Origin of the sequence: Gilliamella sp. Choc5-1 (assembly GCF_001690595.1) — a bacterium.
Classification (GTDB): domain Bacteria; phylum Pseudomonadota; class Gammaproteobacteria; order Enterobacterales; family Orbaceae; genus Gilliamella; species Gilliamella apicola_M.
In genome coordinates this window covers 1-57,671 of the sequence record NZ_LZHH01000083.1, presented here as the reverse complement: position 1 = coordinate 57,671, position 57,671 = coordinate 1, and the positions used below count along the sequence as shown (strand labels likewise).

Annotated in this window: 53 protein-coding genes, 5 tRNA genes, 1 other RNA gene and 1 riboswitch (1 of these 60 running past the window's edge); of the genes, 24 read left to right on the top strand and 35 right to left on the bottom strand. The window is 34.2% G+C overall.

Annotated features, from left to right (window positions below; all coding sequences use genetic code 11):
* The 5 genes from A9G35_RS07370 to A9G35_RS07350 form a co-directional block, all read left to right on the top strand.
* On the top strand, nt 1-115 hold part of the coding region annotated (locus A9G35_RS07370) for an integrase core domain-containing protein (protein ID WP_141673821.1) (this coding region is incomplete at its 5' end). 140 nt of the annotated region lie to the left of the window's left edge; 115 of 255 annotated nt are visible.
* Nucleotides 116-363: 248 nt separating this feature from the next.
* Nucleotides 364-1,278 carry a hypothetical protein gene (locus A9G35_RS07365; protein WP_065636309.1) on the top strand — a complete coding sequence of 305 codons (915 nt, stop codon included), beginning with the start codon at nt 364-366 and terminating at the stop codon, nt 1,276-1,278.
* A gap of 72 nt (nt 1,279-1,350) precedes the next feature.
* Nucleotides 1,351-1,617 carry a PAAR domain-containing protein gene (locus A9G35_RS07360; RefSeq protein ID WP_065636308.1) on the top strand — a complete coding sequence of 89 codons (267 nt, stop codon included), beginning with the start codon at nt 1,351-1,353 and terminating at the stop codon, nt 1,615-1,617.
* The gene (locus A9G35_RS07355; protein WP_065636307.1) at nt 1,617-2,867 is read left to right on the top strand and encodes a hypothetical protein; all 1,251 of its coding nucleotides are present in this window, start codon (nt 1,617-1,619) and stop codon (nt 2,865-2,867) included. Before A9G35_RS07360 ends, A9G35_RS07355 begins: the two co-directional genes overlap by 1 nt.
* Complete coding sequence (locus A9G35_RS07350; protein ID WP_065636306.1) at nt 2,867-3,118, top strand: hypothetical protein; 252 nt, start codon at nt 2,867-2,869, stop codon at nt 3,116-3,118. The genes A9G35_RS07355 and A9G35_RS07350 overlap by 1 nt, the downstream gene beginning before the upstream one ends.
* A 194-nt stretch (nt 3,119-3,312) precedes the next feature.
* Here the strand turns inward: A9G35_RS07350 and A9G35_RS07345 are convergent.
* The 6 genes from A9G35_RS07345 to A9G35_RS07320 all read right to left on the bottom strand — a co-directional run bounded on the left by A9G35_RS07345 (nt 3,313) and on the right by A9G35_RS07320 (nt 5,695).
* Nucleotides 3,313-3,387 (bottom strand) — tRNA-Gln (locus tag A9G35_RS07345).
* Nucleotides 3,388-3,569: 182 nt separating this feature from the next.
* Nucleotides 3,570-3,644 (bottom strand) — tRNA-Gln (locus A9G35_RS07340).
* A gap of 23 nt (nt 3,645-3,667) precedes the next feature.
* Nucleotides 3,668-3,752 (bottom strand) — tRNA-Leu (locus A9G35_RS07335).
* A gap of 37 nt (nt 3,753-3,789) precedes the next feature.
* Nucleotides 3,790-3,866: transfer RNA gene (locus A9G35_RS07330), tRNA-Met, on the bottom strand.
* Between the two features lie 116 nt (nt 3,867-3,982).
* Nucleotides 3,983-5,080: a multifunctional CCA addition/repair protein gene (locus A9G35_RS07325; protein ID WP_065636305.1), complete on the bottom strand. Its 1,098-nt coding sequence runs from the start codon at nt 5,078-5,080 to the stop codon at nt 3,983-3,985.
* Nucleotides 5,081-5,083: 3 nt separating this feature from the next.
* On the bottom strand, nt 5,084-5,695 hold the full coding sequence (locus A9G35_RS07320) for a TIGR04211 family SH3 domain-containing protein (protein ID WP_065636304.1): 612 nt from the start codon (nt 5,693-5,695) through the stop codon (nt 5,084-5,086).
* A 231-nt stretch (nt 5,696-5,926) separates the two neighbouring features.
* Between A9G35_RS07320 and A9G35_RS07315 the strand changes: the two genes are divergently transcribed.
* Complete coding sequence (locus tag A9G35_RS07315; RefSeq protein ID WP_065636303.1) at nt 5,927-8,044, top strand: alpha-galactosidase; 2,118 nt, start codon at nt 5,927-5,929, stop codon at nt 8,042-8,044.
* Nucleotides 8,045-8,379: 335 nt separating this feature from the next.
* Entirely contained in the window at nt 8,380-9,387 is a 1,008-nt protein-coding gene (locus A9G35_RS07310) for a substrate-binding domain-containing protein (protein ID WP_065636302.1), read from the top strand.
* A 101-nt stretch (nt 9,388-9,488) separates the two neighbouring features.
* Here A9G35_RS07310 and A9G35_RS07305 read toward each other — a convergent pair whose 3' ends face one another.
* Nucleotides 9,489-11,207, bottom strand: coding sequence for a carbohydrate porin (locus tag A9G35_RS07305; RefSeq protein WP_081300159.1), 1,719 nt, complete (start codon nt 11,205-11,207; stop codon nt 9,489-9,491).
* A 426-nt stretch (nt 11,208-11,633) separates the two neighbouring features.
* Between A9G35_RS07305 and A9G35_RS07300 the strand changes: the two genes are divergently transcribed.
* Entirely contained in the window at nt 11,634-14,720 is a 3,087-nt protein-coding gene (locus tag A9G35_RS07300; protein ID WP_065636301.1) for a beta-galactosidase, read from the top strand.
* An 86-nt stretch (nt 14,721-14,806) separates the two neighbouring features.
* Here the strand turns inward: A9G35_RS07300 and recB are convergent, their stop codons facing one another.
* The 16 genes from recB to A9G35_RS07225 all read right to left on the bottom strand — a co-directional run bounded on the left by recB (nt 14,807) and on the right by A9G35_RS07225 (nt 32,432).
* Nucleotides 14,807-18,283: an exodeoxyribonuclease V subunit beta gene (recB, locus tag A9G35_RS07295; RefSeq protein ID WP_065636300.1), complete on the bottom strand. Its 3,477-nt coding sequence runs from the start codon at nt 18,281-18,283 to the stop codon at nt 14,807-14,809.
* Entirely contained in the window at nt 18,262-18,720 is a 459-nt protein-coding gene (gene sixA / locus A9G35_RS07290; RefSeq protein ID WP_065636299.1) for a phosphohistidine phosphatase SixA, read from the bottom strand. The genes recB and sixA overlap by 22 nt, the downstream gene beginning before the upstream one ends.
* 10 nt (nt 18,721-18,730) lie before the next feature.
* Nucleotides 18,731-19,027 (bottom strand): YfcZ/YiiS family protein, encoded by a 297-nt coding sequence (locus A9G35_RS07285; RefSeq protein ID WP_034909671.1) that lies wholly within the window; start codon nt 19,025-19,027, stop codon nt 18,731-18,733.
* Nucleotides 19,028-19,209: 182 nt separating this feature from the next.
* On the bottom strand, nt 19,210-20,976 hold the full coding sequence (locus A9G35_RS07280) for a DEAD/DEAH family ATP-dependent RNA helicase (RefSeq protein WP_081298286.1): 1,767 nt from the start codon (nt 20,974-20,976) through the stop codon (nt 19,210-19,212).
* Between the two features lie 340 nt (nt 20,977-21,316).
* On the bottom strand, nt 21,317-22,177 hold the full coding sequence (gene nlpI / locus A9G35_RS07275; RefSeq protein ID WP_034909673.1) for a lipoprotein NlpI: 861 nt from the start codon (nt 22,175-22,177) through the stop codon (nt 21,317-21,319).
* 25 nt (nt 22,178-22,202) lie between these two features.
* On the bottom strand, nt 22,203-24,317 hold the full coding sequence (gene pnp / locus A9G35_RS07270) for a polyribonucleotide nucleotidyltransferase (protein WP_065609971.1): 2,115 nt from the start codon (nt 24,315-24,317) through the stop codon (nt 22,203-22,205).
* Between the two features lie 307 nt (nt 24,318-24,624).
* The gene (rpsO, locus tag A9G35_RS07265; protein ID WP_034909676.1) at nt 24,625-24,894 is read right to left on the bottom strand and encodes a 30S ribosomal protein S15; all 270 of its coding nucleotides are present in this window, start codon (nt 24,892-24,894) and stop codon (nt 24,625-24,627) included.
* Between the two features lie 149 nt (nt 24,895-25,043).
* Nucleotides 25,044-25,967 (bottom strand): LysR family transcriptional regulator, encoded by a 924-nt coding sequence (locus tag A9G35_RS07260; protein ID WP_065574462.1) that lies wholly within the window; start codon nt 25,965-25,967, stop codon nt 25,044-25,046.
* A 241-nt stretch (nt 25,968-26,208) separates the two neighbouring features.
* A complete protein-coding gene (locus A9G35_RS07255; RefSeq protein WP_065636298.1) occupies nt 26,209-26,961 on the bottom strand; it encodes a TSUP family transporter in 753 nt (250 codons plus the stop codon).
* A complete protein-coding gene (aroC, locus tag A9G35_RS07250) occupies nt 26,958-28,031 on the bottom strand; it encodes a chorismate synthase (protein ID WP_065636297.1) in 1,074 nt (357 codons plus the stop codon). Before aroC ends, A9G35_RS07255 begins: the two co-directional genes overlap by 4 nt.
* A gap of 30 nt (nt 28,032-28,061) precedes the next feature.
* Nucleotides 28,062-28,955: a 50S ribosomal protein L3 N(5)-glutamine methyltransferase gene (gene prmB, locus A9G35_RS07245; RefSeq protein ID WP_065609979.1), complete on the bottom strand. Its 894-nt coding sequence runs from the start codon at nt 28,953-28,955 to the stop codon at nt 28,062-28,064.
* 141 nt (nt 28,956-29,096) lie between these two features.
* Nucleotides 29,097-29,184, bottom strand: a tRNA-Ser gene (locus A9G35_RS07240).
* A 68-nt stretch (nt 29,185-29,252) separates the two neighbouring features.
* Nucleotides 29,253-29,342: a cytochrome bd-I oxidase subunit CydH gene (gene cydH, locus A9G35_RS14145; RefSeq protein WP_141673820.1), complete on the bottom strand. Its 90-nt coding sequence runs from the start codon at nt 29,340-29,342 to the stop codon at nt 29,253-29,255.
* A gap of 24 nt (nt 29,343-29,366) precedes the next feature.
* Nucleotides 29,367-31,445, bottom strand: a complete 2,079-nt coding sequence (gene prc, locus A9G35_RS07235; protein WP_065636296.1) for a carboxy terminal-processing peptidase — start codon at nt 31,443-31,445, stop codon at nt 29,367-29,369.
* Nucleotides 31,446-31,454: 9 nt separating this feature from the next.
* Nucleotides 31,455-32,012 carry an RNA chaperone ProQ gene (gene proQ / locus A9G35_RS07230; RefSeq protein WP_065636295.1) on the bottom strand — a complete coding sequence of 186 codons (558 nt, stop codon included), beginning with the start codon at nt 32,010-32,012 and terminating at the stop codon, nt 31,455-31,457.
* Nucleotides 32,013-32,075: 63 nt separating this feature from the next.
* Nucleotides 32,076-32,432, bottom strand: coding sequence for a DNA-binding protein (locus A9G35_RS07225; protein ID WP_065636294.1), 357 nt, complete (start codon nt 32,430-32,432; stop codon nt 32,076-32,078).
* A 179-nt stretch (nt 32,433-32,611) separates the two neighbouring features.
* Between A9G35_RS07225 and A9G35_RS07220 the strand changes: the two genes are divergently transcribed.
* The 3 genes from A9G35_RS07220 (at nt 32,612) to rnpB (ending at nt 34,010) form a co-directional block, all read left to right on the top strand.
* Nucleotides 32,612-32,875: a helix-turn-helix domain-containing protein gene (locus A9G35_RS07220; protein WP_065636293.1), complete on the top strand. Its 264-nt coding sequence runs from the start codon at nt 32,612-32,614 to the stop codon at nt 32,873-32,875.
* Between the two features lie 229 nt (nt 32,876-33,104).
* Nucleotides 33,105-33,467 carry an outer membrane protein assembly factor BamE domain-containing protein gene (gene bamE / locus A9G35_RS07215; RefSeq protein ID WP_065636292.1) on the top strand — a complete coding sequence of 121 codons (363 nt, stop codon included), beginning with the start codon at nt 33,105-33,107 and terminating at the stop codon, nt 33,465-33,467.
* Nucleotides 33,468-33,627: 160 nt separating this feature from the next.
* Nucleotides 33,628-34,010, top strand: an RNA gene (rnpB, locus tag A9G35_RS07210) — RNase P RNA component class A.
* A gap of 1 nt (nt 34,011) precedes the next feature.
* Here the strand turns inward: rnpB and A9G35_RS07205 are convergent.
* The 6 genes from A9G35_RS07205 to A9G35_RS07180 all read right to left on the bottom strand — a co-directional run bounded on the left by A9G35_RS07205 (nt 34,012) and on the right by A9G35_RS07180 (nt 40,324).
* Nucleotides 34,012-34,713, bottom strand: coding sequence for a DedA family protein (locus A9G35_RS07205; RefSeq protein ID WP_065636291.1), 702 nt, complete (start codon nt 34,711-34,713; stop codon nt 34,012-34,014).
* 30 nt (nt 34,714-34,743) lie between these two features.
* On the bottom strand, nt 34,744-36,201 hold the full coding sequence (gene tldD / locus A9G35_RS07200; RefSeq protein WP_065636290.1) for a metalloprotease TldD: 1,458 nt from the start codon (nt 36,199-36,201) through the stop codon (nt 34,744-34,746).
* Between the two features lie 138 nt (nt 36,202-36,339).
* Entirely contained in the window at nt 36,340-37,815 is a 1,476-nt protein-coding gene (gene rng / locus A9G35_RS07195) for a ribonuclease G (protein ID WP_065636289.1), read from the bottom strand.
* Nucleotides 37,816-37,826: 11 nt separating this feature from the next.
* Nucleotides 37,827-38,309 carry a rod shape-determining protein MreD gene (mreD, locus tag A9G35_RS07190; RefSeq protein ID WP_065636288.1) on the bottom strand — a complete coding sequence of 161 codons (483 nt, stop codon included), beginning with the start codon at nt 38,307-38,309 and terminating at the stop codon, nt 37,827-37,829.
* On the bottom strand, nt 38,296-39,138 hold the full coding sequence (gene mreC / locus A9G35_RS07185; RefSeq protein WP_065636287.1) for a rod shape-determining protein MreC: 843 nt from the start codon (nt 39,136-39,138) through the stop codon (nt 38,296-38,298). Before mreC ends, mreD begins: the two co-directional genes overlap by 14 nt.
* A 139-nt stretch (nt 39,139-39,277) precedes the next feature.
* On the bottom strand, nt 39,278-40,324 hold the full coding sequence (locus tag A9G35_RS07180; protein ID WP_065574434.1) for a rod shape-determining protein: 1,047 nt from the start codon (nt 40,322-40,324) through the stop codon (nt 39,278-39,280).
* Nucleotides 40,325-40,694: 370 nt separating this feature from the next.
* On the opposite strand from A9G35_RS07180, the gene accB reads away from it, so the two are divergent.
* The 3 genes from accB (at nt 40,695) to A9G35_RS07165 (ending at nt 43,240) form a co-directional block, all read left to right on the top strand.
* Nucleotides 40,695-41,147, top strand: a complete 453-nt coding sequence (gene accB / locus A9G35_RS07175; protein ID WP_065636286.1) for an acetyl-CoA carboxylase biotin carboxyl carrier protein — start codon at nt 40,695-40,697, stop codon at nt 41,145-41,147.
* Between the two features lie 39 nt (nt 41,148-41,186).
* Complete coding sequence (accC, locus tag A9G35_RS07170; RefSeq protein WP_065636285.1) at nt 41,187-42,533, top strand: acetyl-CoA carboxylase biotin carboxylase subunit; 1,347 nt, start codon at nt 41,187-41,189, stop codon at nt 42,531-42,533.
* A gap of 68 nt (nt 42,534-42,601) precedes the next feature.
* A complete protein-coding gene (locus tag A9G35_RS07165; protein WP_065636284.1) occupies nt 42,602-43,240 on the top strand; it encodes a bifunctional 4-hydroxy-2-oxoglutarate aldolase/2-dehydro-3-deoxy-phosphogluconate aldolase in 639 nt (212 codons plus the stop codon).
* 56 nt (nt 43,241-43,296) lie between these two features.
* Here A9G35_RS07165 and A9G35_RS07160 read toward each other — a convergent pair whose 3' ends face one another.
* Nucleotides 43,297-44,067 (bottom strand): ABC transporter permease, encoded by a 771-nt coding sequence (locus A9G35_RS07160; protein WP_065636283.1) that lies wholly within the window; start codon nt 44,065-44,067, stop codon nt 43,297-43,299.
* Entirely contained in the window at nt 44,060-45,004 is a 945-nt protein-coding gene (locus tag A9G35_RS07155; protein WP_065636282.1) for an ABC transporter ATP-binding protein, read from the bottom strand. The genes A9G35_RS07160 and A9G35_RS07155 overlap by 8 nt, the downstream gene beginning before the upstream one ends.
* A 228-nt stretch (nt 45,005-45,232) precedes the next feature.
* On the opposite strand from A9G35_RS07155, the gene mog reads away from it, so the two are divergent.
* The 4 genes from mog (at nt 45,233) to A9G35_RS07135 (ending at nt 48,638) form a co-directional block, all read left to right on the top strand.
* The gene (gene mog / locus A9G35_RS07150; protein ID WP_065560628.1) at nt 45,233-45,811 is read left to right on the top strand and encodes a molybdopterin adenylyltransferase; all 579 of its coding nucleotides are present in this window, start codon (nt 45,233-45,235) and stop codon (nt 45,809-45,811) included.
* Nucleotides 45,812-45,974: 163 nt separating this feature from the next.
* Nucleotides 45,975-46,433, top strand: a complete 459-nt coding sequence (argR, locus tag A9G35_RS07145) for a transcriptional regulator ArgR (RefSeq protein WP_065560627.1) — start codon at nt 45,975-45,977, stop codon at nt 46,431-46,433.
* A 108-nt stretch (nt 46,434-46,541) separates the two neighbouring features.
* Nucleotides 46,542-46,715, top strand: a riboswitch (Lysine riboswitch).
* A gap of 74 nt (nt 46,716-46,789) precedes the next feature.
* Nucleotides 46,790-48,154, top strand: coding sequence for a lysine-sensitive aspartokinase 3 (lysC, locus tag A9G35_RS07140; RefSeq protein ID WP_065636281.1), 1,365 nt, complete (start codon nt 46,790-46,792; stop codon nt 48,152-48,154).
* Nucleotides 48,155-48,395: 241 nt separating this feature from the next.
* A complete protein-coding gene (locus tag A9G35_RS07135; RefSeq protein WP_065636280.1) occupies nt 48,396-48,638 on the top strand; it encodes a GlsB/YeaQ/YmgE family stress response membrane protein in 243 nt (80 codons plus the stop codon).
* Between the two features lie 47 nt (nt 48,639-48,685).
* Here A9G35_RS07135 and A9G35_RS07130 read toward each other — a convergent pair whose 3' ends face one another.
* Nucleotides 48,686-49,018, bottom strand: a complete 333-nt coding sequence (locus A9G35_RS07130; RefSeq protein WP_065636279.1) for a hypothetical protein — start codon at nt 49,016-49,018, stop codon at nt 48,686-48,688.
* Nucleotides 49,019-49,131: 113 nt separating this feature from the next.
* Here A9G35_RS07130 and cysS point away from each other — a divergent pair, with 113 nt between their 5' ends.
* Entirely contained in the window at nt 49,132-50,523 is a 1,392-nt protein-coding gene (cysS, locus tag A9G35_RS07125) for a cysteine--tRNA ligase (protein ID WP_065636278.1), read from the top strand.
* A gap of 96 nt (nt 50,524-50,619) precedes the next feature.
* Here the strand turns inward: cysS and trmJ are convergent, their stop codons facing one another.
* Nucleotides 50,620-51,309 (bottom strand): tRNA (cytosine(32)/uridine(32)-2'-O)-methyltransferase TrmJ, encoded by a 690-nt coding sequence (trmJ, locus tag A9G35_RS07120; protein WP_065636311.1) that lies wholly within the window; start codon nt 51,307-51,309, stop codon nt 50,620-50,622.
* A 317-nt stretch (nt 51,310-51,626) separates the two neighbouring features.
* Between trmJ and raiA the strand changes: the two genes are divergently transcribed.
* The 3 genes from raiA to mutY all read left to right on the top strand — a co-directional run bounded on the left by raiA (nt 51,627) and on the right by mutY (nt 54,257).
* A complete protein-coding gene (gene raiA, locus A9G35_RS07115) occupies nt 51,627-51,959 on the top strand; it encodes a ribosome-associated translation inhibitor RaiA (RefSeq protein ID WP_065636277.1) in 333 nt (110 codons plus the stop codon).
* 100 nt (nt 51,960-52,059) lie between these two features.
* Nucleotides 52,060-53,211, top strand: coding sequence for a bifunctional chorismate mutase/prephenate dehydratase (pheA, locus tag A9G35_RS07110; RefSeq protein WP_065636276.1), 1,152 nt, complete (start codon nt 52,060-52,062; stop codon nt 53,209-53,211).
* Between the two features lie 5 nt (nt 53,212-53,216).
* Entirely contained in the window at nt 53,217-54,257 is a 1,041-nt protein-coding gene (gene mutY, locus A9G35_RS07105; protein WP_065636310.1) for an A/G-specific adenine glycosylase, read from the top strand.
* 241 nt (nt 54,258-54,498) lie between these two features.
* On the opposite strand, the gene A9G35_RS07100 is transcribed toward mutY, so the two are convergent.
* Nucleotides 54,499-55,683, bottom strand: coding sequence for an FAD-dependent monooxygenase (locus A9G35_RS07100; RefSeq protein WP_065636275.1), 1,185 nt, complete (start codon nt 55,681-55,683; stop codon nt 54,499-54,501).
* A gap of 18 nt (nt 55,684-55,701) precedes the next feature.
* Complete coding sequence (locus A9G35_RS12925; RefSeq protein ID WP_081300157.1) at nt 55,702-55,872, bottom strand: Sec-independent protein translocase subunit TatA; 171 nt, start codon at nt 55,870-55,872, stop codon at nt 55,702-55,704.
* A 628-nt stretch (nt 55,873-56,500) separates the two neighbouring features.
* Between A9G35_RS12925 and A9G35_RS07095 the strand changes: the two genes are divergently transcribed.
* Together A9G35_RS07095 and A9G35_RS07090 are read left to right on the top strand one after the other, a co-directional pair.
* Nucleotides 56,501-57,190 carry a LexA family transcriptional regulator gene (locus A9G35_RS07095; protein ID WP_065636274.1) on the top strand — a complete coding sequence of 230 codons (690 nt, stop codon included), beginning with the start codon at nt 56,501-56,503 and terminating at the stop codon, nt 57,188-57,190.
* A gap of 47 nt (nt 57,191-57,237) precedes the next feature.
* The coding region (locus tag A9G35_RS07090) for an integrase core domain-containing protein (protein WP_141673818.1) at nt 57,238-57,671 on the top strand (434 nt) is incomplete at its 3' end.

The following is a 57,671-nucleotide window of genomic DNA, read 5'->3' as shown; positions in this document are numbered from 1 at the left end:
ACGCGCTTTTTCGGCTTATGCTTATTGGTATAATCATAAACGATTACATTCTTCGTTAGGCTACTTGCCTCCCGTTGAATTTAAAAAACACTTACCCCTTAATTTTTTTGTTTGAAAATGTGTTGCCATTCCATATCGATATACTACTGATTATCATGGACATGTAATTAAATTAAAAAACCCAGAAAGTATCAGAAAACAAGCTAATGAAATTTATAAAAAAATGAAGCAAGTTAATGATAATGCAAAAAAAAATTAGCTGATATACTGAAAGCGTAATATATAAAAAATAATATCTATGAAAAAAAATTAACATTAACCTTAATAATGATGCCATTATTAATCTATGTATTAGGAGCAATTATGACTGGCTTAATCAATCCATTAGATGTTGCTAAATGCATTAAAGTTCGCACAATGGGGATTAAACCTCACGTGCCTTATTATGGCTCGACCAGAATAATACTTAATCATTACCGAATGCCTACCAATTATCCTGATTTTGCCCCAATTTCCCTTGAAGAAGCTGAAAATGCGCCCTATCGCGTTCAATCTCCGTTTAGTACTAAACTTAAAATCAATGAAGTTGGTAATAATTATCAATTTAAAGAGCGTTGGAGTTATAAACGTAAACCACAATATATTTTACTTAATGAGCGGCAATTAAACAGTTTAAAAGATCTTGAAAATGGCTCTCACTTTTTTATTTTAGATACGCATTTACAACTGCAACCGATCACCATTGAACAAGCAATTACATTACCCAATTATATTAAAGTAACAAGAGAAATGGGCAAAATCATTGCTATTGAAAAAAAACCTTTGCTTTCGATTTGTAAATGGGAATATGGCTACTGGCCCCATAGCGCTAATATGCGTTATTTAAGATTTTTTATCTATGCAATGGATAAAAAAACACTATTACGATCTCTTTATGTGGAATATGACGAAGAAGGTAATGATTTAATGACTATAAGAAAAGACCAAAATAATAAACTGATCAGTATAAGAAAAACCTATCCCAAAGGAAGTCAATATTATTCTGAAACTACGTTATTTAATGAACAAGGAGATAAAACAGCTATCTTTTATACCCCTAGTTCTGGGAACAGCAAAATTGTTCATCTTGATAAACAAGGAAATATAACTGACGTAACATATGGCAGTGTTCCATATCATAGAATTCCAGACTTTCCTGAGGAAGAACGCTATAAAAATCTTACAATTGATACTAGTAAAGAGTACAAAGCCGTTGATAGATTAGAATCTGAAAAATAGATTTTTGACTAAATTTTAGAAATTATATGTGCTATTTTTTAATAAATTATCAAAGTCAAAGGAAATAAAATCATGAAAGGGGTAATTAGATTAGGCGATTTAACTAACCACGGAGGTAAAGTTATTTCTGCTTCATCAAAACTTGTCGTATTTAATAAAGGTGTTGCGCGTGTTGGTGATATGGTCAGTTGCCCAATCAAAAATCATGGTGTTAATCCTATAATTGAAGGAGATCCTCAATTTATAGAAGACGGTAAACAAGTTGCTTTTCATGGACATAGATCAGCATGTGGCTGTACACTAATTTCATCACTAACTAATTTTGGTAAAAATAATTAATGGCTATCGATTTAACTTCGCTTCCACAACCAATAATTCTAAAAAAAGGGCTATCTCGCCTATTTTGGTTTATTGCATTAATTGTATTTATTGCTATTGGCTTATTTTTTACCTGCATGAAGCAACTCAATAGTAATTTAACACTGGAACATCTAATGATTGGTATTAGTTTTTCAGTTTTAAGTTGGTTGATATTATTATCCATATGGTTTTTTGTTCAAGGGTGTAAAAAAGACTATGCTGAAACTTGGAATCAATTAAGAGAAGAACGGAAACAACAGCTCATTGAGTATGGTCAAAGACCGTTGTATGTTATTTTTCACCACTTGATATCTGAATTTGGTGATGATAATCATGCTCAGGCGCTTGTTGGTGGTCTAATGTCACTTGAAACAAGAACAACTAACTTGTCAAATTATTATGAAAATCCAATTTTTTATTCAAAATTTCTATTTAATGATTTAAAACCTGACGATTTTAGTCAAAAACTAGATAAGTTATTTGATAAGTTACATAAGACTTTATCAATTTTAAACGATAACACTTTTAATGGCGTTCAAAAACATATTCGCTTATTTATTGATGTCCCCATATTAACCGAAGATATTAAAAAAATTTGGGAGCATAAGCTAGGGAATACAAACTTATTTGATTCTTGGCAGGTTATTGATGCAAAACAGAGTACTATTTTTTTAGATGACTGGTTAGATGATTTTGCAAATGATGATTATTTATTGTGTTGTATTAGTTTGCATTTATTTGAAAAGCCTGCAGCGTATAGTGCTGAGGCTATGACAAGTATGATTTTTTTAGGTAAAAATCTTATTAATAAACAAAATACTATTCAATATATACAAAAAAGAAAATCGGTGGTAGTTGCCTTGCATCGAACAGAAGAAGGTGAAAAACTTGAGCATGTTCTTGAGCATGCTGAATTATGGGGAAAATTAGACAATAATGAAAATAATAAAACTCAGTTAGGCGCTATTTGGCTATCGCAATTATCACCAGAAACTAACGTCAATGTTTTATCACGATATATTGATAAGCGGTGTTCAATTAAAAATATTTATAATGTTGATTCAGCATTCGGTAAATGCGGTGAGTGTGATTATTGGGTTGCATTAGCTTTAGCTATCGAATATGCCTATCAGATTGACAATAAACAAATGGTTATTGGTGAAAAAAATGCATGTTTTAATGCTACCATTTTAGATAAAATAAAATTTGAGATAGAAAAGGACACATAATGGGAAGACTGATGCTTGGTTGGACATTTATTTGTTATATTGTAGCAATTTGTTGTGTAGCATTTGTTTGGTTTTCAGATAATACACAGCTAATGACTGTGCGCATAAAAGTGGAGTATTCTTTCAAAATATTATTTGTTAGTATTTTATTTACCTTATTTGCCATCGTAATAAAATTGATTCTTAATTTTATTGTTAAAGATATATTTAAAGAGGAAGAAGGAAACTATTTTATAAAAAAACTGAAATAAAAATCTTTTATCTTATAAAAAACATATAAAAACTTCGAAGTTGTCTTATTAAAATAAATTTAATTAAAAATATAATTATCTGCACCAAGTAAAGCATAATACTTAATGTATCTATCTTATTGAAGATTTTATTTTTGGAGTTTTTGCTACTGTTTTTTTTAATTAAAACACATAAGTACTTAATATAATTTTTATGGCTGGGGTACCAGGATTCGAACCTGGGCGTGGCGGGATCAAAACCCGCTGCCTTACCGCTTGGCTATACCCCAATGAAAGGGAGAGATATCTAGCATAGGTAGTGAGATTTTAGCTCGCACACCTGTTCAGAGCTAGAATCTAAATCGAGTGCATCTACCAATTCAACTATATCCGTTTAGGATAATTGTAAAAATAAATTACAAAAGCAATAATAGATTGAATAATCAGATATCAAAAAATTAAGCAGTTGGAATGGCTGGGGTACCAGGATTCGAACCTGGGCGTGGCGGGATCAAAACCCGCTGCCTTACCGCTTGGCTATACCCCAATAAAGAAGACACTAAAATTAAATGGTGCGGGTGGAGAGACTTGAACTCACACACCTTGCGGCGCCAGAACCTAAATCTGGTGCGTCTACCAATTTCGCCACACCCGCACTGAATACTTCCGGTAAAAGTACTACCTAATCTTAATGGTGGCTACGACGGGATTCGAACCTGTGACCCCATCATTATGAGTGATGTGCTCTAACCAGCTGAGCTACGTAGCCATTCATTCGCAACGTCATAACCAACACTGCGAGGCGCATTATGCGTGTATTACGTCAAATCGTCAACCCTTTTTTTAAGATATTTTTAAAAAAAATGATGACTGATTAAGATGCAATCAAATCCAGTTTAATAACGCTTCAATTCGCCTTTTTTGTAGTTCAAAATGAATCTGTTTTCCTGTGTAACCTTCCGCAATAATGTGTTGTACATTGACATTATAGGCAATCTTATAAGCTTCTTTTAGATAATTTGCTTGTACAAATGAGGTTGTTTGGTCAAATGCTTGGCTTGCTATAATGAGTTGCTCAAGGTGTGAAGGGTTACGCCAGACATCAATACTATTTAGTAAAGAGATAATTTGCTCAGCAGTGAGCATTTGTATATGCTCAAGATCATGACGATATTGCTGAACCATAACGGCAATTTTTGTGTAATGGTTAGGTGCTTTGATTTTTTTACATAAGGCTTCAACTACTGGCTTGCTAGGTAGTTGCGCGCATAATACGGCAAATCGGATGGTTAAATCATCAGTTAATAAAGCAGATTGTTTTAGTGCATCAATAGTATTGGTTGATAAATCTAATGAGGGAAAGAGTAATGTCAACGCACCACATTGATCTAACACTTGAAAGTAAATTTGCGGATTTTTTGCTGATAATGCTTTTTCAGTTTCTTTCCATACACGTTCGGCAGTTAGATAGCTAATTTCACCAGCTGATACCATTTGTTTCATTAGCGCTAAGGTTTGTAGAGCTACCGTAAAACCTAGCTGATAAAAACGTGCAGCAAAGCGAGCTACGCGCAAAATACGTAGTGGATCTTCACGAAAGGCGGGTGATACATGGCGTAAAATCTTATGTTTAATATCATCCACACCATGATAAGGATCGACGATATTACCGTTTTCATCCATGGCAATGGCGTTGATGGTTAAATCACGGCGTATCAGATCTTGTTCTAATGTAATCTCTTTACCAAAATCACAGATAAATCCAGTATAACCTCTACCGGATTTACGCTCAGTGCGAGCCAATGCGTATTCTTCTTTAGTGCTAGGGTGCAAAAAAACCGGAAACTCTTTACCGACTTGTTGATAACCTAATGCCAAAAGTTCCTCTGGCGTAGCGCCAACAACAACCCAGTCATGATCAGAAACAGGCAGATGCAACAATCTATCGCGTACACTGCCACCTACAAGATAGATTTTACTCATCTATCACATCCAACGATCTTTCTTGCGTCGGCTTGGTATAATTCTTGGTAATATAAGTCCTAAAATAAGACCGCCTCCAGCAACAAGGCCACCATAGGTAAACCAAGTTATAATAAGGTCACGACGTTTATCATCAACTTGATTTAGCATTGATTCAATTCGTGAATTTTGTTCTTTAACTTTTTGTTCTAGTGCTTCATTTTTATTTTGAAGCGTTTCTATAGATTTTTCAGCCGTCTGCAACTTTTGGATATAGTCACTTAACAATTTTTGTTGATTTGCCTCAGCATTATCAACTTTATCTTGATATTCTGCTAGTTTTGCTTCTAGCGCTGGAAAGCGTTCTTTATAACTAGGTTGTTCATTTAGTTTACTTGTTTCAATCCAAGCGGTGCTACCATTATTAAGTTGAATGCGAGTAAATTTGCCATCTGCGCTTTTTTCAAGCTCAACAACTTTTTCTCCTGCTTTAACTGCATTAGAAAACGCATATTGCGAACCAGGACCTCTACGCAAATAAATATCGACATTATCAGTCACATATTTGTCTATAGCGTAACCATTAAAAGAAATCGCAAAAAACGAAAGTAGTGCAATAATATTATGTTTTTTCATATATTTCCAATAAGCATCTATAAATAGTTTCATGATAACATAAAATAATAGCAAGTCGCATATTCATTTTATAATAAATAGTTTTAAAAACTAAAATAAATATGACCTTCAATAATGAAATCGTTTACATTTTTAATGAGATCTTAATCACAAAATATGAAATTAAAAATATTATTTTATATAAATAGCTATTATTTTATATAAGTGAAATATTACAAATTTGGAGCCATTATGAATTATCGTCTTAGCAACAACAATATAGATATCCTTTTTCGCACTGAACCGTATGCCGAATTGTGTTATTTTGGTAAACGGTTACAAAATTTTCAACCTGAAATGATTGACATGCTTTACCCTGCTGTCCCTAATTCCCGTATTGATGTCAACGTTCCATTTACTCTATGCCCAGAAGAAGGTTTAGGTAATTTTAGCACACCTGGACTTGAAGGACACCGAAATGGTAAAGATTGGTCTCCCGTTTTTACAACTAAAGAGGTTAATAAAACTGACAATAACATTACCATTATTAGTGAAGATAATATTGCTAAACTTCGTTTAACCAGCCTTTTTATTTTAGATAAAAATGGTGTATTGCAGTGTCAAAATACTTTAACCAATTTAGGTGATGAACCATATCAAGTTAATCGTTTTTCTATTACGTTACCTATTCCTGAACGGGCACAAGAATTAATGGCTTTTAGTGGTCGTTGGATTAAAGAGTTTTTCCCTCATCGAACTAAAATATCACATTGTGGTTATTTACAAGAAAATCGACGAGGACGAACATCACACGAATATTTTCCTGGGATGATGGTTGGTACCGAAGGTTTTAAAGAACAAACTGGCGAAGTTTGGGGAATCCACTTGGGATGGAGTGGTAATCATCGCATTCAAGTTGCAGTTAAAAGTAACGGTAAACGTTTTATTCAAGCTGAAGCTCTGTATTATGCAGGAGAAATATCACTAGCTAAAGGTGAATCTTTAAGTACGCCTTGGTTATATGCTACCTATAGTGATGAAGGCTTAAATAAAATGAGTCAACATTTCCACCAGTTTCTACGCAGTAATATTATTAAATTCGCCAAAAATAAAGCTCGTCCTGTTCATCTTAATACATGGGAAGGTATCTTTTTTGACCATAACCCTGATTACATTATGAAAATGGCGACTAAGGCAGCTCAAATTGGTGTTGAACGCTTTATCATTGATGACGGTTGGTTTGGTAAACGTGATGATGATTACCAAGGATTAGGTGATTGGTATTTAGATGAGCGAAAATATCCCAATGGTTTAGAACCGGTTATTAAACATGTTAAAGATCTTGGTATGGAGTTTGGTATTTGGGTTGAGCCAGAAATGATTAATAAAAACTCAGATCTTTATCGTGCTCATCCCGATTGGTTACTTGAACTACCAGGTTATCAACAACCAGAAGGTCGCCATCAGTATTTACTTGATCTACAAAACCCAGCTGTTTTTGAATATCTGCTTGAAAGGCTAACGTGGTTACTCAGTAGTTATAACATTGATTATATTAAATGGGATATGAATCGTGAAATTGTTCAACCTGGTCATGAAGGTAATCCTGCAATTGTTGGCCAAACTAAAACACTTTACCGATTGCTTGATATTTTGCAAGAAAAATTCCCTACCGTTGAAATAGAATCTTGTTCATCAGGTGGAGGTCGAATTGATTATGAGATTTTAAAGCGTACACAACGTTTTTGGACTTCAGATTCTAACGATGCATTAGATAGACAAATAATTCAACGCGGAATGAGTTATTTCTTCCCTCCAGAAGTCATGGGTGCTCATATTGGTGGTGCATTATGTCATACTACATTCCGTGAGCTACATATGAATTTACGCGGTCTAACTGCTTTATTTGGTCATATGGGAGTTGAGCTTGATCCAGTAAAAGTATCTGAGCAAGAACAGAAAGGTTTTGCATATTATATTAATTTACATAAACAACTCCGTCCTTTGTTACATAGCGGTAACTCTGTAAGATTAGATGTTGATGATAACCCAGCTATGCAAAGTTATGGTGTTGTTAGCCAAGACCAAAAAGAAGCTGTGTTTATTATTGCTCAATTAACATTACCAACCTATGCGTTAAGTGGTAATTTGCGATTGGCTGGTTTGTTAGCTGATAAGCAATACCAAATTGAGGTGCTTGATATGCCAGATAATATTGATCCAAAAATAAATGGTCATGTTATGAAAATATTACCACAATGGATGAAAGATAAAACAACACTATCTGGTGATTGGTTAATGGATGTCGGATTACCTTTACCAGTACTTGACCCAGCAACGGCTATATTAATAAAAGTAACTGCTAAATAATGTTATTAATACTTTTAAATTAATTATTTAGCGACTATCAGGGGATTTGCTAATCGCTGTCCCCTTAATATTCAATTTTTAATGAAACAATTCTAGTTTTCAATTCACCAATGATATTATTGGCAAAGTTTTTATTTTACCTTATTATAATCGGTTAATTCGGCCATATATCAAGAGTATTGCAAGCGAATTAACTTGAAGACAGTAAAAGATAATCCTTTTCACTCTAAGCATTTTTCTTAAATTATTGTTAATCTACAGAACTCTATATTGACAAATATTAAGTATGAAAATTATCCATATTTTATAAATAGTAATTAATTAAAAGGTTTTTTATGGCGACAATAAAAGATGTTGCGCGTTTAGCTAAAGTTTCAGTTGCAACTGTATCTCGCGTAATCAATAACGCAAATAACGTTCGAGATAATACTAGAGATACCGTAAAAGAAGCTATGGAAAAATTAAACTACTATCCTGATGCTAATGCACGTGCTTTATCACAACAAAATTCGAATACTATTGGCATTGTTGTAGCTGATGTATCGGATCCATTTTTTGGTGCCATGGTTAGTACCGTTGAAAAAGTTGCCTCACGAACAGGTCATTTTTTGTTGATCGGTAATGGCTATCATAATGAGCAACAAGAATATAATGCGATTACTCAATTAATTGAGCATCGCTGTTCGTCGTTAGTTGTACATGCCAAAATGCTCTCTGATAGCGATCTAGAAAAATTGATGCAACAAGTACCAGGTATGGTTCTAATTAATCGTATCGTAAAAGGATTTGAAAAACGCTGTATTGCTCTTGATGATCGTTACGGCTCTTATCTTGCAGTCAAACATTTAATTCAACATGGACATACTAGAATTGGTTATTTATGTTCAAATCATAATATTTCTGATTCATCTGATCGTTTACAAGGCTATAAAGACGCATTGTTAGAACATGGTATTGATGTTAATGAAAACCTTATTGCGATTGGTTTACCTAATGAAATAGGTGGCGAACAAGCAATGATGTCATTACTTGAACGCAACTGCCATATCACCGCAATTGCTTGTTATAACGATTCAATGGCTGCCGGTGCAATGTCTGTGCTTTATGATAATGATATTAAAATTCCAAACGATATTTCGATTATTGGTTTTGATGATCTTGTTTTATCGCGTTATTTACATCCTAAATTAACTACCATTCGTTATCCTTTACAGACAATGGCTGAAAAAGCTGCTGGATTAGCACTAAAGCTTGCGAAAGGAGAAAGTATTCCAACAAATTTGATTAACGTCTATATACCAACCTTAACTAAGCGTTATTCAGTAGCTTTTATTAATAGTTAAAAATAAAGTAGTTATACATCAACAAAGTATCCATTTTTCATCTGAACCATATATTTTACATCTATAATATAGTTCAGATGATAAGTCTTATTTTATATCACTTAGAACCAAACTTCTGTTTGTACACCAAAACTAATTTGATGATCTTTACCATTAAAATCAAATTTACTAATATCATTTTGTAGTGCTTCTATATAAGAAACATAAAAACGAATATCAGGTCGTGAAGATAAAATACTTTTTCCGACTTTAAATGAATGGTAAAGTGTTGTTTTATATCCTTCTTCGACATAAGTTTTACTTTTAACTTTGTCTTTCTGACGAAAGTAACCTAGTTCAACACCGCTTTGATTATAAGTATCCCAGATATAAGCTGGTCTTATTGCTGATTTAAAACTTGTAAAATCAATATGTGGAAGATTAATATCATAAGAATAAACATCATTTCCTGAAGTTAAAGCCAAAGCATGGGCAACAATGATATTATCGCTTAAATAAGCTTCACCTTCCGATACAAAACGATAAGCTTTACCACCAGTATGTGTACCTATATAGTCATTATCCGAATTACTGGCAAACTCTGGGTTATTAGTATTAATGTTAGCCAACTGTGATGCAACAGAATTGGTTGCTGTCTGTAATGTAAACTGATTAAATCCGCCAAAAAATTCATTTTGACGCAAAACAAGGCTACCAAGCCAAGCATTTTTAACAGATATACTATTTTGAATTTTAGATTTATTTGGTGCTGAATAACGAGCATTTAAACCAAGCGTTGCATTTTGCCATAATGGGATATCACGATAGCGAATTTCTAGTTCGTTTAAATCAACTTCTTCCTTTTTGTATTGGTCAATTTTATTTACTTTACTATCATCAGTACTAATTATTTCTTTTTTATTTTTCACATTTACATCTGCTCTAACTAATGATAAATCAAGAGCACCGACACCGACTTTAAGATTTTCAATACCAATACCTCCACCTGCTGGCGTTTTTTGTGTTTTCCAATCAAGCATTTGTATTTCATTATAAGGCAAAGAATGTTTACCCACCCATAATTTCGCATCAGGGAAACGTGGCACAAATCCTTTTGTTTCTAAATATATATCTGAAAATTGCATAATATTGTCATCTTGCGTATTAAATAAACCCGCAGCTTTATTTGTTGCCACGTTTCCATCAATCATAACAATTGCATCAACTCGCCTTCCATCTTGATCATAGACTTTTTGCTTAAAGATAAGATCATACCAACCACCATATTCATTACCAAATCGACCTAATGCACCTTCAGCATAATTTTTAGGTTTACCATTGCTTGAAGTTGACCAACCACCACGGAAGTAACCATTATAAGAAAATCCTATTTCTTCTTTAATATAATCTTTAAATTCAGCTAAAGTAAATGAAGTCTTTTCTGGATGATTGCTGTCTTGCATAGTATCGGTTTTTGGTGTACTAACTAGTAAAATTTGATTATTATTTGCTTGTACAGGATTAAATGGAGCCTGTTGCTTTGTAATTGCTACATTTTGATTATTTTTAAGCACTTTTTTCTGATTATTTATAATAATTTGTTGTTTTTGAAGATGATTATTTAATTTAGCAAGTTGCTTATTAGAATCAATCACTTGCTTTTTCAAATCATTAGACTCTTGACTAAGAACTAATAACTTTTGCTCTAATAACGCAATTCTTGCTTCTAGCTCATCTTGAGTTGCTGCCATCGCATTGGGTAAATAACACAAACCTAGCATAGTCATTAAAACAACTCGTTTTGGTTTGATTTTATATACTATTTTTTTTGAAAATTTCATTTCTCCCCTCCCCTAAACTTATTATTAAAAAATATTTAAAAATCTTTTAAATTTGAGACAAAAAAAAACCTAAAAAATAGTCATAACTATTCTTTAGGTTTTGCCCGCTATAAATCGGTAACAATCCAATACCTTTTAATAGGTAATTTCAATATAACTAATAAAAACGACTATTCAAAAACTAAACACTAATATTGTGATAGATATCACATTAAAAATTATCATGTTATATACAACATTAGTAAATATATTTCCCCTCGAATCATAATTTTTTAATTAATAAAAATCGATAAAACTAGATTTAATATTTTATGTATACGATTACATAAATGTTAACAAGATCACCGTATTTAATTACAGACTCCCTATAATAATTAGTAAATAAATCGGTGATAGTAACAATAATCAGAGTAAAATGGAGAACATATGAATCCTTCTTTCAATGAAATTATAAGCCGGCACGATTGGAATAATTTATCTGTTTTAAGTATTAATAAACTCGATACCCATCCAAAATTTCATAGTTGGCGAAATAAACAACAAGCTAAAAATAATAGTGATTCAGATTCTATAATATCGTTAAATGGTAATTGGTTTTTTAGTTATTTTACAAGTCCCAAGCAAGTTCCAGAATCATGGTTACAAAAGGAACTTGACGCAACTACAATTAAGGTACCATCTAACTGGCAGTTAAAGGGATATGATGCGCCAGTTTATACCAATATACGTTATCCTTTTCCATATAACCCACCTTATGTACCAGATGAAAATCCAACAGGATGTTATTCACGATATATTTCTGTGACTAAAGAGTGGCTGACTAAAGGCGATACACGGATTATATTTGATGGGGTTAGCTCTGCATTTCATCTTTGGTGTAATGGGCAATGGGTTGGTTATTCGCAAGATAGTAGAATTCCAGCAGAATTTGATCTAACGCCTTTTTTGAAAGTCGGTAAAAACCGCATAGCAGTATTAGCCTTAAAATGGTGTGATGGCAGTTATCTTGAAGATCAAGATATGTGGCGATTGAGTGGTATTTTCCGAAATGTTTCCCTACTGAATAAACCTAAATCACACTTAAGTGATATTCACATTGATACTTTACTTGACGATTGTTATCAAAATGCAACTTTATCTCTACAGGCCGATATTGAGCATGATGGAAACATGGATTTATTGGATGTAGGTATTGAATTATGGCAGCAAGATAAGTTAGTTGTCGAGCATATGCAATCAATTGGTTTACCTTCTGTTGACGAAAAAGGAGGATACACTGACCGTTTATGTTGTCAAATACCGGTTACTAAACCACAGTTATGGAGTGCTGAAACCCCAAACCTTTATCGAATTATTGTTAGTTTATATCACAAAAAAACAGGATTAATTGAATCAGAAGCTTATAACGTTGGATTTAGGACTATTGAAATTAAACATGGACAACTATGCTTAAATGGTAAACCACTATTAATTAAAGGCACAAATCGCCATGAGTTCTATCCTGATTTGGGATATGCATTGACCGAAGAAGCAATGTTGCATGATATCAAATTGATTAAACAACATAATTTTAATGCTGTGAGGTGTAGTCATTATCCTAATGATCCTCGTTGGTATGATCTTTGTGATCTATATGGGCTATATTTAGTTGATGAAGCCAATATCGAATCACATGGTATGTTTCCTATGTCTCGTTTGTCGGCCAATCCTAGATGGCTTGCAGCTTATAGTGAACGTGTAACACGAATGGTTCAGCGCGATCGTAATCACCCTTCCATTATTATTTGGTCGTTAGGAAATGAATCGGGACATGGGGCGAACCATGATGCACTTTATGCTTGGATTAAAAGTAACGATCCAACTCGTCCTGTGCAATATGAAGGCGGTGGCGCAAACACTACTGCCACTGACATTATTTGTCCTATGTATGCCCGCGTTGAGCAAGATCAACCACACCCTAATGTTGCCAAATGGGCAATAAAAAAATGGATTTCATTACCAAATGAAAATCGCCCACTTATTTTGTGTGAATATGCCCATGCAATGGGTAATAGCCTAGGTGCATTTTATAAATACTGGCAAGCGTTCAGACAATATCCTAGGCTACAAGGTGGGTTTATTTGGGAATGGGCTGATCATGGGATACGCTGTTCTACACCTTCTGGCGATAATTATTGGGCTTATGGCGGTGATTTTTGTGAGGCTTATCATGATAGGCAATTTTGCTTGGATGGATTAGTCTTTCCTGATAGAACTTCTCACCCAAGTTTGATTGAAGCCAAAAAGGTACAACAGCCATTCCAATTTAAGCTAATTAGTCAAAGACCGTTGGTTATTGATATTACAAGCGAATATCTATTTCACTATGCAAATAATGAAACTTTATATTGGGAATTATTATTTAATGGAAAAAAATATCAAAAAGGAAAAATTAAGCTTAATATTAAACCCAATAGTTCATTACAAATAACTTTACTTAACGATATAGCAAATGATTTAAATTGTGAAGACTTACATTTATCAGTTCGTGTTATTCAAAACAAGGCTACACCATGGTCACAAGCTGGTCATATTGTTGCATGGGAACAATGGAAATTAGCTAATTCTTATATTCCTTCATTAGCTTTTTGCCAAGCAAAAAATAAACTAAAATGGACCGAAACTAAAGATGATTACATTATTAATTACAAAAACCAAAGTTGGCTATTTAATAAAAAAACAGGGCAGCTTTACCAATGGACAAAAGGTAATAAACCATTATTAGCTTCACCTTTTGCTGATCAGTTTGTTCGTGCACCTATTGATAATGATATTGGTATTAGTGGCGATTTTGATAGTAATAATAATCCATTCGCTTGGGTTGAGCAGTGGAAAGCCGCTGGTTATTACGATCTAACCCACCAATGTTTAGGTATGCATCTTACACAATCAACAGATAAGATTGTGATCGAAGCACTGCATGGATATTTGTTCAAAAACAAAAAAGTAATTCAAACTAAATGGCAATACGAGTTCGATCAAGAGGGCAAATTCACTTTATCTGTGCAAGTTGATATTGCTAACGATATGCCCGCACCAGCTAGAGTCGGTTTATGTTATCAAATGAAACAGATTCCTAAAAAAGTAAAATGGCTTGGCTTAGGACCTCATGAAAATTATCCTGATCGAAAAACATCAGCTATTTTTGGTGATTGGTCGTTACCTTTTGCAGAACTTTATACACCTTATATTTATCCATGTGAAAATGGATTGCGTTGCGAGGTTAAAAGATTGCAACTTAATGAGATGATCATAACTGGACATCAGTTTAAATTTAACGTTAATCAATATGGGACAGAGCAATTAATAGAAAAAACTCATCGTCATTTATTAGAACCTAGGTCATGCGCTTATATAAGTATTGATGCTTATCATATGGGAATTGGTGGAGATGATTCTTGGACACCAAATGTACATCATGAATTCTTACTGACAGATAAACACTATAGCTATCAGCTTATGTTTAAATGTTAAATAAGCCATCTAAAAATATGGCACCGTTTTGGGTGCCTTATTTTTATTCAATTGTATTTTTCGATATGGTTATTTCTTAATAATTGTTATATTCCATTTAACATTTCACCATCAAACAGCTTATCAAGTTCTTCGATAAATTCTTGCTGAGGTAGGTGATAAAAAATGCCTTGCTCGGGCATTCCTCGTAAAAAGAGATAGTATACCCCTCCAAAATGCGTTTGGTATTGGTAATTAGACAAACGTCCTTTTAAAAAACGATGCAATGCTAAACAGTAAAGTTGATATTGTAGGTCATAGCGATGATCGCACATCACTTTTTCAAGTGCTTCTTGGCTATAAGCATCAACACATTCACCTAACCAATTAGATTTATAATCAACCACATAATATTTCCCTTCAAATTTGAAGACTAAATCGATAAAGCCTCTTAGCATACCTTGTACCGACTCAAAATCTAATTCGGGACATAATCTTGATAAATGATCATATTGTTTACACAAACTATCTAATTGCTGACTAGTGACTGTTTTGCGTATAGGGAGATAGAATTGCAATTCGTTAATATGTTGCCCCATTAACACTTGCGATAATATTAAATTTGGATCATGCAGTTTTGTAGTCAATATCTGTTGCATCCAATTTGTTACTACGCTATTCCACTCTGTTTCTAAATTGAGCTTTTTTACCATCTGATTACATAATTCAACAAGATTATCTGATGTGATATCTTCCATAATGCTGTGCATTAATGTACCGACATATGCTCCTTTAGGAAAATGGTGGATATCATATTGTGTGTCGTTTGATTGTACTTTATCGGATTCGTATGGGGATTCGTCCCAGTCATTAATAAGATCAGGCTTATAAGCCAATACATTATGATTATGCTTTTGTAATTCAGTATAACTTGTGACCCGCCAACTGTCTGAGATATTACGCGAAAATACGTTAGCCGATAATGATTGATTTGGCAAAATTGGCGGAATATACTGTTCGCTCTCTATTGGTAATTGGATATCAATTAAATTAGCTATATTGGCAATTGATCTTAATTCACTTTTTAATAAATGATTAATAGCCGATTGGCTTTTTTTCAATGAAGCAAGTCCAATACTACAATGATAAACCGAGCGAGTCATTGCAACATATAATAGCCGCAAATCTTCAGCAAGTCGCTCTTTTTCTATCTGCTCTTTAATCTCATCAGACTGTAACCATGCATAAGTTGGCTGATAGTCATTATTTTTATCATGATAAAATTGGCTATCGGATGCACGATATATTGAAATAAATGGTAACCAAACAATCGGAAACTCTAATCCCTTTGATTTATGAATAGTAATAATCTTGACAAGGTTTTCATCACTTTCAAGGCGTTGCTGATGATTTTCTAAATTTGGATCTGGGTTAACAATTTGTTTTGTCAACCACCGAATTAAGGCGTGTGGACCATCTAACTCATTTGATGTTTCTTGAAGTAATTCACCTAAATGCATTAAGTTAGTTAATGTTCGTTCACCATCTTGGCGAGCTAAGATGTTTTCAGCTAGATGCCGTTTTTTCATCATTCGGCGTAACATAACCAATACATCATAATATTGCCAAATTGCTTGATATTGTTTGAATTCTTCGATCAAACTTTCCCATTTATCTTGATCGTCAGTGATTTGTTCAAGGTCTGTCATGGTTTGACCTAATAGCGATGTCATTAATGCTAGCTTGAGCATTGTTTCGTTTTCTGGCATTAAAACAGCTTGCAATAGGCTCAATACATCTTTTGCTTCATTTGAAGAAAACACACTACTATTGTTTGACAAGTAGACACTTTTAACACCGCAATGAGTCAATTTTTGTTGGATAACTTCGGCTTCACGCCCATTACGCACTAAGATTGCAATGTCAGCTGTAGTCACTGGACGTTGTTCGTTTTCGCTATCAATTAACATTGACGAATTAGACAGTAAAGTCACTATTTGAGTAGCACAACAACTAGCCATGTGTTCTTGATAATCTGAATTAGTTGCAATATCATCAGGCAGTAAGTAAGCAGATAATGCCGATACTTCTTGGTTGTTAACTTGCAAAGACTTTTGCTGATTCCGTTTTGCCGCTTCCATGGGTAAAAAAGGAATATCATTAAATATAAATGGATTATCGCAATTAGAAAATAATTGGTTAACAGCTTTGACCATCGAAGCAGATGAACGATGGTTTACATCCATGGTAAAAGAATTTTCCCCTGTCGATTGTTTAGCTTTTAAGTAAGTGAATATATCTGCACCTCGAAAGCTGTAAATTGCTTGTTTTGGATCACCAATAAATAATAGACCTCGATCTAACTTTTTCCTGTCATAAATACGATCAAAAATTTGATACTGAGCAGGATCGGTATCCTGGAACTCATCAATTAAAGCAACACAATATTTTGAGGCTATACTTTGCGCCAATCGATCTCCTGCTTTTGCTTTTAGTGCACGATTTAGTTGCCAAATAAGATCGTCAAAGCTCATCTCGCCATTTTTGATTTTTTCGTTATAGAGCCCTTTTTGAATTACACTGACGATATCCATTAAGATTTGGCTTCGTAGATCAAAAGGTTGTTTATATAGATCGTCAATTTGTTCAAAAAACGGATGATATGGAACACTTTTTCCTTCTTTCGTCTTTTCGATTAAAACTGATTGCTTAAATTTTTCAAGTTCGTTAGGTAATTCAAACGTTCGAGTTTCGCTGTTAGCCCATGCCGATACTTTAATTACCCAATTGGGTAGATTTCGACTACTATATGATTGTTTGCTGACACCTGATTGTACAATGATTTCAACTAATTTTTCAGACAAAGTTAACCAAGATTTTTTAATATTTTCAATTTTTTCATAACTTTGTTGGTAAAAAAACTTTATTGTTGTACTTATATCTAGGTTTACCTTGCCAGCATTGTTGAAATCTAACCCTAAATAAGGGGTGATGTCTTTTAGCAATGCCGTTGGATCTTGCCATGTAGCAAGCACTAAATAAGCAAGTGGTTTATCAAGTGGTGTAAAATAGTGACGCCAAAAATCTTGGGTTACTCTTAATTTTAATTCATATTCATCAGAAATTAGCTTTTGCTCAAATAAAACACCCGATTCAAATGCATGGCTAGTTAGTATTCGTTGGCAAAAACTATGTATAGTATAAATAGCCGCATCATCCATTGACTGTTGAGCAATAGTAAGTTGCTGTACTGCAAATTTTCTATCATCAATTAATTCAATGAGTTGTTGATAAATAGGATCTTTATGATGTCCTTGTAATAGGCCTATTCGCAGTTCTTGAATATTTTGCCTTATCCTCGATCGAAGTTCTTGAGTTGCCGCTTTGGTAAAAGTCACAACCAGAATTTCGTTAACATTTAAAGGCCTTGGGTAACTATTTTGACCAATGCCCAATAATAATCTTAAGTAAATAAAGGCAAGAGAATAAGTTTTACCAGTTCCAGCCGATGCTTCAATTAAAGTTCGACCAGTTAGAGGTAAATCAAAAAGATTAAGTTTTTTTACTCCGCTTGATGATACCATTCAAGATTTCCTGCAGAGTTTGGTAATAAACTAATACAAGCTATTGCGGCAGTAGAAAACATAGGAGGAGCAACTTGCGGACATAGTTCATTAACTAAATATCCCACTAATGGCAAATGAGATACAATAATCACATTTTCAACCCCATCATTTAACAATATTGCTAATACGTCAGCAATATGAGATGGGCTACCACCAGGCACTAAAAATTGATTAGTTTCAACTTTTGCAACACTAACGTGTGATGATAATTCTGTTAATGTTTGTTGAGCTCGCAAATAAGGGCTAACCAAACCAATTTCAAATTGAAAATTTTGCTGTTTAAGCCATTTGCCAGCTTGATTTGACTGATTAATGCCATAATTTGTTAATGTTCTACTGGAATCCGATGAAGCAGAAAACCCTGCTTCACCATGTCTCATAATACAAACTTTCATCAATATTCAATTAACGTAATTTTAATTGGAAAATCATGCATTCTGCACCACAACAAAAGGTAAATTTTGCTGATAATTTAAAGCCATCGCTTATTTTATCAATATTGCTATTAATTTCACACGGCTCTGTTGCGACATCATTTGCAGCTTGAGTTAAAGATGCTAACTTAGCTTGAGCTTCTGATTCTGTCGCAAAGATGTGTTCATATTCAGCGCTACAGTCTTCATTATCAATTATTGTACCAACATCCACACAACAACATGCTGGAGTTTCGTTTGCTTTGCATTTGTTTAAAGAATCTGCCATGCTTACCTCTAATTAACTGTTAATATTTGTAATAGTATACTCTTAATCATAACTTAGGGCAAAGCGCTAACTCTATTTTGTTATCTAGCTGAATATGATGCTGTATGTGACTACTAAACTATGTTGTTAGTTGAGATAAAAGGGATTAAAGATACCTCTGCCATTTGGCAGAGGTCAATACATTAGAATTTAGGCGCTGTTGGGCGACTACGCTTTTTTGCAAACGGTTTATCAGATGTATCTGATTTACTGTTTTTACGAGCTCGTTTAGTATCAGACGCTGCTCCACTGATTAAGCTCATTTTCATTGGTTGATTAAGTACTCTTACTTTTTCAAAATGTTTTAGTATGTCTTTTGGCATACCTTTTGGTAATTCAACTGTCGAATAAGTATCATAAAGCTTGATATTACCAATGTAACGACTGCTAATATCAGCTTCATTAGCAATTGCCCCCACAATATGACGAACTTCAATACCGTTCTCTTTACCAACTTCAATACGATACATATCCATATCACCAACATCCCGTCGTTCTCGACGTTTTGGGGATTCACGATTATCACCTCGTAAACGGCGTTCACCGCCACGATTATCCCGATCTCGCATTTCACGCGATGGTTTAAACACTGGATCTGGTGGCAAAATTAAAGGGCGTTCCCCTTGTGCTAATTTTAATAAAGCGGTTGCAATCGTTTCAAGATCGGCTCCACTATCAGCTTGTATTTGTGCTAATAACTTTTGGTACTCATCTAAATCACTACTCTCAAGCTGTTTCTGGACTTGCTCAGTAAATTTTGCTAAACGACGCTGTTCAAGTAGCTCTTTTGATGGCAACCCAACTTCTGGAATTGTTTTTTTGATAGTTTGCTCTATATTCTTAAGTAAACGACGTTCGCGGCTATCAACAAATAAAATAGCACGACCAGCACGACCAGCGCGACCCGTTCGTCCAATACGATGAACATAAGATTCAGAATCTAACGTGATATCATAATTGATAACTAAACTAATACGCTCAACATCCAAACCACGAGCAGCAACATCGGTTGCGATTAATATATCTAAACGACCATTACGTAAACGATCTAATGTTTGTTCACGCAATTGTTGTGTCATATCACCATTTAATGCAGCACAACTATAACCGTGCTTTTCAAGCACTTCCGCCACATCTAAAGTAGCTGATTTTGTTCGAACAAAAATAATAGCCGCATCAAAATCTTCTGCTTCTAGAAAGCGAACGATAGCTTCGTTTTTACGCATACCTCTAACAAGCCAATAACTTTGGTCAATATCAGGGGCAGTTTGATTGGTACCTTTGATCTGAACTTCTTTAGGATTTTGCATAAATCGTTTAGTAATACGACGAATTGGTGCTGGCATTGTTGCCGAAAATAAAGCTGTTTGATGATCATCTGGAATCGTTGTCATAATGCTTTCAACATCATCAATAAAGCCCATTCTTAACATTTCATCTGCTTCATCAAGTACTAATCCCTTAAGATTAGAGAGATCTAAGGTTTTACGATTTAAGTGATCAAGCAAACGTCCTGGTGTACCAACTACAATTTGAGGGCCTTGTTTTAAAGCACGTAATTGAACGTCATAGCGTTGTCCACCATATAAAGCGAGTACTTTAACCCCTTTCATATATTTTGAATATTCAGAGCAAGCATCAGCAACTTGTATAGCCAATTCACGTGTAGGAGCTAATACTAAAAGTTGTGGTGCTTTTAAGTTTGCGTCAATATTCATTAAGAAAGGGATTGAAAACGCAGCAGTTTTGCCACTACCTGTCTGTGCCATACCCAATACATCATTCCCCTCTAATAATAGAGGAATACATTCAGATTGGATTGGTGATGGTTTGCTAAAACCAAGATCATTTAATGCGTTAAGAATATCCTCGGATAAACCAAGATCAATAAAAGAAACTTCTTTTGTCATGTAAACTCGCTTATAAATTTTGAATATATAAACTCACTTATTTAGTAAAAATCCTGATAATTATTAACTAATATCATATAAGTTTTATCTTATTTTTTTAAACCAAATAAAGAAAGCAGATATAAATTTATGCCAGCTCACTAAATTGAAAATTTACAACTCACCCCAATAACTAACTGCCTATGTTAACTCAACAAATCGAATCTAAAAAATACACTAAGATTAATTAATATATCTAAGATAAAGCTAACCACATTATCTAATGTTGAGAACATATTATTTGGCAAATCAGAACTACGCTATAACAATATTTTCACTTTTAAAACTGGCATGACCCTTGTTACTCTTCTTTTTCTTCAAGTAACTTCATTTCATAAAGTGCCTGTTGATGTTCAACATAGTTATAAATATTATTGGCTAAAGCATATTTAAATAACATTTTGGCACGTTCGTTGTCACCTTTACTTTGATAATATTTACCTAAGTAAAAGTAGGCTTCACAAAGGCGTTCGGCTAATTGTCGATTATTCTCTACACCTTGTTGAAGGTTCTGCATTAATTTAGATTCGTTAATTTTACCTAAATAAAATGCAATAATATTGCCACTATAACTCGTTTTATCATTAATCAGATCATAACGTTTTTGTAGCTCAATTTTGGCGGCTTTATTATCATTTTCTTTTTCAATCAAATAAAGCCATAGAATTCTAATAGGTTCATTCACATCATACTGATAAAATCGTAATGCATCACGCTCTGCGGCTTGATAATGGCCTGTACGATACAACGTAATAGCACGATTCAAATACGCATAAGTATAAGCGGGATCAAGCTCTAATGTAGTATTAAATGACATCAAAGCTGTATCAAAATCACCATCTCTTAATGCATAAGTTCCTAGAAAGTTGTAAATGTCAGGAACTTCAGGATTTAAGCTCAACAAATAGGAAAAATCGCTTTGAGCAAAGGCTTTAAAACCCAATGAATCATAGGCAATACCTCGCTCAAATATGAGTTGCATTCGCGTTCCAGTATCAAGGCCTTTTTGTGATAGCTGTTGGCTGAGCTGAGCAATTTTTAACTCATCATCATATGAAACTTGCTCAGGAACAGCTAACAAAGGTTGAGAATTAGAACAACCTGACAAAAGAATAACAGCTAGCAAAATGCAGCATACAGTTCTCAGGTTGAATAATCCCATTTTTATCCCCTAATGAATAATAATTTTATTCTGCTGTTGAAGTAACGTCTGCTGTAGGTTCGACAGCATCTTTCATACTCAAACGGATTCTACCTTGGCGATCAATTTCTAGTACTTTAACATTTACTTCTTGACCTACTTTTAGATAATCAGCCACTTTTTCTACTCGATGATCGGCAATTTGAGATACATGAACAAGTCCTTCTTTACCACCAATAACCGATACGAAAGCACCAAAATCAACGATTCTTGTCACTTTACCTGTATAAATTTTACCAATTTCGACATCAGCAACTAAGTTAGTAATACGTGCCATGGCATCTTTGGCTTTATTACCATCTGAAGCTGCAATCTTAACGGTACCATCATCAGTAATTTCAATAGTTGTTCCTGTTTCTTCAGTTAAAGCCCGAATTGTTGCGCCACCTTTACCGATAATATCGCGAATTTTGTCAGGATTTACATTCATTGTATAAATACGTGGTGCAAATTCTGAAATTTCTTGGCGAGGCTTATTAATTGCTTGTTCCATTACACCTAAAATATGTAAACGAGCACCTTTAGCTTGATTAAGTGCTACTTGCATAATTTCTTTGGTGATACCTTCAATTTTGATATCCATTTGCAATGCACTTACACCTTCGCGTGTACCTGCTACTTTAAAGTCCATATCACCAAGGTGGTCTTCGTCACCAAGAATATCTGATAATACGACAAACTGATCACCTTCTTTTACTAATCCCATTGCAATACCAGCAACAGATGATTTGATTGGTACTCCTGCATCCATAAGAGCAAGTGAAGCACCACAAACAGAAGCCATTGAAGATGAACCATTTGACTCAGTAATTTCAGACACTACTCGAACAGTATATGGAAATTCTTCACGGCTTGGCATTACAGCCGCAACACCTCGTTTAGCTAGGCGACCATGACCAATTTCTCGGCGTTTTGGTGAGCCAACCATACCTGTTTCGCCAACAGAGTATGGAGGAAAATTGTAATGAAGTAAGAACCGTTCAGTATATTCACCAGTTAACTCATCAATGATTTGTGCGTCACGCTCTGTACCTAATGTTGCAGTAACTAGTGCCTGCGTTTCGCCGCGTGTAAACAATGCACTACCATGAGTTCTTGGTAAGACATTAGTACGGATATCAAGTGCACGAATCATATCTTTTTCACGACCATCAATACGCGGTTCACCAGCAATAACACGCTTACGAACAATTTGACTTTCCAACTCAACAATAATATTAATCACTTCGTTTTCATCGAGTTCGTCATTTTGCTCTTTTAGTACAGCTAAAACTTCTTCTTTAATTAAATCAATTTGAGCATAACGTGCTTGTTTTTCAGTAATACGATAAGCTTCGCCCAAACGATCTTTAGCTAGTTCAACAATGGCGTTATATAGCACTTCATTTTTAGCCGGTGCTACCCAATCCCATTTTTCACAATTGGCTTTTTCTACAAATTCGTTAATATTATCAATAACAACTTGTTGTTGTTCATGGCCAAATACCACCGCTGCTAACATTTGATCTTCAGTGAGTAAATCAGCTTCAGATTCAACCATTAATACTGCACTTTTTGTGCCCGCAACAACTAAGTCTAGACGACTGGCTGTAAGCTCTTTTACTGATGGATTTAATACAAATTCATTATTAATAAAGCCAACACGTGCAGCACCAATAGGGCCGTGGAATGGAACACCTGATAAGCAAAGTGCAGCAGAAGCACCAATCATTGCAACTAGGTCAGGACTCACTTCGGGATTAACTGAAACAACGGTTGCAATAATTTGGATTTCATTAACAAATCCTTCAGGAAATAATGGACGAAGCGGGCGGTCGATTAAACGTGCAATTAGAGTTTCACCTTCACTTGGACGACCTTCACGTTTAAAGAATCCTCCAGGAATACGCCCTGCAGCATAAGTACGTTCTTGGTAATTAACTGTTAATGGGAAGAAGTCTTGACCTTCTTTTACTTTTTTATTTGCAACAACCGTGACAAATACAGCGGTATCATCCATATTAACCATAACAGCTGCGGTTGCTTGACGAGCCATAATACCAGTTTCTAAAGTCACAGTATGACGACCATATTGAAATTTTTGACATGTCGGATTAAACAAAATAATGTCCTCTTGTTATCTGTTATGTTGAAGTTTGATATTTCGACAGGACGCAACATTACGCTACGCTTATTGATACTCTCTTCAACAATGTGGGGATATATACAACAAAAAGATTATTTCACTGTCACGACTAATGACAAATCTATAAATTATAGAGCTCTCATTAGTCGCGCGAAACATGAGATATAATCTTTACTTTGTTGGCTTACTTAAAATAATAACTTTTAATGCTCAATATTATATCAGAGCATCGATTTTTCACAACGAAAAAGAGGCCTAAGCCTCTTTTCAAGTAGATTGTCAATTAGCGACGTAAACCTAGTTTTTTAATCAATTGGTTATAACGTTCAATATCTTTACGACGTAAATAATCTAATAATTTACGACGGCTAGACACCATACGTAATAGACCGCGACGGCTATGGTGATCTTTTTTATGCTCAGAAAAATGACCTTGTAAATCATTAATACGTGCAGTTAAAAGAGCAACTTGAACCTCTGTTGAACCAGTGTCGTTAGTGCCACGACCATATTCGGCAACGATTTTCGCTTTAGCTTCTACAGTTAGAGACATAATAAACCTCTTAAAATAAATATAAAAAATGGAATGACCGATCTCTAATTCAGACATTCCTCGGTATCCATATAGTGAATATATGAGTTATGTAATTATACTTAAATTTATAAAAATAGCAATTTGATTTATTTAGTTAACAGCAGTATTTACTTAAGCTCAAAACCATACTCTTCTTGAATTAGTTTTTTTAGCGCCTCAATATAATTTTGAGCTGATAAGCTTAGTTGAGCCTTTTGTGATGTGATCCAGCCTATTAGGATTTTTTCTTCTACATCTAACGGTATTGATAAAATATCAGATCCGTTTAAGTCAGCACTTAAAACCCCTGTGCTAATGGTATAACCATTAAGTCCATGCAATAAGTTAAATAAGGTTGCTCTATCACTGACGTGTATACTCTTTTTATGATAAACCGTACTTAAAATTTCTTCGGAAAAATAAAATGAGTTATATTCTCCCTGCTCAAAAGAGAGATAAGGGTAATCCTCTAAATCATCTAAAGTTAATAACTTCATGGATGATAATGGATGATGAGTACTAATAAATACATGAGGATTAGCTTCAAAAAGTGGGTTAAAGGTTAATCTATGTTCTTTCAGTAACCGTAAAATCACTTTTTGATTAAAATCATTCAAATACAAAATACCAACTTCACTACGTAAATTAGCAACATCGGTGATGATATCATGTGTTTTAGTTTCCCGAAGCGTAAACTCATACTCATCTGTTTGATTATTTTTAATTAAATTAACAAAAGCATTAACTGCAAAAGCGTAATGCTGAGTAGATATACTACATAACTGCTTAGAGGGTTCTTTTTTTGAGTAGTGCTGTTCCAATAGCTCAGCTTGATCTAGAACTTGTTTGGCATAACCTAAAAACTCAACGCCATCAGGTGAAAGTGAAACTCCTTTAGAACTGCGCACAAAAATCTCAATACCAAATTCAGCTTCTAGATCTTTCACCGATGTTGATAAGCTTGGCTGAGTAATATATAAATTCTTAGCGGCTTCATTTATTGAGCCAGAACGTGCTATTTCTAAAATATAGCGTAATTGTTGAAGTTTCATAATATTTGGACGTGTTAACACAAACTATCTTATATAACACAAATATATACTAAATAATATTTAAGTGAAATAAATACTTGTTGCTATTTTATACTCAAACATATAGTTACCTGAAAGTTTTTGACAAAAAATTTAATATAAATGAATTATGAAAAGTACAAATGAGAAGCAGTAGGATTGATAATAAAATTACTTTAGATATTTTAGGTAAAAAAATGTGAATTATTTGGCTTATAAGTATCTAAAAAAAGTTTTCGTAAATTAATTTTATACTCATAAGGGTCGAAACAGTAATTAACATTGGTCGAATTAATTGACGACCTTTGGCGATGACCATTTTAGCTCCAAGCCTTGCTCCTATAAATTGACCAACTAGCATAACCAATCCAATTGACCATATTACTTCTCCCCCTATAATAAAAAACAGCAAGCCGGCCAAATTTGAGGTAAAGTTTAGTACTTTGGTATGTGCAGTCGCTTTGGTTAAATTAAAACCGGCTAACGTAATATAAGCTAACGCATAAAATGAACCAGCACCAGGGCCAAAAAATCCATCATAAAAACCTATACCAAAGGCAGGAATTAATGCGAATTGAATAAGTGAAAGGCGACTGTTACGGTCGTTTTCTCCAATAGTTGGAGAAAGTAAAAAATAGAACCCAACGCTAATAGTTAAAATTGGTAATAATAATTTTAAAAAATCAGCTTGGATACGCATCACAGATAATGTTCCAATTGCTGAACTAACAAAAGCAAAAACGATTGCCCATTTTTGTTGTTTCAAATCCACCATATGCTGCCGGATAAAATATAGGCTAGCAGAAAACGAACCACCGCAACTTTGCAATTTATTGGTTGCCAATGCACTAGCTGGTGGCAGTCCAACAGCAAGTAATGCAGGGACAGTTAATAAACCACCTCCGCCAGCAATAGAATCAATAAAACCGGCCAAAGCAGCAATCAGAAAAAGTAAAATAAGCAGATCATAACTCATAATTTATTTACATCACCACATTGAGCCCGATAACGAAGGTAGTGATCCATTAGCACAATAGCAACCATTGCTTCAGCAATTGGTACAGCTCGAATGCCAACACATGGATCATGTCGACCATGTGTAGATACTTCAACGCTTTCACCCAAAATATTAACTGATTGACCAGGAATTTCTATACTAGGCGTGGGTTTAAGTGCTATGCTGGCTGATATGGTTTGTCCTGAACTAATACCACCTAAAATCCCACCAGCATGATTAGATAAAAAGCCTTTAGGTGTTATTTCATCACGATTTTCGCTACCACGTTTATTCACAACAGCAAAACCATCACCAATTTCTACACCTTTCACAGCATTAATACTCATTAGTGCATGCGCAAGATCAGCATCTAGTTTATCAAATACAGGTTCGCCAAGTCCTACTGGAATATTCTCAGCAACAATGCAAACTTTCGCACCTATTGAGTCACCCTCTTTTTTTAGTGACCGAAGCAACTGTTCAAGCGCATCTAATTTACTCTCATCTGCGCAAAAAAATGGATTGAGTTCAACTTGTTGCCAATCTTTCAATTCACATTTTACATCGCCCATTTGAGCCAAATAACCACGAATAGTAATGCCAAGCTTTTCTTGTAGATATTTTTTTGCAATAGCGCCGGCAGCAACTCTCATAGCCGTTTCACGAGCAGAGGAGCGACCGCCACCACGATAATCTCGTATACCATATTTATTTTGATAAGTGTAATCTGCATGGCTTGGTCTGAAGATATCTTTAATTTTACTATAATCTTGAGAACGTTGATCGGTATTTTCAATAAGTAAACCAATACTCGTCCCTGTTGTAACTCCTTCAAATACGCCTGACAAAATTTTAACTTGATCAGCTTCTCGGCGTTGAGTTGTATAACGAGATGAGCCAGGTCTACGACGATCAAGATCATTTTGCATGTCTGATTCTGTTAACGCAAGTCCAGGAGGAACACCATCGACAACACACCCTAATGCTACACCGTGTGATTCACCAAATGTGGTTACTTTGAATAATTTTCCGATTGAGTTTCCAGCCATAATAAATTTATTCCAATGATTAAAAACAGCTTATTTAAAACAATAATGATATTGGATCAGTTCTTCACGTGTGATAGAAAACACACCCAACCCACCACGTTCAAATTCTATCCAATTAAAAGGGACATCGAGATATTGTTGTTGTAAGCTAACCCAACTATTACCAACTTCACAAACTAATACTCCTTCTGGTGTTAAATAATTTATCGCATCTCGTAAAATTTTTTTTACCAGATCTAAACCATCAAAGCCTGCTTCTAATGCTAATTTAGGTTCATATAAAAACTCGTCTGGCAAATCACTCATATCTTCACTATCAACATAAGGCGGATTAGTGACAATCAGATCGTATTGTTTTTCTGGCACATCATCAAATAGATCTGACAAAATAGGAGTAACTTGAAAATCCATTTCGTGCATTTCAATATTTGTTTTGGCGATATCTAATGCTTCTAAGGAAATATCAGTTATATCAACTTGAGCATCAGCAAACTCATAAGCACAAGCAATCCCTATACAGCCACTACCAGTACATAGATCTAAAATATTTTTAGGTTCAGTTAATATTATTTGCTCAAAATGGTTATCAATTAGTTCACCAATAGGAGAACGAGGAATTAATACACGTTCATCAACATAAAAAGCATGTCCACAAAACCAAGCTTGGTTAGTTAAATAAGGGGTTGGTACACGATCTTTTATTCGCTTTTGAATAATATCAATAATTTGATTTTTTTCATCATTAGTTAGATTTGCGGAATAAAATTCTTCAGGAATAAACAACGATAATCCTAACGTTGCTAAAACTAATTGTTTAGACTCATCAATAGGATTATCTGTACCATGACCTAAAAAGACATCTGATAGACTAAGTTGTGATGCTGTCCAGCGTATAAAGTCTTGAACTGTGCGTAAGTTTTCCATAATAACTCCAAATGATTTAGGAGAGGAAGGTATTGTTTGTCATTTTAAATAACAACTATAAATTACGAACTATTAAAATAATCTAGATAGCTAGTTTTATAGCGTTATGAACTAATGGTCCCATCTTTTAATGACTCAATATGGCGGTGAGGAAGGGATTCGAACCCTTGATACGTTGCCGTATACACACTTTCCAGGCGTGCTCCTTCAACCACTCGGACACCTCACCTCATTAGAACCCACTTTTCAAAAGTAGGTTGCATACTATAATGATCACCAACTAATTAATCAAGCTTTTTAATTCATACAAACAATAAAACCAAATATGGCTATAACAGCTAGTATACCAACGGTTGTGATCAATGCATATTTTAAATTTGAACACATATTATTATCTCCAATTATTTATTATTAATCAGCCTTTTTGATTGGTGAATTGAACGAAATAGTTTTACTAATAAATTTATTACTTTCAATTTTCGGGTAATTAGGTGCAAAATCTAAAAGTATCTCAATCGATTCATCTAAGTAAGGATCGGGTTGTTTATAATCTTTAGGTACATCATCTAATTTAGTAATTGATGGCAAGCCTGCTTTTTTCAAACGCTCATTCATCCTTGTTAAATCACGCTCATCATTAGCTTTCTGCTCTAATTCTCGCTTTTTCTTATTAAGCGAAACAATATATTGACGACCTTTTTTATCATTAAATCTTTTAATATCTTCATCAATATACATAAACTCAGAATTCTTTGAAATTCTAGCCAAATGTTGTGATTCTAAATTAGGTAGCAATGGCTTAATATTAGCAAGAGTTAAATAATCAGCCGAAGGAATTTTATCCCAAGGTAATGCGTTATCTAAGAATCGTTCACCTGTCTCATCAACGTATTTTACTTTATTCATTTCAATATCTGGTTCAACACCTTTTAGTTGTGTACTGCCACCGTTGATACGATAAAACTTTTGTATTGTGTACTGTGCACCGCCTAGCTCAGGCCAATTTGGATGTAGTCTTGCGTCAACTGGATAAGAAACATTACGAGATGTTTGTACTGTTCCTTTCCCGTAAGTCGTCTCACCAACAATTAATGCTCGGCCATAATCTTGCATAGCAGCAGAAAATATTTCTGACGCTGAAGCACTATAGCGATTAATCATTACAATAAGTGGTCCAGTATATTCGATACCTTTATTTCGGTCATCATAAGTAATAACATTTTGTAAATTATCACGAACTTGAACAACAGGCCCACTATCAATAAATAAACCTGTTAAAGTAATAACTTCGGCTAATGAACCACCACCATTATCACGCAAATCAATAATTAAACCTTGTAAATTTTCTTTATTTGCTTTCAATAAAAGGGTTTGAACTTTTTCGGTTAGTCCAATATAAAAACTTGGTATTTCAATAACGCCTACTCTGCCGCGCTGATTATCAACAATCTTTAATTTCGCTTCACGATCTTCAAAATGAATTTTACCACGAGTAAGTTCAATTACTTTCGAATTACTATTATTACCGACAGGTAAAATTTCTAATTTCACAACAGTGCCTTTAGGACCGCGAATTTTATCGACTATATCATCTAAACGCCAACCAATAACATCTTCAATTGCAGAATCTTTTTGACCTACACCAATAATTTTATCCCCGATGCTAAGTAGCTTACTTTTTTCCGCTGGCCCACCCGTCACAAAAGACATTATTGTGGTATAATCATCTTGCTGGCTTAATGTTGCTCCAATTCCTTCGAAAGATAAACTCATCTCTGAGTCAAAATCTCGTTTTTTACGTGGTGCTAAATAGCTAGTGTGGGGATCGATTTCTCTGGCAAACGCATTCATAAATACTTGAAAGGCATCTTCATTATTTGATTGCATTATCGTTTTCAAAACGCGATTATAACGTTTACTTAAAACGTTACGGATCTCTTTTTCGTTTTTTCCTGATAAGGATAAACTCAATTCATCATATTTAACACGTTTATTCCAATAAATATTAAGTTCGTTTTCTGATGTCGGCCAAGCAATTTCTTCACGATTAAAATCAATTTCATCATTGGCAGAAAAATCCATAGGCCGTTGTAAAACTTCAAGGGCATATTGATAACGGTCATAACGTTTTTTCAAAAAAAGATTGTAAATATCATAAGCCGTCGTTAAATTACCATCGATTAACTCTTGACCTAAAGACTCTTGTCTATTTCGAAAACCATCAACATCGCTTTGAATAAAAATTGATTTATTACCATCCAATAATTTGAAATAGCGATCAAAAATCTGAGCTGAAAAAGCACCATCCAAGGAAAAATTACGATAATGTGATTGAGTAAAAAAATTCGTTACTCGTTTAGCTACAACTTGGTGGATATCATCTTGCTTTAAAACTGGTATTTGTTCATTAGCTTGCGGTTTTGCCTGAACGTTTTGACTAAAAATACTCAAAATAAGGCTAAGCGTGATAACTTTCAGTAATTTATTCATTTAAATTCTCTACTTATTGATAATATGTTCGGGTTTAACCGTTAATTCCATGCCTACACCAACCTTGACTTTAATATGCTCTTTTTCAATATTGATGATTTGCACTTTTATAGGTTTATTACCTACTACAACTTTAACAAAATCACCAATTTTTAAACTGTTAGATTTTTTAAACTTTTTAAAATTCGTATGCTTATTTTTACGTTTTTCTTTTGCACGTTCTTTAAAGCGTATTTTAGCCTTTTCTTTACTCTCTTTTAATTGTTGTTGTGCATGCTCCATTTGCTCTTGATTAATGACGTCATGAGGATTACCATATAAATCAACACGATTAGCCCCTTCTTTTATACTATACAAATAGCGCCAACTCATTGTGTATGCACGCAGAGCAGCTCGAAGTTTAGTTTTACTAAGTATTTCACCATTATCTAAACAAGAAAGAATATCTTGAAAAATTCCAATTTTTAATGGTTTAGCCTCACCTTCAAGGGTAAAGCAATTCGGGAATTGTTGAGCTAAATAAGCAATAATCTCTTTACTATTTGTTAATTGAAACTGACTTTCCATTGTTTATTCCATAGTAACTAAATTTCAGGGACGTTAAAGTATATCGCAGCTTATACAATAACACTAATCATCTTTTTTCTGTTTATTAATAAAAGTAATAAAATCTTTAATACCATTTCGCATCAGCCATGAAGATACAATAGATTGTTCATCTGTAGATAATTGTTCAAATGCAGTGATCCAAAGTTGTAAAGGCTCGATCGGCGAAATGATGTAGTTAGCACTTTCTTCTTTACTATATAATGCTTTTTTAACGTTAAGTGGCAAGCTACCAATATGATATTCTAGGGCTTTACCTCGGACACCAGTCCTTTTTCTAGCTGTCCAGTTTTCAGTTCTTGCTTTACGATTAACACCTTGTATCGTTGACGGCATCCCTGCAACACTTGATAGCTCTTTTGATGAGAACCACTCTTTCATTTTCACTATCCCATTTTAACACAATCAAGAAAAAATTATAGAAATTAAAGAAACTTTGATACAATAAATAAGAAACGTCTTATTATTGATAATTTAAATTCAATTATAAACTTACTTGTTTTAGTAACTTTAGAGCATAACATAGATATATAAGGTTATAAACTAGGAGGAAATAAAAAATGAAAATAAAGTTTAATGATTGGCATCCTGCGGATATTATTGCTGCCCTAAAAAAGAAGGGTACAACACTTGCAAATCTATCTCGCCAATCAGGCTTAAGTTCATCAACACTTAGCAATGCATTAGTTCGTCCATGGACAAAAGGAGAAATTATTATTGCCAAAGCATTAAATTTAGAACCCCACCAAATTTGGCCCAGTCGTTATATTAATTCAAAAACAAAGCAACCAATAAAACGTGTTCTACGGCAGAGCAAAGAATAAATTTTAAAATAGCCTGTAGATAAAAAATGAATAACAACAATATTGAAGAAAATATAGAAACATATAGAAACATAAATAGTGTTTCCATGTTTCTATCTTAGTAATAGTTATGATCTAATTGAATATTAATTACTTTTTCTAAAAATATAAAATTCCTCTTATTTTAAACGTTGCCCAACATATGCTATTATTGTCAATAAAAACATTAATCACCTTAGGCAACAATATAATGAAAAATATAACAAAGTACCTTATCACGTTATTTTCAATCATAATATTATCAAGTTGTTCACAAAAGAATTTTGTAGAGCATGGAACTCCTCTAAGTAAGGAAAAAGTAAGAAATATCGTCCAAGGTTCGACAACTGAATCCCAAACTCTATCTATATTTGGTGAACCAATAAACAAAACAATGCTTAATAGCAACGAAACTCAGTGGACATATCAATACACTAAAAAGAGCTCAACAAGTCATATGTTAATTGGCGAAACGCAATACAATATTATTGAAGGAAAGCTCGATATTATTATATCTAAAGGAGTAGTAACTTGGTTCAATTATGATGAAAACCAAAGGCAGAAAAAGTGGTAATAAATTATTTACTTTATAGCCGTCACTAAGATGTACTATAAATTTAATGTTTCACGCCCATTCAGTTGTATTATCTGACAAATGTTTAAACTTCACGCATCTCTTTCCTAAAGATAAGACAACTCTGGACAAAACTGCACATTAGGTTATACTCATTATCGAAATTAACCAGACAATCGCTGCTTTGTTGTTTTTATAAAGAAATAAACAAAGGGGAGGAAAGTCCGGGCTCCATAGGGCAGAGTGCCAGGTAACGCCTGGGGAGTTTTGGCGAGAGCGAAAATTCACGACTAGTGCAACAGAGAGTAAACCGCCGATGGCTTATTTTATAAGATCAGGTAAGGGTGAAAGGGTGTGGTAAGAGCACACCGCACAACTGGTAACAGTTGTGGCACGGTAAACTCCACTCGGAGCAAGGTCAAATAGGGATTCATTGGCGTGGCCCGCGTTGAATCCGGGTAGACTGCTTGAGCTAATGCGTGAGTATTAGCCTAGAGGAATGATTGTCCACGACAGAACCCGGCTTATCGGTTAATTTCACCTTCTACTTCTTGTTATTGTTATTGTTTAATCCAATTTTAGATTGCTTTTTATTGCTTAAAGAGCGCTTAACAGCAAGAAAAATTGAAAAAATTAACCCTAACACCAACAACAAAACAGGTATTAGCATTAATAAAGACATGATCTGCTTTTCATACTCTTTGAAAACTGGTGATAATCCAAATAGGTAACCTAATGTCACAATCAAGAAAATCCATAATGTAGCACTGATTATATTATAAATATGGAATTTTCGACTATGTAGTCCTGATAATCCAGCCATCATCGGTAATAATGTACGTACAAAAGCAATAAATCGCCCAATAAATAGCGCTTGTAATCCATACTTATGAAACAATACTTCCGATTTGTGATGATATTTTTCAGGTATATGCGCCATCCAACCTTGAACAAGCTTAGTATTACCAAGCCAAAGTCCTTGAGCATAACCTAACCAAGTACCTAAAGCAGCGCCAGCAATTAAAATAAAATTAATTAAACCAAAATGAAATACATTTTGGCTAATTAATACACCTGTTAGGAATAATAGGCTGTCTCCAGGTAAAAAAGCCGCCGGTAACACACCATTTTCTAAAAGAATAATAACAAACAACATTCCATATAGTGTCCATAGCACATTAGGGTTTGAAAGCGTTGCAATGTCCAAATTAACAAACGCATGATAAAGTGTAATTATTGTTTCCATCTATTTTTAAATCCCATTGATGTATTATTATTAGTGGTTAATGGTACCACCAACGGTTAAATTATCCACTTTTAAAGTGGGTTGCCCAACCCCAACAGGTACGCTCTGCCCTGCTTTACCACAAACACCCACACCAGAATCTAATGCTAAATCATTACCTACCATAGATATTTGCTGCATAGTTTCTATACCTGAACCAATTAATGTTGCACCTTTAACTGGAGTTGTTATTTTTCCCTTTTCAATTAAGTAAGCTTCTGAAGTTGAAAACACAAATTTACCAGAGGTAATATCTACTTGTCCTCCAGCAAAATTAGGAGCATAAAGACCATAATCGACGCTACTAATGATATCGCCAAAAGAAGAATTTCCTGCCAACATATAGGTATTAGTCATTCTTGGCATAGGTAAGTAAGCATATCCTTCACGACGACCATTACCAGTTGAACATGTATTCATCAATTTTGCGTTGAGCTTATCAAACATATAACCTTTTAAAATACCATTTTCAATAAGCACTGTTTTTTGGCTTGGAGTACCTTCGTCATCAATAGATAGTGAGCCTCGGCGGTTCTCAATAGTACCGTCATCAACAATAGTGCAAACTTCTGAGGTGACTTGTTCACCAATTCTCCCAGAAAAAACTGAACTATTTTTCCGATTGAAATCGCCTTCTAAACCATGACCTACAGCCTCATGTAACAAAACCCCAGGCCAACCAGCACCTAAAACAACAGGCATTGTTCCTGCTGGCGCAGCTTTAGCAGAAAGAGAAACGAGTGCTTGACGCACGGCTTCTCGGGCATAGCTGTCAGCATAACTTTCTGATGTTTTTGGGTTGATTGTTAAAAAATATTCATACCCAAATCGACCACCGCCTCCACTACTTCCTCGCTCACGTCTACCCTCTTTTTCAACCAAAACTGAAACGGATAAACGCACCAAAGGACGGATGTCAGCTTTTAATGTACCATCAGTTGCGGCTATTAAAATATCTTCATAACTTCCAGTCAAACTAGCTGAAACTTCAATAACTCTAGGATCGATTGAACGTGCTAAGTAATCAATTTGTTGCAACAATTCAATTTTCTGTTCTTTAGAAAAAGAATTGATCGGGTTGATTGACGAGTATATAGATACTGTTTGAGCAGATTTAAATGGCGTCACTTTGATAGGTGTTTGTATTTTAGTGATTGAATTTGCTGCGAATATACTTTGTTCTAACCGCGCTAATGAAAGCTGATCAGTATAAGCAAACCCTGTTTTTTCACCAACAACGGCTCTAACACCAACTCCTTGGTCACGATGAAATGAGGCATTTTTTATAATACCATCTTCAAGTAACCAGTTTTCATAATAACCAGATAGAAAATACAAATCACCAAAATCAATTTTCCTTGAGCTCAACATATCAAGCAAATGCGAAAGATCTTGTTGGTTTAGATTATTTGGGTTGAGCAGTCGTTCACTCACTTGAGTTACTATCATAAATTCCTTAAATTCTAATTGTTAACAGAAGTTTTTTGATAATCGATTATAACTAGTTGATCATAATAATTATTTAACTTTCATCATTTTTATACTGAAACGTATAGTTACCTGAAACTTTTTTACAAGATATTGCTTCTACATTAATACAACATCATATTGTTCTTGAATATAAAGTGGTTCAACTTTTACTTCAACGCGTTTACCCACAAACACCTCAACTTCAGCTAAAGCATGAGATTCATCATTAGTTAAAGCATTAGCTACAGCAGTCGATGCATAAACTAAAAAGTATTCAGAGTGATGAGCTTTATAAACACGAACAATATCACGTAAAATTTCGTTGCAAACTGTTTCTACCGATTTAACCATGCCACGACCTTTACATGCTGGACATTCTTCACATAGAATATGCCCTATACTTTCACGTGTTCGCTTGCGGGTCATTTCGACCAATCCTAAACTCGAAAATAAATTAACAGTTGTTCTAGCCCTATCTTTAGATAAAGAATCATGGAGCGATTGTAACACCCGTTCACGGTGCAGATCTTCTTGCATGTCGATAAAATCGATAATAATAATTCCCCCTAAATTACGCAAACGTAATTGACGGGCAATCGCTATTGTTGCTTCAATATTAGTATTAAAAATCGTCTCTTCTAAATTCCGATGTCCTACAAATGCACCAGTATTGATATCAATAGTAGTCATGGCTTCGGTTTGATCAATAATTAAATATCCGCCAGACTTCAATTTGACTTTACGCTCTAATGCTCTTTGAATCTCATTTTCGGTATCATAAAGATCAAAAATAGGAATATTACCACGATAGTGAAATAATTTATTGGTTACCTCGGGCATAAATTCTTGCGTAAATTCAACTAATAAATCATATGTTAATTTCGAATCCACTAAAATTCGCTCAATTGGATCACCAACAAAATCGCGCAATACACGTTGTGATAATGCCAATTCCCCATAAACAAGATTTTTACTTACTGGACGAGCCATACGTTCTTGAATTTTAGTCCAAAGTCGCTTTAAAAAATTAGCATCTTGCTCTAACTCATGTGCACTTGCACCTTCTGCAGCCGTTCTAACAATAAAACCAGCCTCTGTTGTCACATATTGCTCAACAATATTTTTTAATCTTTCACGTTCTTGTTCACTTTCTATGCGTTGTGATGTGGCTACATGCGCAGAATTTGATCCAGGCATTAATACCAAATAACGTGATGGCAAAGTAATATCGGTTGTAAGCCTTGCCCCTTTAGTTCCCAATGGATCTTTAACTACTTGTACCATTAAATCCTGCCCTTGGCGGACAAGTTCAGAGATATCTTTTACTTGAAATTGTTCTTGCTCTGTATCTGATACGCACTCAGTATGAGGCATAATATCTGATGCATGCAAAAAGGCAGCTTTATCAAGACCAATGTCTACAAAAGCGGCTTGCATACCAGGCAAAATACGGATTATTTTACCTTTATAAATATTCCCAACAATACCGCGTCTAGACTCACGATCAACATGGATTTCTTGCAAGACACCATCTTCAATATAAGCAACCCGTGTTTCAGATGGCGTCACATTCATTAATAATTCAACAGACATAAGATTCTCTTTTAGTTTATAGCAAAGCTCCGTCTTATTAGTCGTAAAAATAAATAGATACCAATCCATAATAGACTATCTATACAGCTTGATATAAAAATCAATGGCGATATTGTTATAGTATGATAAATACAGACTTGAAATAAAAATACCAGTAAATTATAACATATCGATATCCCAAAGATGATAAACGACTGTTGCCATAACGCTAAATTACGTATCAATTGGAATTTAAAAACTAGTAAATAAGCAATAAATGAATAAATAAAAGCATGGATCCCCGAAATTGAACCAGTACATAGATCGTTCAAAGCACCAAACACAAAAGCCGTGCCAATCCCAACCCGATGAGGAAGTGCAATTAACCAATAAGCCAAAATAAGCATTAGTATATGTGGTTTAAATATACTATATGATGACCAAGGAATAGTTTGTAAACATAAGCCAATAAATAGCGTTATCCAAATGATAAATATTCGATTACGAGCCCTCATGTTTTACTCCTTGATTTCCCCACAACAATAATAAATAACGTAAGCGTTTCAAATCAGCTGTAGGTGTAGCTGTAATAACAGGAGTTGCATCTGTAATATCAAGTTTTACTGAGCTTACCACTGCTACTGGATATCCTTCAGGAAAACGGCCATCAAGTCCTGAAGTAACTAAAACATCTCCAACTTTGATATCAACGTTATTAGATAAAAATTCTAATGTTAAATCATTACTACACCCATTACCCACTGCAACCATGCTTATATCATTTCTTAGCACTTGTACAGGAATTGCATGTTGATAATCGCACAATAAAATTGCACGACTAGTAGATTGGGCTGTTTCATAAATTTGCCCTACAATCCCTTTTTCATCAACGACAGGTTGCCCAACATAAACACCATCTTGTTTACCTTTATTTACAACAAATTGATAAACATAAGGATCAGTATCTATAAGCAATACTTGTGCTGCCATCTTCTGTTCATCATGCCTTAAAGGAGAACCTAACAATTCACGAAGTCTATCATTTTCATGTTTTAAATGCTCAAGTAACAATAAATCATTTTTGTGTTGTAATAAGTCTGCATGCAAATTTGCATTTTCATTTATTAATGTTTCTCGTGTTTTGGACATCTCGTAAAGAGAATCAAACGACGACTTTGGTGCATTGGAAACATAATATAGAGGAGAAATAAGGGTATCTAAATAATAACGAATTTCTTTAAATGGACGATAATTGATATCTAATACAATTAGAACCAAGGCTAACGCCAGAGAAGTAAATAATTGTACACTAAGAGGGGAGCGTTTAGAAAAAAGTAATTTCATTGCCGGTACTTACCTGTTTAAAGCTCAAGATCTAATTATTTCAAAATATGACTCCGCCGACACGATTGTCGGCGGGGAAAATATGATATGCATGCTTATTGTTTTATCAAAATAAAACTAATCAACAATAACTTATTAATTACTCTTCACTAAATAGATCACCACCATGCATATCAACCATATCTAACGCCTTACCGCCACCTCTGGCAACGCACGTTAATGGATCTTCAGCCACTACTACATGAATACCTGTTTCAGCCGATAATAACTTATCAATATTACGTAATAGAGCACCACCACCGGTTAAAACCATACCATGTTCTGAAATATCAGAAGCAAGCTCAGGAGGGCACTGCTCTAATGCAACTTTTACCGCACTAACAATACCGCTTAATGGCTCTTGTAATGCTTCTAAAATTTCATTAGAGTTTAAAGTAAAGCTACGCGGCACACCTTCAGCAAGATTTCGTCCACGCACTTCAATTTCGAGAACTTCATCGCCAGGATAAGCACTACCAATAAAATGTTTGATTTTTTCGGCTGTTGCCTCGCCAATTAAAGCGCCATAATTGCGACGAACGTAGTTAATAATCGCTTCATCAAATCGGTCACCACCAATACGAGCAGATGCAGAATAAACAACACCATTTAGTGAAATGACAGCTACTTCGGTAGTTCCACCACCAATATCAACAACCATTGAACCAGTAGGCGCAGATACAGGTAAATCAGCACCTATAGCAGCTGCCATTGGCTCTTCAATTAAATACACTTCACGAGCACCTGCGCCTAAGGCTGACTCTCGGATAGCTCGACGTTCAACTTGTGTAGCACCTACAGGAACACAAACAAGTACGCGAGGACTTGGTCTTAAAAAACTATGGCTATGAACTTGACGGATAAAGTGCTGCAACATTTCTTCAGTAACAGAAAAATCAGCAATAACGCCATCTTTCATCGGTCTAATGGCTGCTATATTACCTGGTGTTCGCCCTAACATTAGTTTCGCAGCATGCCCAACAGCAGCAACACTTTTTCGAGTACCTGTGCGATGATCTTGGCGAATCGCTACAACAGAAGGTTCGTTTAATACTATACCTTGCCCTTTTACATAAATAAGTGTATTTGCTGTACCTAAATCGATTGATAAATCATTTGAAAACAAGCCACGAACTTTTTTGAACATAATAAAAACTCTTCCTAGAATTAATCTTGTTTAGTATATTTTAATATTTAAAAATCACTATGGAATCAAAAAATAAATATTCTCAACTTTATTTAAGCTAAATAAAAATTTATTTAATCCTTTTAAACCCACAGTAAACCTTAATATTAATTGACGGTTAATATTGTATCTCAAATATAAAATAATACCTAGAAAATAGTATAACAAGTGTTTGTAAAAGAGATATATAATGACAAAATCTGTTTTACAGTGTATTCTTCCGCGTTAATGTTGAGTTACAACTTTATTATCGACTAAAAAACATCTTTAGCTGATAATAAAGATGCATTTAAATAATTGTTACTTATATCAAATAAACACGGTGTAATTCATGGATATACGCAAAATTAAAAAATTAATTGAATTAGTTGAAGAGTCAGGTATTTCAGAGCTTGAAATTTCTGAAGGTGAGGAATCTGTTCGTATTAGTCGTGCTGCTCCTACTACAAACTATTCTGCGCCAGTACAAAATATTCAAATTCCTCAACCAGCTCCTGTTGTTGCTCCAACCGTCCAAACAGAAGTTGTAACTGATAATGTGGTAACTGATGGTACAACAATTAAATCCCCAATGGTTGGAACTTTTTATCGTACACCTAGCCCAGAATCAAAAGCTTTTGTTGAAATTGGCCAAACAGTAAATGTTGGCGATGTGCTTTGCATCGTTGAAGCGATGAAAATGATGAACCAAATTGAATCAGAAAAAGCTGGTACAATAAAAGCCATATTGGTTGAAAATGGTCAACCAGTTGAATTTGATCAGCCACTATTCATTATTGAATAATCTGAATTTATTATTGACAATACGATTAAGAGATTGAATATGCTTGATAAAATTCTTATTGCGAATCGTGGAGAAATAGCTCTACGTATCTTACGAGCATGTAAAGAACTTGGAATAAAAACTGTCGCCGTTCACTCTACGGCAGATAAAGACTTAAAACATGTATTACTTGCAGATGAAACCGTCTGTATTGGCTCAGCAGCTTCAGCAAAAAGTTACCTTAACGTTCCTGCATTAATTTCAGCTGCGGAAGTAACTGGATCAGCTGCTATTCATCCAGGTTATGGTTTCTTATCTGAAAATGCAGATTTTGCTGAGCAAGTTGAACGATCTGGATTTATTTTTGTTGGTCCTAAACCTGATACTATTCGCCTTATGGGAGATAAAGTATCAGCAATTCACGCCATGAAAAAAGCAGGGGTTCCTTGTGTACCTGGTTCAGATGGCCCTCTAAGTAGTGATATTGAAATTAATAAACAAATTGCCAAGCAAATCGGCTATCCTGTTATTATTAAAGCTTCTGGTGGCGGTGGCGGACGAGGCATGCGTATTGTTCGTGAAGAAAATGATCTTGAACAATCTATCAAAATGACCAAGTTAGAGGCCAAAACTGCTTTCAACAATGATATGGTTTACATGGAAAAATTCCTTGAAAATCCACGTCATATTGAAATCCAAGTACTTTCTGATGGTCAAGGAAATGCAGTTTATTTAGGTGAACGAGACTGCTCAATGCAAAGACGACATCAGAAAGTTGTTGAAGAAGCACCTGCTGTTGGTATTACACCTAAAATGCGTAAATTCATCGGTGAGCGTTGCGTTAATGCATGTATCGAGATTGGCTACCGAGGAGCTGGCACATTCGAATTTTTATTTGAAAATGGCGAATTTTATTTCATTGAAATGAATACCCGTATTCAAGTAGAACATCCTGTTACTGAAATGATAACCGGAGTTGATCTAATTAGGGAACAAATTTTAATTGCAGCCGGCAAACCACTTTCAATTAAACAAAGTGATATTGAAATTAAAGGTCATGCGATTGAATGTAGAATTAATGCTGAAGATCCCAAATCTTTTATGCCATCACCAGGAAAAATCACTCGCTTCCATGCACCAGGTGGCTTTGGAATTCGTTGGGAATCGCATATTTATGCTGGTTACAGTGTCCCACCTTACTATGACTCAATGATTGGTAAATTAATTGCTTATGGTGAAACACGTGAAGTTGCTATAGCTCGTATGAAAAATGCGTTAGCAGAACTAGTTATTGATGGAATCAAAACCAATATTGATCTTCATATTGAAATTATGAACGATAAGAGCTTCCAAAAAGGTGGTACAAATATTCATTATTTAGAAAAGAAATTAGGTATTTATGAATAACAAAATAATCCCTTTTTATTAGGGATTATTACTTTATTTAAGTATTAATAAGGTATAGGTAGAAACAAATGAAAAAATGGAAACGAAGTGCTGAAGAAATTTTAACCATGGGGCCTGTGGTTCCGGTTATCGTTATTGAACGAATTGAGGATGCTGTACCACTAGCTAAAGCTCTTATTGCTGGCGGAGTGAAGGTACTGGAAGTAACATTAAGAACAGCTTGTGCGATTGAGGCAATTAAGAAAATCATCAAAGAAGTTCCTGATGCAATTGTAGGAGCAGGAACAGTAACTAGTGTTGAACAACTAAAACAGGTTACTGAAGCTGGTGTAGAGTTTGTTATTACACCAGGAATTACCGATGCTATTTTAGAAGCTGCAGTTGCAGGCCCTATTCCTGTTATTCCCGGTATTGCAACTATTTCTGAATTATTAAAAGCACAAGAATATGGTTTAACGGCATTAAAATTCTTCCCAGCTGAAATCAATGGCGGAGTTGCAGCATTAAAAGCATTTTCAGGTCCTTGTAAATACATGAAGTTTTGCCCTACGGGCGGTGTAAATCCTAAAAATTACCGTGATTATTTGGCACTTAATAATGTACTATGTGTTGGTGGAACTTGGTTTATTCCAACTGATGCCATAGCGAAAGGTGATTTTACTAAAATCACTGAGATGGCTAAGGAAGCTGTTGCTGGTGCGCAGTAGCTAATATTATTCCGCCGATACAAATTCGGCGGTTAATTACTATTCCCTAGCTTTAATTAACTTCTCAATCCTAGTCCTCTATCAATCAGTCGCCATGCAATTACATAAAGTACAGTCACAAATAAAATTAGCATTGAAAACGTGATCCATAACGGCACGTCTGACACTCCCAAAAATCCATAACGAAAACCGTTAATCATATAAACGATGGGATTAATTTTCGATACCCATTGCCAAAATGTTGGTAGCATTGTAATTGAATAAAAAACACCACCTAGATAAGTTAATGGTGTTAACACAAATGTTGGAATAATGCTTATATCATCAAACGTCTTAGCAAATACAGCATTGAGTAGACCTGCTAATGAAAATAAAATCGAGGTCAATAGCAATGTAAAAATAACAAACGACCAAGAATGCACATCAAAACGAACAAAAAATAGCGATACAATAGTAACCAAAATACCCGTTAAAATACCGCGCATTACACCACCACCGACATATCCTAGAATAAGAATATTTGTTGGTACTGGTGCCACCAATATTTCTTCAATATTACGTTGAAATTTAGCACTAAAAAAAGATGAACAAACATTGGTATAGGAATTAGTAATTACTGACATCATTATTAAGCCTGGAACAATAAATTCCATATAGCTAAAACCGCCCATGCCACCAACACGAGAGCCAATTAAATTACCAAAGATAATAAAATAAAGCGACATGGTAATAACAGGTGGAATTAAGGTCTGGATCCAAATTCTTAAAAATCGGGTTACTTCTTTACGCCAAATACTTTTTAAGGCAATCCAATATAAATTATTCATTAATGCCACCTTTTTGTTTAGTATCACTATGCAACAGCTCAACAAATAACTCTTCTAATCGATTCGCTTTATTTCGTACGCTGATTACTTTAATATTTTGTTTATTTAATTGTTCAAATAATTGATTTAATCCATTTTGTTTATCTACTTTCACTTCCAACATACCAGGCTCAACATCGGAATAATTATAGCCATTTAACTCAATTTGCTTAGGCGTCGCCACATAATCAATAACAATTGTTTCAGATTGGCTTTTAGCCAATAGCTCACGCATTGATGAGTTTGCTATCAATCTGCCGCTCTGAATAATACCAATATTTCTACAGAGCATTTCTGCCTCTTCTAAATAATGTGTGGTTAAAATAATTGTGATACCTTGACGATTGATTTCACGTAAAAAATCCCACATAGAACGGCGTAATTCAATATCAACGCCTGCAGTCGGTTCATCAAGAATTAATAATTTGGGTTCATGCACGAGAGCTCTGGCTATCATTAATCGCCTTTTCATTCCACCTGATAGCATATTAGCTCGACTATGGCGTTTATCCCACAAATCTAAAACTCGCAAATATTTTTCGGCTCGCTCTAATGCGATTTTTCGGGGCAATCCATAATAACCACCTTGATTAGTGACTATTTGTAACACTTCTTCAAATTGGTTAAAATTGAATTCTTGCGGTACAATTCCTAATTGTCTTTTTGCATTTACAACATCGGTATCTAAGTCGTAACCAAAGATTTTTACTTGCCCATAAGTTTTTGTCACTAATGAACTAATAATACCTATAGTTGTTGATTTACCAGCACCATTTGGTCCTAGTAAGGCATAAAAATCGCCAGCTTGTACAGTTAAATCGATACCTTTTAATGCTTCTACACCGTTTTTATAAATTTTTTTGAGTGAGATTAACTCAAGTGCGGGAATTGATGGCATGAATAATATATCCTAAGTCAATCAATTGTTATTTTAATAATATGATATCATGTTAAATGAATCGACAATATAATCAATCATTGTAAAAAGCTTTTTAGTTTAGTTTTATTTATATCAATATAAGTAAATTATAATTTCTAAAATAGAACACATATTATTAATTAGGTACTAATAACGTATCTTTAATTATCAATCTGCGTCTAAGTTATTGCTTAAGGAATAAGTATCATGTTTAAGATTGGATTAGTTTCAGTGTCAGATAGAGCATCAAGCGACATTTATCAAGATGAAGGCATACCATCATTAATATCATGGTTGCAAACAGCACTTAAAACACCATTTACAACCAAAAACCATATTATTCCAGATGAACAAGTTGTTATTGAACAAACATTATGTGAACTTGTTGATAATCAACATTGCCATTTAATTTTAACTACTGGTGGCACAGGCCCTGCGACTAGAGACGTAACCCCAGATGCAACATTAGCAATCGCTGATCGTGTAATGCCCGGTTATGGTGAGCAGATGCGTCAGATCAGTTTACATTTTGTACCAACTGCTATTTTATCTAGGCAAGTTGGTGTTATTCGCAAAAAATGTCTAATCATCAACCTACCTGGTAGACCAAAATCAATTAAAGAAACACTTGAGGGTGTTAAAGATGATCAAGGTAATGTTATTGTGAGTGGCATATTTGCTAGTATCCCTTATTGTATACAACTACTAGAAGGACCTTATATTGAAACCTATGACCAAATAGTGAAATCTTATAGACCGAAGGATGCTATTAAATCAACACTTTAATTTTATGCATATTTAACGCATAATTATTTATATAATAATTGCTACTGATACATTAAAATTGGTAGTAGTTATTTTGGTTTAAATATCAATTAGACTTTATTATGAGTCTTATAACGACATTTATTAGTAGTAAAGAGTAACAAATTAGAAGCCAAGGAACATTATGAAACAAGCTAATCTCACAAAAACATTTAAAGAGATGCTTCGTCAAGAGAAGTTTAGTTCACAAGTAGAAATCGTACAAGCGTTACAAGAACAAGGATTTGATAACATTAATCAATCAAAAGTTTCACGTATGCTAACCAAATTTGGTGCGGTAAGAACCAGAAATGCAAAATCCGAAATGGTCTATTGTTTACCTGCAGAAATAAGCGTACCAACAACTAGTAGCCCATTAAAAAATTTAGTGATTGATATTGATTTCAATAGCTCAATGGTGGTGATACGTACTAGCCCAGGCGCAGCTCAACTCATTGCTCGATTACTAGACTCAATTGGTAAATCGGAAGGTATTTTAGGTTCAATTGCTGGTGATGATACAATCTTTAGTACACCAACTAAAGAATGTACTGTAAAAAAATTATATCAAACCATTATTGAATTGTTTGAACGAGAACTATAGATCTTTCCATTTTGCCATATTACAACTAAATAATTTTTAACTTTTAACCTATTGACACAATTAATAAAATCGTTAATCCTATATAGTGCTGATTTCGTAACAGAAGTTGCAAAACGAAGAGGCGCATTACTCAGGTAAGTCATTTTAGGGACTGGAACCACTAATAAATGATCGAGGGGACGTAATGCCGAGGTTTGATTACCCATCCAGAAGTAATTAAATCGACTGCAAGGGCTGAATCCCTTGGGTTGTCACCTTAACAGGTGGAGCGCTTCATGGTTTGTACTTTTTAATTGTAAATAGAACATGCCCGCTCTAACTCTGTTAAAAATAAAAATTTTTAATATGAGGAATCCATGGAAACATCATTTGTAATTGCTAAATTTGGTGGTACTAGTGTTGCCGATTATTCAGCAATGGTAAATAGTGCCAATATTGTAATCGCTAATCCTAATGTTAAAGTTGTAGTGTTATCGGCATCTGCCGGCGTGACCAATTTGTTAGTTGCATTAGCAGAAGGTCGTGATACCGATGTTCGCTCTCAACATATTGCAAAAATTCAATCTATCCAATACAACATCTTAGAACAGCTACCTGAAAACCCCGAACTCCGAAATGAAATAGACCAAATCATTGCTAATATAGCCTCATTGTCAGAAGCGGCAAGTTTAGCTACATCGCCAGCATTAACTGATGAACTTGTTAGTCACGGTGAAATAATGTCTTCCAAACTCTTTGTGGAGATATTAAAAGAAAAGCAAAAAAATACTACATGGTTTGATGTACGTAAAGTATTGCGCACTGATAATAAATTTGGTAAAGCCACACCTAAAATTGAAGATATTAAACAACTTTGCTGTGCACATTTAAAATCACTAAACAATCAAAATATCATAGTAACACAAGGATTTATAGGTAGTGAAAGTTCAGGAAAAACTACAACCTTAGGGCGCGGTGGTAGCGACTATACCGCTGCTTTATTAGGTGAAGCATTAAATGCAACTCAAATTGACATTTGGACTGATGTGGCAGGAATTTATACTAACGATCCGCGCATTACTCCAGCGGCTAAACGTATTGATGAAATATCTTTTGCCGAAGCAACAGAAATGGCAACATTTGGTGCAAAAGTGTTGCACCCTGCAACATTAGTACCCGCTGTGCGTAGCAATATCCCAGTTTTTGTTGGTTCAAGCAAAGCGCCTCAAGAAGGAGGAACAATTGTTTACAACACAAACAGCATTACATCTAAATTACCCGTATTTAGAGCTTTAGCATTACGCCGTAAACAAACTTTACTAACCCTAACCAGTTTAAATATGTTACATGCGCAAGGTTTTCTTGCAAATGTGTTTACGATATTAGCCAAGCATAATATTTCTGTTGATTTAGTTACTACATCAGAAGTAAGTGTCGCATTAACTATTGATACCACAGGTACTAACACCAACGGTAACAGTTTATTAACAAAAGAATTATTTAATGAACTATCAACAGTTTGTAATGTAACTGTAGAGGAAGACTTAGCACTAATTGCGATCATAGGCAATAACTTAACCTCAACACGAGGCATACCAAAAGAAGTGTTTGGTGTATTAGATGAGTTTATTATTAGGCTTTGCTGTTATGGAGCAAGTACACACAATCTTTGCTTATTAGCAAAAAGCAATGATGCCGAGTCAATTATTAAAATTCTACATAAAACAATTTTCGAACAATAAGATTAAAAGGGGGATTAAATCTCCCTTATATTTCATTACTAATATTTACTTGTTTTTATTATAACCTCGTTAAAAAATGAAAACACACCGAATATTAAAATTAATAATCTTTATATTTTACATATCATTTCTGACTTTTGAACAATCGGTTAAAACTATTACATTGAACATCAGCATCTGTTAGATTTTTTAATATATTTGAGTAAACTAACTTTAATTTCAATAACAAAAGGAAATAATCATGGGTATCATTAGTTGGATAGTTCTAGGATTAATTGCCGGCTGGATTGCGAAGTTTTTTATGCCACTTGGACGTGTAGGAGTGATTAAAACTATTTTATTAGGTGTAGCTGGGGCCTTAGTGGGTGGGTATATTAGCACCTTCTTTGGTTGGGGTAGTGTAACTGGATTTAATTTCCCAAGCTTATTTATTTCTGTTTTGGGTGCTATTTTACTGATATATCTTTATCGTCTTTTAAAATAAAGTCATGTCTCAATCAAACTTGGTTGAGTTCTTCCGCCAAGTTTGATTTATATAAATAAAGAAATTATTTTTGCCATTAATTTAAACAATTTTTTTAATATCCAAAAACAAACATAGCCTAAACATAAGAAAAAAAATATCATTAAACATAAAATGCCAAATGTAATTAATGCAAAAATAAAACAGACGAAAAGTACTGGTATAAAGTAAATAATATCTATTTGTGTTATAGTATTAATAAATATAAAAAAAACTATTGTTATAGCAATTAATACTAACCAATATAAAATTTTCATAACTTTATTTTTAGGTTTAGCATCAAGAGCAATACCTGTAGCTTCAAAACCTGCGCCTATGGCATCAAAAATATCAAACGGCATAACCAATATTTCCTTTCATTTTTGTTGTAAAGATATTAATAAATAATTTCGTCGTATCTAGATTTTTGTTATATTAATATTCAAAAATCACTTATTAATAAATAGTAATTATAATGCTAAAAATATTCAATACATTAACACGCGAAAAAGAAATATTTCAACCAATTACCCCTAATAAAGTTGGACTCTATGTTTGTGGAGTGACAATTTACGACCTTTGTCATATTGGTCACGGGCGTACTTTTGTTGCTTTCGATGTTGTTACACGTTATTTACGTTTTTTAGGCTACGATTTAACTTATGTTCGTAATATTACTGATGTCGATGACAAAATAATTAAGAGAGCATTAGAAAATGGTGAAACTTGCGAGCAATTAACAGATCGCATGTTACAAGAGATGTATGCCGATTTTGATGCACTGAATATAAAACGCCCTGATGTTGAACCTAGGGCAACGCATCACATGCCACAAATAATTCAATTGGTTGAAGAGTTAATTAATAAAAATCACGCTTATATTGCCGAAAATGGGGATGTGATGTTTGCTGTTGATAGTGCACTTAATTATGGTATGTTATCTCGCCAAAATTTAGAGCAGCTACAAGCTGGTGCTCGTGTTGATGTGGTTGATGTTAAACGTAATCCAATGGATTTTGTATTATGGAAAATGTCAAAACCTAACGAACCAAGTTGGGATTCACCATGGGGTAAAGGTCGCCCTGGTTGGCACATTGAATGTTCAGCAATGAACAGCTATCAATTAGGCAATCACTTTGATATTCACGGTGGTGGTTCAGATTTAATGTTTCCGCATCATGAAAACGAAATTGCCCAATCAACTTGTGCGCATAACGGTCAATATGTAAATTACTGGATGCACTCAGGTATGGTGATGGTCGACCAAGAAAAAATGTCAAAATCACTCAATAATTTTTTCACTATTCGCGATGTATTAAAGCATTATGATGCTGAAACAGTACGTTATTTTTTACTATCTGGTCATTATCGTAGTCAGTTAAATTATAGTGAAGATAATTTAAAACAAGCAAGAATGGCACTTGAGCGACTATATACAGCCTTGCGAGATACTGATGCGAATCATCCACATACGACACCTGATAGTAATTATTATCGCCAGTTTTGTAACGCAATGGATGATGACTTTAATACACCAGAAGCTTATTCAACGCTTTTTGATCTGGCTCGTGAAATAAACAAAGCCAAAGCCGATAATAATATGCAACTCGCTAATGAATTAGCAGCTGAGTTACGTTATTTATCAGCAGTTCTTGGATTATTAGAGCAAGATCCTATTAAATTTTTACAAGGTGATAAGCAAGATGATGTTGATGTTGCATTAGTTGAAACATTAATAAAACAACGTAATGAAGCAAGAGCCAGCAAAAATTGGGCACAGGCTGATGAAGCTCGTGACAAACTAAATGCAATGAATATTGTTCTTGAAGACAGTGCAAACGGCACAACATGGCGCAAAAAAAGCTAATATTTTTAACGTGACAATTTTATGAATAAATAAAATAACACATTAGGCTAATTGACCAAAATAGCCTTCATAATTTTATGAGGCTATTTATAATTATCATAATGATTTATCAATCGAAGTTAAAATACCACGCAAAATATTTAGTTCCTGTTGTTCAATACGTGCACGTGTAAATAAGCGACGCAAACGCCCCATAATTTGCCCTGGATGATTATTATTAATAAAGCCAGTCCGTAATAAAGTCTGTTCTAAATGTTGGTAGAAACGTTCTATATCGGCATTTATAGGAAACTTAGCTTCGGTTATATTCGTATCTTTTGATTCTTCAAGTAGCTTACTTTCAAGATTTAACATTGACATACGAATTTCATAACACAAAACTTGCACCGACATGGCAAGGTTTAAAGAACTATAATCAGGATTAGCAGGAATGCCAACATGATAATGGCACTTTTGCAATTCTTCATTCGTTAAACCGACACGTTCACGCCCAAACACCAAAGCAACCTGAGCGCTGGCATTAGTTGCTTCTTGAATAATCTTATCACCACATGTTTTTGGGGTTAAGTGTGGCCATTGCAAACTACGAGAGCGGGCGCTAGTGCCAATCACTAAAGTACAGTCGGCAATCGCTTGTTCAAGTGACGAAAAAATTTGCGCATTTTTTATAATATCACTGGCACCTGCAGCTAACGAAATCGATTGAGAATCAGGCTTGATGACCGGATTAACTAAACAAAGATTCGTTAATCCCATGGTTTTCATTGCTCTCGCAGCAGAGCCCATATTGCCTGTATGAGACGTTTCAACCAAAACAATCTTCACATTATCTAAATAACTCACATTGTCCTCATTATTGAATAATTACCTATAACATAGGATAAACTAAATAATTATTAATACAGTATATATTAAATTCATGGTAAAATCAGTGTCAGCCCCTCCACCATGTTACGCAATATTCAGTCAATGGAATTTATTTCAAAATTAAATTAATAAAAATTAGACAAAAGCAAATATCTTATTGACGAGACTAAAATAATTTGCCAATGTAATAACAACATTAAAATTAACTTTGTTGATAAAAAATGAGGAGGTCAATTATGACTTTAAGTATTACCAGTAAACAAATGGATGTTACCCCTGCTATTCGTAGCTATCTAGAAGATAAATTTTCGAAGTTAGATAAATGGAGAGCACTGTTAATCAACCCTCATTTTATTTTATCGAAAGAACCAGATGGATTTATTGTTGATGCAACAATTGCTACCAAAGGAACTTCATTAGTTGCCTCTGCCAAACATATTGATATGTATGCTGCAATAAATGACCTTATTGATAAGCTTGAAAAACAACTTAATAAACTACAACACAAAAATGAATCTCGGCGTGCAGTTAACAGCATAAAAGACGCAGTATTAGAAGAAGAAATTTAATTTGTCAATTTTATTGATTGAATAAAAAGGCACTTTGATGGTGCCTTTATTTTTTTGCTTGTTATAATACAAACTATCTTTTTTAAATAACTAATAAAAAATGGCTACAAATCCTTTATTATCTTTGCGAGATAAAATCAATAAATTAGATAAAACATTGTTAGAGCTTATTGCCCAGAGGCGCCAACTTTCAACGCAAGTAATTCATACGAAAATTGAAGCAAACATTCCTGTGCGCGACATTGATCGTGAGCGTTCACTTATCAGAACCTTAATCAATGAAGGCAAAGACTATCATCTTGATGATATTTTCATTAAACGCTTATATCAATTAATTATTGAAGATTCTGTACTATTACAACAAAAAATCTTGCAAGAAAAGCTTAATCTCAGCACAATCACCACAGCCAAAGTTGCCTTTTTAGGCCCCAAAGGATCTTATTCGCATTCTGCTGCTCGCCGCTATGCTAGCACTCACTTAGATGAAATGATTGAATTAAGCTGTTCAACCTTTAAAGAGATTTTTGAACAAGTCGAAAATGGTGCCGTAGATTATGGAATTTTACCAATAGAAAATTCAAGTTCTGGCTCAATTAATGAAGTTTATGATTTATTACAAAAAACTAATCTACATATTATTGGTGAGCTCTCTTTACCTATTGATCATTGTGTTCTTGCTATACAAAATTCCCAGCTAGAGCAAATCGATACTATTTATAGCCATCCACAACCATTCCAGCAATGTAGTAACTTCTTAGAGAACTATCCTCATTGGAAAATCATATACTGCGATAGTACTTCATCAGCAATGGAAACTGTAGCTAAATTGAATCAACCTAATATTGCAGCTATGGGTAATAAAGATGGTGGTGAATTATATGGGCTACAAGTCCTTGAACATAATTTTGCCAATCAAAAAGAAAACATTACTCGTTTTATTGTGTTAGCTCGTCAGCCAATAGAAGTATCTGATCAAATCCCTGCTAAAACCACAATTCTCATGAAAACAGGTCAGCAAGCAGGTGCTTTAGTTGATGCGCTATCGGTATTACGTAACCATAACATTGTTATGACTAAACTCGAATCACGCCCAATTCATGGTACACCTTGGGAAGAGATGTTTTATATCGATTTGCAAGGTAACATTCATTCTTATGAAATGCAAACAGCACTCAAAGAATTGGCATCAATGACTTTATATACTAAGGTACTAGGGTGCTATCCTAGTGATTCTATTGTTGCTGCAATGTAATGGCTATGACAATACGACACTTTTCGCAAGCGGTCCTTACGTGGTATGAACAATATGGCAGAAAATCGTTACCATGGCAGGTCAAAAAAAGCTCTTATCATGTTTGGTTGTCTGAAGTGATGCTACAGCAAACCCAAGTTGCTACAGTCATTCCTTACTTTAATCGTTTTATTGAGCGCTTCCCACAAATAACAGATTTAGCAAAAGCGCCAATTGATGATGTATTGCATCTTTGGACTGGACTTGGTTATTACGCAAGAGCGCGTAATTTACATAAAGCAGCACAATTAATCGTTGATAAATTTAATGGTATTTTTCCTACAAAGTTCGATGATGTTATCGCACTTCCAGGCATAGGACGCTCAACAGCTGGTGCAATTTTATCTCTTGCACAAAATCAACATTATCCAATTTTAGATGGCAACGTAAAACGTGTTTTAACCCGATATTTTGCTGTTGAAGGTTGGCCTGGTATTAAAACTGTCGAAAATAAACTTTGGCAATTAAGTGAACAAGTCACACCGAAACATAAGGTAGCAAAATTTAATCAAGCTATGATGGATATTGGGGCTATGGTTTGCACACGCACTAAACCTAAATGCTCCTTATGCCCATTGCAAACCCATTGTCTAGCATATAAAACCGAAAGCTGGCAACTCTATCCTACAAAAAAAACTAAAAATGCCATTCCCAAAAAGACAGCCTATTTTTTAATGCTGGAATATGATCATACAATTTGGCTTGAAAAAAGGCCTCCGTCTGGTATTTGGGGAGGATTGTACTGTTTTCCTCAATTTTCAAGTAAACAAGCAATAACTGACTGGTTAAAAAAACAAGGTATCGAAACAACAGCACCAAAGCAACTTGTTGCATTTCGCCACACATTTAGTCATTTTCACTTAGATATTTTTCCTATTTATTGTGTCATTACCAAGTATACAAAATGTTTTAATGAACATAGTGGCTATTGGTATAAACTAAAATCTAACAACGCAAAAATAGGTCTTGCTACCCCTGTTTATAACTTATTAAAACAAACAGTTTAATCACGATTTATTATCAATATTGGTGCACTTTTTAGTGCATCATTATTATTCTTGTTTAACTATAATTTGCTAAGCGCATTAGATCATGCGACTTTAGTTCAGTTTACTTATTTTATGGTTGGATTGTTATTTCTGGAATAGATTCTTAATCTATTAAGTATCATAATTGATTTTTATACTGAAACACATACTTACCTGAAAGTTTTTGACAGACACAATAATAACTAGATATAAGTTTAAATTAAATATGCATAGCATATTTAATCAGTTGCTTTTTTAATAGCTGACTATTATCAATAACATTCATACCAATTGTTCTTAACGTCTTTTTCAACAAATTATCACCATTAAACATATCTTGAATAGTTTGCATGGCCGTGAGCATAACTAACGCATCTTTGCGACGATTAAACTCAAATGATTTTAAATTTTTTACAAGCCCAATATCTTTATTAGTTTCGATTAATTGTTTAATGGTTGAAACTAATAAAGCAGAATCTTGAAAACCTAAATTTACCCCTTGCCCCGCTAAAGGGTGAATAGTATGAGCTGCATCGCCAATAAGCACTAACCGATGCTTAATAAATTGTTTAGCAAACCGCGCTTTTAATGGGAATACCATTCTAGAGTTAATTAACTGACATTTACCGACTTTATCACCAGTCAACCGAAATAATTCGTTCGAAAATTCTGATTCAGAAAGTGAAGTTAAAGTTGACGCATTATCTGGTTTTGTCGACCAAACTAAGCAACTTTTATTTTCCTGCCACAGAGGAAGAAAAGCGATAATTCCATTTGAATAAAACACTTGCTTAGCACAAGATTGGTGAGGGAACTCTGTATCAACCGTTGTAATAACAGCATGATGAAGATAATCACGCTCAAAAACTGGAATATTTTCATACCTACGCACCCAAGAATGAGCACCATCAGCCCCTATCATTAATCTAGCTTGTAAAACAGTTTTATCTGTAAGATTCAAAAAGACAAAGTCGTCATTAAAAGCACAACCAATTGCTTCACAATTATATATATTAATATTAGAGCAATTTAAAGCATATTGGTAAAGATAATGAGAAATGACATTATTTTCAATAATATAACCTAAATTTTGATAGTTATAATCTTTAGCATGAGCTGATAAATGTGCTTGACCATTTTTCTCCCATACGCCAATTTCAGTAAATTCTTGAACTCGCTTACTCTGGCATAATTCATCCCAAATACCTATTTGCGAAAAATACCGTTGGCTTGAACCATTAATAGCTGAAGCTCTAATACCTATTTCAGCATGCAAGAAGGAGTCATGTTGATGAACTTTATTGTCTATAATAGCAATATTTAAAGCATTTTGGCTTAGTGCGCAGGCCGTAGCTAAACCAACTAACCCACCGCCAATAATTACTACATCAAATTGAATATTCATATTAATAAATGCAACTATTTAATTTAATTTATCATCATTTTTTGATTCAACTTCATCATCACTCATCGCTTTTTTAAAACCTTTCAATGCTGAACCAAGATCGGAACCTAAATGACGGAGTTTTTTAGTGCCAAACAATAAAATAACCACAGCCAGAAACACTAAAAGATGTGGAATACTAAAAGACATAATCAAATCCTCTCAATAAAATATAACTCTCTATTGGGATAAGTTGTAAAACAAATTTTATATGAGTCTTATTATACTCTTTTTGAGAAGGGATTTCATGAATAGTTCAAGAATAAAAAAAGACCTGTATAAAACTATACAGGCCAACATGAAATATAAGGAATATAAGGAAAGAAAACAATGAAAAATCCTTACCCTGCTTATTATCCATTTTTTTTCGCTTGAGTCAACGTTTTTATTTGTTTTTTTATTTATTTTTATTTATTCAATTATCACCCTAAAAGCATAAACTCAATAAAAACAACATATTAGCAAAAGAGTGGAAATTTGAGGTACATTTGATTAATGTCAAAAACATTGAAAAAATCGATTTTTATCATTTAAATATTTTTTTTAACAGAAAAACACGAATGATGAAATAAAAAAAACACCTCTTTATTTGCTAAAAATATCACTACTTAAAAATAGAATACAGAAAAAAACAGAAAGTAAAAGCATAAACAACCAAAAAGAAAATTAAGTAAGGAAATTTTGTTTTTTTATTAAATTTTCACACTATTTACTATTTAAAATCATAAAAAACACATTATAATTAATAAAATTACACTGGAAAAATAATGAGATGAAGATGAAAGTAACTAAAAATAATAATGTCAAAACATTTAAAGACAGATTACACAGCTCAATGCAGGGCTTATCTGTTTCCGCCTTCGCGAAAAAATGCGATATGTCTGAAACAGTCATTAGAGATTATTTGTCGGGTAAAACCTACCCGTCACTTATTCGTCTAGAAGTTATTGCTGAAAAATGTAATGTATCTTTCAATTGGCTTGCCACCGGCCATAGACAAGAATTTGTGGATTCGAAAGACGAAGAAGATGTTTACAACGAAAATATTTATCGAATTCCTGTCTATAAAAAACAATTACCAACTAAAGAAGAGGCACAAAAGGAACGTTTTGTTAGAGAAACACCTCCTGTAATGAACTATCCCGTTATTGAGGGGTGGGTCAAACATCGTGGTTTAGATGCTAAAAGGTTAATCATATACTGGGCTAAAGGTGATTTAATGTCGCCAGATATAGAAAACAATAATGGCCTAATTCTTAACACTGAAATAAATGATATTGTTGATGGGGCTATCTACCTAATTGAATATGAAGATATAACTTTTTTAAGAAAGGTACGCTTAACTCTCGATGGATGGTTGCTAATTTGTAATAATAGTCAACACCCTACCATTGAAGTACCCAAGAATGATTTTCATAAATATCATATTGTTGGGCGCGTTGTGCTAATTATTAAAGATATTTTTTAATACTCTTAATTGTAGGAAAACGCCAAGTTGTTTACAGTTCATGGTTAATGGATCCACAACGTTGGAACTATTTATGTGTTTTAGTGAACTTATCCGATAGGCAAATTGTCGGTTACCATGTTGGTCAACATAAAACAGCAGAGCTTGTTATGTCGGCATTAAGCCAAATTAAACTGCCATTATCGAAATTAGATTTATTTCATTCAGACCGCGGTAAAGGGTTTGATAATCGGTTATTAGCGGATTGTTTTAAGACATTTAATATCACGCATTCATTAAGCAAGAAAGGATGTCCTTATGACAATGCGGTAGCGGAAGCGACATTTAAAACAATTAAAACGGAATTTGTAAAAGGCCAACGTTTTAACTCAACGGCTGAGTTACAACGCGCTTTTTCGGCTTATGCTTATTGGTATAATCATAAACGATTACATTCTTCGTTAGGCTACTTGCCTCCCGTTGAATTTAAAAAACACTTACC

Bases quoted from the DNA above. Each gene is read 5' to 3' on its own strand.
- recB (WP_065636300.1), bottom strand. From the start codon at position 18,283: ATGGTATCATCAAGCGGAGTAAAAAAACTTAATCTTTTTGATTTACCT.
- A9G35_RS07155 (WP_065636282.1), bottom strand. From the start codon at position 45,004: ATGCCATCAATTCCCGCACTTGAGTTAATCTCACTCAAAAAAATTTAT.
- A9G35_RS07205 (WP_065636291.1), bottom strand. From the start codon at position 34,713: ATGGAAACAATAATTACACTTTATCATGCGTTTGTTAATTTGGACATT.
- cydH (WP_141673820.1), bottom strand. From the start codon at position 29,342: ATGTGTTCAAATTTAAAATATGCATTGATCACAACCGTTGGTATACTA.
- A9G35_RS07130 (WP_065636279.1), bottom strand. From the start codon at position 49,018: ATGCCGTTTGATATTTTTGATGCCATAGGCGCAGGTTTTGAAGCTACA.
- pheA (WP_065636276.1), top strand. From the start codon at position 52,060: ATGGCTACAAATCCTTTATTATCTTTGCGAGATAAAATCAATAAATTA.
- A9G35_RS07320 (WP_065636304.1), bottom strand. From the start codon at position 5,695: ATGAAAAAACATAATATTATTGCACTACTTTCGTTTTTTGCGATTTCT.
- A9G35_RS07300 (WP_065636301.1), top strand. From the start codon at position 11,634: ATGAATCCTTCTTTCAATGAAATTATAAGCCGGCACGATTGGAATAAT.
- accC (WP_065636285.1), top strand. From the start codon at position 41,187: ATGCTTGATAAAATTCTTATTGCGAATCGTGGAGAAATAGCTCTACGT.
- A9G35_RS07100 (WP_065636275.1), bottom strand. From the start codon at position 55,683: ATGAATATTCAATTTGATGTAGTAATTATTGGCGGTGGGTTAGTTGGT.
- A9G35_RS07160 (WP_065636283.1), bottom strand. From the start codon at position 44,067: ATGAATAATTTATATTGGATTGCCTTAAAAAGTATTTGGCGTAAAGAA.
- A9G35_RS07095 (WP_065636274.1), top strand. From the start codon at position 56,501: ATGAAAGTAACTAAAAATAATAATGTCAAAACATTTAAAGACAGATTA.
- A9G35_RS07350 (WP_065636306.1), top strand. From the start codon at position 2,867: ATGGGAAGACTGATGCTTGGTTGGACATTTATTTGTTATATTGTAGCA.
- rng (WP_065636289.1), bottom strand. From the start codon at position 37,815: ATGTCTGTTGAATTATTAATGAATGTGACGCCATCTGAAACACGGGTT.
- mutY (WP_065636310.1), top strand. From the start codon at position 53,217: ATGACAATACGACACTTTTCGCAAGCGGTCCTTACGTGGTATGAACAA.
- cysS (WP_065636278.1), top strand. From the start codon at position 49,132: ATGCTAAAAATATTCAATACATTAACACGCGAAAAAGAAATATTTCAA.
- A9G35_RS07310 (WP_065636302.1), top strand. From the start codon at position 8,380: ATGGCGACAATAAAAGATGTTGCGCGTTTAGCTAAAGTTTCAGTTGCA.
- mreC (WP_065636287.1), bottom strand. From the start codon at position 39,138: ATGAAATTACTTTTTTCTAAACGCTCCCCTCTTAGTGTACAATTATTT.
- rpsO (WP_034909676.1), bottom strand. From the start codon at position 24,894: ATGTCTCTAACTGTAGAAGCTAAAGCGAAAATCGTTGCCGAATATGGT.
- lysC (WP_065636281.1), top strand. From the start codon at position 46,790: ATGGAAACATCATTTGTAATTGCTAAATTTGGTGGTACTAGTGTTGCC.
- accB (WP_065636286.1), top strand. From the start codon at position 40,695: ATGGATATACGCAAAATTAAAAAATTAATTGAATTAGTTGAAGAGTCA.
- A9G35_RS07280 (WP_081298286.1), bottom strand. From the start codon at position 20,976: ATGACAAAAGAAGTTTCTTTTATTGATCTTGGTTTATCCGAGGATATT.
- A9G35_RS07365 (WP_065636309.1), top strand. From the start codon at position 364: ATGACTGGCTTAATCAATCCATTAGATGTTGCTAAATGCATTAAAGTT.
- nlpI (WP_034909673.1), bottom strand. From the start codon at position 22,177: ATGGGATTATTCAACCTGAGAACTGTATGCTGCATTTTGCTAGCTGTT.
- A9G35_RS07225 (WP_065636294.1), bottom strand. From the start codon at position 32,432: ATGAAAGAGTGGTTCTCATCAAAAGAGCTATCAAGTGTTGCAGGGATG.
- sixA (WP_065636299.1), bottom strand. From the start codon at position 18,720: ATGAAAGTTTGTATTATGAGACATGGTGAAGCAGGGTTTTCTGCTTCA.
- mog (WP_065560628.1), top strand. From the start codon at position 45,233: ATGTTTAAGATTGGATTAGTTTCAGTGTCAGATAGAGCATCAAGCGAC.
- raiA (WP_065636277.1), top strand. From the start codon at position 51,627: ATGACTTTAAGTATTACCAGTAAACAAATGGATGTTACCCCTGCTATT.
- trmJ (WP_065636311.1), bottom strand. From the start codon at position 51,309: ATGGGCTCTGCTGCGAGAGCAATGAAAACCATGGGATTAACGAATCTT.
- A9G35_RS07255 (WP_065636298.1), bottom strand. From the start codon at position 26,961: ATGAGTTATGATCTGCTTATTTTACTTTTTCTGATTGCTGCTTTGGCC.
- mreD (WP_065636288.1), bottom strand. From the start codon at position 38,309: ATGAGGGCTCGTAATCGAATATTTATCATTTGGATAACGCTATTTATT.
- A9G35_RS12925 (WP_081300157.1), bottom strand. From the start codon at position 55,872: ATGTCTTTTAGTATTCCACATCTTTTAGTGTTTCTGGCTGTGGTTATT.
- A9G35_RS07220 (WP_065636293.1), top strand. From the start codon at position 32,612: ATGAAAATAAAGTTTAATGATTGGCATCCTGCGGATATTATTGCTGCC.
- prmB (WP_065609979.1), bottom strand. From the start codon at position 28,955: ATGGAAAACTTACGCACAGTTCAAGACTTTATACGCTGGACAGCATCA.
- tldD (WP_065636290.1), bottom strand. From the start codon at position 36,201: ATGATAGTAACTCAAGTGAGTGAACGACTGCTCAACCCAAATAATCTA.
- A9G35_RS07360 (WP_065636308.1), top strand. From the start codon at position 1,351: ATGAAAGGGGTAATTAGATTAGGCGATTTAACTAACCACGGAGGTAAA.
- A9G35_RS07260 (WP_065574462.1), bottom strand. From the start codon at position 25,967: ATGAAACTTCAACAATTACGCTATATTTTAGAAATAGCACGTTCTGGC.
- A9G35_RS07355 (WP_065636307.1), top strand. From the start codon at position 1,617: ATGGCTATCGATTTAACTTCGCTTCCACAACCAATAATTCTAAAAAAA.
- prc (WP_065636296.1), bottom strand. From the start codon at position 31,445: ATGAATAAATTACTGAAAGTTATCACGCTTAGCCTTATTTTGAGTATT.
- A9G35_RS07315 (WP_065636303.1), top strand. From the start codon at position 5,927: ATGAATTATCGTCTTAGCAACAACAATATAGATATCCTTTTTCGCACT.
- A9G35_RS07180 (WP_065574434.1), bottom strand. From the start codon at position 40,324: ATGTTCAAAAAAGTTCGTGGCTTGTTTTCAAATGATTTATCAATCGAT.
- A9G35_RS07165 (WP_065636284.1), top strand. From the start codon at position 42,602: ATGAAAAAATGGAAACGAAGTGCTGAAGAAATTTTAACCATGGGGCCT.
- aroC (WP_065636297.1), bottom strand. From the start codon at position 28,031: ATGGCTGGAAACTCAATCGGAAAATTATTCAAAGTAACCACATTTGGT.
- A9G35_RS07135 (WP_065636280.1), top strand. From the start codon at position 48,396: ATGGGTATCATTAGTTGGATAGTTCTAGGATTAATTGCCGGCTGGATT.
- A9G35_RS07325 (WP_065636305.1), bottom strand. From the start codon at position 5,080: ATGAGTAAAATCTATCTTGTAGGTGGCAGTGTACGCGATAGATTGTTG.
- bamE (WP_065636292.1), top strand. From the start codon at position 33,105: ATGAAAAATATAACAAAGTACCTTATCACGTTATTTTCAATCATAATA.
- argR (WP_065560627.1), top strand. From the start codon at position 45,975: ATGAAACAAGCTAATCTCACAAAAACATTTAAAGAGATGCTTCGTCAA.
- A9G35_RS07305 (WP_081300159.1), bottom strand. From the start codon at position 11,207: ATGAAATTTTCAAAAAAAATAGTATATAAAATCAAACCAAAACGAGTT.
- proQ (WP_065636295.1), bottom strand. From the start codon at position 32,012: ATGGAAAGTCAGTTTCAATTAACAAATAGTAAAGAGATTATTGCTTAT.
- A9G35_RS07285 (WP_034909671.1), bottom strand. From the start codon at position 19,027: ATGGCAGATTCTTTAAACAAATGCAAAGCAAACGAAACTCCAGCATGT.